Source organism: Streptomyces fagopyri (assembly GCF_009498275.1).
GTDB classification, from domain to species: Bacteria; Actinomycetota; Actinomycetes; order Streptomycetales; family Streptomycetaceae; genus Streptomyces; species Streptomyces fagopyri.
Genome location: NZ_CP045643.1, coordinates 3,388,962 through 3,444,127, shown reverse-complemented (window position 1 = coordinate 3,444,127; position 55,166 = coordinate 3,388,962). Strand labels below are relative to the sequence as shown.

General features: G+C 71.0%; 54 protein-coding genes (2 of these 54 cut by a window edge). 23 read left to right on the top strand and 31 right to left on the bottom strand.

The genetic code is table 11. The features are described 5' to 3' along the window. From mctP to GFH48_RS14650, 3 genes are all read right to left on the bottom strand, one after another. A protein-coding gene (gene mctP, locus GFH48_RS14660) for a monocarboxylate uptake permease MctP (RefSeq protein ID WP_153288699.1) crosses the window boundary here: on the bottom strand, positions 1-775 show its 5' portion. It extends 836 nt beyond the left edge of the window; only the first 775 of its 1,611 coding nucleotides appear in the window; it begins with the start codon at positions 773-775; the stop codon falls past the left edge of the window. Then, complete coding sequence (locus GFH48_RS14655) at positions 772-1,053, bottom strand: DUF3311 domain-containing protein (protein WP_194280586.1); 282 nt, start codon at positions 1,051-1,053, stop codon at positions 772-774. Before GFH48_RS14655 ends, mctP begins: the two co-directional genes overlap by 4 nt. 291 nt (positions 1,054-1,344) lie before the next feature. After that, a complete protein-coding gene (locus tag GFH48_RS14650; protein ID WP_153288697.1) occupies positions 1,345-2,109 on the bottom strand; it encodes a GntR family transcriptional regulator in 765 nt (254 codons plus the stop codon). A 403-nt stretch (positions 2,110-2,512) separates the two neighbouring features. Here GFH48_RS14650 and GFH48_RS14645 point away from each other — a divergent pair, with 403 nt between their 5' ends. From GFH48_RS14645 to GFH48_RS14630, 4 genes are all read left to right on the top strand, one after another. Then, on the top strand, positions 2,513-3,799 hold the full coding sequence (locus tag GFH48_RS14645; protein WP_153288696.1) for an extracellular solute-binding protein: 1,287 nt from the start codon (positions 2,513-2,515) through the stop codon (positions 3,797-3,799). A gap of 91 nt (positions 3,800-3,890) precedes the next feature. After that, on the top strand, positions 3,891-4,877 hold the full coding sequence (locus GFH48_RS14640; RefSeq protein ID WP_153288695.1) for a carbohydrate ABC transporter permease: 987 nt from the start codon (positions 3,891-3,893) through the stop codon (positions 4,875-4,877). Further along, positions 4,874-5,731, top strand: a complete 858-nt coding sequence (locus tag GFH48_RS14635) for a carbohydrate ABC transporter permease (RefSeq protein WP_153288694.1) — start codon at positions 4,874-4,876, stop codon at positions 5,729-5,731. The genes GFH48_RS14640 and GFH48_RS14635 overlap by 4 nt, the downstream gene beginning before the upstream one ends. 8 nt (positions 5,732-5,739) lie before the next feature. Further along, a complete protein-coding gene (locus tag GFH48_RS14630) occupies positions 5,740-7,284 on the top strand; it encodes a glycoside hydrolase family 3 protein (RefSeq protein WP_153288693.1) in 1,545 nt (514 codons plus the stop codon). 138 nt (positions 7,285-7,422) lie between these two features. On the opposite strand, the gene nagB is transcribed toward GFH48_RS14630, so the two are convergent. Continuing rightward, entirely contained in the window at positions 7,423-8,208 is a 786-nt protein-coding gene (nagB, locus tag GFH48_RS14625) for a glucosamine-6-phosphate deaminase (RefSeq protein ID WP_153288692.1), read from the bottom strand. A gap of 1,048 nt (positions 8,209-9,256) precedes the next feature. Here nagB and GFH48_RS14620 point away from each other — a divergent pair. Then, positions 9,257-10,723 carry a sensor histidine kinase gene (locus tag GFH48_RS14620; protein ID WP_153292911.1) on the top strand — a complete coding sequence of 489 codons (1,467 nt, stop codon included), beginning with the start codon at positions 9,257-9,259 and terminating at the stop codon, positions 10,721-10,723. 230 nt (positions 10,724-10,953) lie between these two features. Here GFH48_RS14620 and GFH48_RS14615 read toward each other — a convergent pair whose 3' ends face one another. From GFH48_RS14615 to GFH48_RS14590, 6 genes are all read right to left on the bottom strand, one after another. Further along, the gene (locus GFH48_RS14615; RefSeq protein ID WP_006380970.1) at positions 10,954-11,211 is read right to left on the bottom strand and encodes a WhiB family transcriptional regulator; all 258 of its coding nucleotides are present in this window, start codon (positions 11,209-11,211) and stop codon (positions 10,954-10,956) included. A 318-nt stretch (positions 11,212-11,529) separates the two neighbouring features. After that, positions 11,530-12,498: a diacylglycerol/lipid kinase family protein gene (locus GFH48_RS14610; protein ID WP_153288691.1), complete on the bottom strand. Its 969-nt coding sequence runs from the start codon at positions 12,496-12,498 to the stop codon at positions 11,530-11,532. Positions 12,499-12,710: 212 nt separating this feature from the next. Beyond that, entirely contained in the window at positions 12,711-13,166 is a 456-nt protein-coding gene (locus GFH48_RS14605; protein WP_153288690.1) for a hypothetical protein, read from the bottom strand. A gap of 246 nt (positions 13,167-13,412) precedes the next feature. Further along, complete coding sequence (locus GFH48_RS14600; protein WP_153288689.1) at positions 13,413-14,603, bottom strand: RNA polymerase sigma factor SigF; 1,191 nt, start codon at positions 14,601-14,603, stop codon at positions 13,413-13,415. Next, complete coding sequence (locus GFH48_RS14595) at positions 14,600-15,013, bottom strand: ATP-binding protein (protein ID WP_054228129.1); 414 nt, start codon at positions 15,011-15,013, stop codon at positions 14,600-14,602. Before GFH48_RS14595 ends, GFH48_RS14600 begins: the two co-directional genes overlap by 4 nt. Positions 15,014-15,272: 259 nt before the next feature. Then, entirely contained in the window at positions 15,273-15,533 is a 261-nt protein-coding gene (locus tag GFH48_RS14590; RefSeq protein WP_153288688.1) for a UBP-type zinc finger domain-containing protein, read from the bottom strand. Positions 15,534-15,594: 61 nt separating this feature from the next. Here GFH48_RS14590 and GFH48_RS14585 point away from each other — a divergent pair, with 61 nt between their 5' ends. Beyond that, positions 15,595-17,190: a Na+/H+ antiporter gene (locus GFH48_RS14585; RefSeq protein ID WP_153288687.1), complete on the top strand. Its 1,596-nt coding sequence runs from the start codon at positions 15,595-15,597 to the stop codon at positions 17,188-17,190. A 25-nt stretch (positions 17,191-17,215) separates the two neighbouring features. Here the strand turns inward: GFH48_RS14585 and GFH48_RS14580 are convergent, their stop codons facing one another. The 3 genes from GFH48_RS14580 to GFH48_RS14570 all read right to left on the bottom strand — a co-directional run bounded on the left by GFH48_RS14580 (position 17,216) and on the right by GFH48_RS14570 (position 19,207). After that, positions 17,216-18,136, bottom strand: a complete 921-nt coding sequence (locus tag GFH48_RS14580) for a 1-aminocyclopropane-1-carboxylate deaminase/D-cysteine desulfhydrase (protein ID WP_194280849.1) — start codon at positions 18,134-18,136, stop codon at positions 17,216-17,218. A 98-nt stretch (positions 18,137-18,234) separates the two neighbouring features. Then, entirely contained in the window at positions 18,235-18,825 is a 591-nt protein-coding gene (locus GFH48_RS14575) for an N-acetylmuramoyl-L-alanine amidase (RefSeq protein WP_153288686.1), read from the bottom strand. A 148-nt stretch (positions 18,826-18,973) separates the two neighbouring features. After that, positions 18,974-19,207, bottom strand: a complete 234-nt coding sequence (locus tag GFH48_RS14570; protein ID WP_153288685.1) for a hypothetical protein — start codon at positions 19,205-19,207, stop codon at positions 18,974-18,976. Positions 19,208-19,495: 288 nt separating this feature from the next. Between GFH48_RS14570 and GFH48_RS14565 the strand changes: the two genes are divergently transcribed. From GFH48_RS14565 to GFH48_RS14555, 3 genes are all read left to right on the top strand, one after another. Then, positions 19,496-20,902, top strand: a complete 1,407-nt coding sequence (locus GFH48_RS14565) for a family 2B encapsulin nanocompartment shell protein (protein WP_153288684.1) — start codon at positions 19,496-19,498, stop codon at positions 20,900-20,902. Between the two features lie 125 nt (positions 20,903-21,027). After that, complete coding sequence (locus tag GFH48_RS14560) at positions 21,028-22,089, top strand: family 2 encapsulin nanocompartment cargo protein polyprenyl transferase (protein WP_153288683.1); 1,062 nt, start codon at positions 21,028-21,030, stop codon at positions 22,087-22,089. Between the two features lie 196 nt (positions 22,090-22,285). Then, positions 22,286-22,912 carry a GNAT family N-acetyltransferase gene (locus GFH48_RS14555; protein WP_153288682.1) on the top strand — a complete coding sequence of 209 codons (627 nt, stop codon included), beginning with the start codon at positions 22,286-22,288 and terminating at the stop codon, positions 22,910-22,912. A gap of 469 nt (positions 22,913-23,381) precedes the next feature. On the opposite strand, the gene GFH48_RS14545 is transcribed toward GFH48_RS14555, so the two are convergent. Together GFH48_RS14545 and GFH48_RS14540 are read right to left on the bottom strand one after the other, a co-directional pair. After that, positions 23,382-24,143 (bottom strand): YoaK family protein, encoded by a 762-nt coding sequence (locus tag GFH48_RS14545; protein WP_153288680.1) that lies wholly within the window; start codon positions 24,141-24,143, stop codon positions 23,382-23,384. A 215-nt stretch (positions 24,144-24,358) separates the two neighbouring features. After that, complete coding sequence (locus GFH48_RS14540; protein ID WP_153288679.1) at positions 24,359-24,925, bottom strand: TetR/AcrR family transcriptional regulator; 567 nt, start codon at positions 24,923-24,925, stop codon at positions 24,359-24,361. An 86-nt stretch (positions 24,926-25,011) separates the two neighbouring features. Between GFH48_RS14540 and GFH48_RS14535 the strand changes: the two genes are divergently transcribed. Together GFH48_RS14535 and GFH48_RS14530 are read left to right on the top strand one after the other, a co-directional pair. Then, positions 25,012-25,941, top strand: a complete 930-nt coding sequence (locus tag GFH48_RS14535) for an SDR family oxidoreductase (RefSeq protein WP_153288678.1) — start codon at positions 25,012-25,014, stop codon at positions 25,939-25,941. A gap of 219 nt (positions 25,942-26,160) precedes the next feature. Continuing rightward, the gene (locus tag GFH48_RS14530) at positions 26,161-26,493 is read left to right on the top strand and encodes a DUF952 domain-containing protein (RefSeq protein WP_153288677.1); all 333 of its coding nucleotides are present in this window, start codon (positions 26,161-26,163) and stop codon (positions 26,491-26,493) included. A 64-nt stretch (positions 26,494-26,557) separates the two neighbouring features. Here GFH48_RS14530 and GFH48_RS14525 read toward each other — a convergent pair whose 3' ends face one another. The 4 genes from GFH48_RS14525 to GFH48_RS14510 all read right to left on the bottom strand — a co-directional run bounded on the left by GFH48_RS14525 (position 26,558) and on the right by GFH48_RS14510 (position 29,279). Next, a complete protein-coding gene (locus tag GFH48_RS14525) occupies positions 26,558-27,340 on the bottom strand; it encodes a VOC family protein (protein ID WP_153288676.1) in 783 nt (260 codons plus the stop codon). Positions 27,341-27,428: 88 nt separating this feature from the next. Next, positions 27,429-28,286 (bottom strand): ATP-grasp domain-containing protein, encoded by an 858-nt coding sequence (locus GFH48_RS14520; protein ID WP_153288675.1) that lies wholly within the window; start codon positions 28,284-28,286, stop codon positions 27,429-27,431. Between the two features lie 143 nt (positions 28,287-28,429). Then, positions 28,430-28,846, bottom strand: a complete 417-nt coding sequence (locus tag GFH48_RS14515; RefSeq protein WP_153288674.1) for a VOC family protein — start codon at positions 28,844-28,846, stop codon at positions 28,430-28,432. A gap of 49 nt (positions 28,847-28,895) precedes the next feature. Continuing rightward, a complete protein-coding gene (locus GFH48_RS14510) occupies positions 28,896-29,279 on the bottom strand; it encodes a helix-turn-helix transcriptional regulator (RefSeq protein ID WP_381916611.1) in 384 nt (127 codons plus the stop codon). Positions 29,280-29,454: 175 nt separating this feature from the next. Between GFH48_RS14510 and GFH48_RS14505 the strand changes: the two genes are divergently transcribed. From GFH48_RS14505 to GFH48_RS14490, 4 genes are all read left to right on the top strand, one after another. Then, entirely contained in the window at positions 29,455-30,087 is a 633-nt protein-coding gene (locus GFH48_RS14505; RefSeq protein ID WP_153288672.1) for a hypothetical protein, read from the top strand. A gap of 101 nt (positions 30,088-30,188) precedes the next feature. After that, complete coding sequence (locus GFH48_RS14500; RefSeq protein ID WP_153288671.1) at positions 30,189-30,428, top strand: ferredoxin; 240 nt, start codon at positions 30,189-30,191, stop codon at positions 30,426-30,428. Beyond that, positions 30,418-31,812: an NAD(P)/FAD-dependent oxidoreductase gene (locus GFH48_RS14495; protein ID WP_153288670.1), complete on the top strand. Its 1,395-nt coding sequence runs from the start codon at positions 30,418-30,420 to the stop codon at positions 31,810-31,812. The genes GFH48_RS14500 and GFH48_RS14495 overlap by 11 nt, the downstream gene beginning before the upstream one ends. A 23-nt stretch (positions 31,813-31,835) precedes the next feature. Then, complete coding sequence (locus GFH48_RS14490) at positions 31,836-33,068, top strand: cytochrome P450 (protein ID WP_153288669.1); 1,233 nt, start codon at positions 31,836-31,838, stop codon at positions 33,066-33,068. A 183-nt stretch (positions 33,069-33,251) separates the two neighbouring features. Here GFH48_RS14490 and sodN read toward each other — a convergent pair whose 3' ends face one another. Continuing rightward, entirely contained in the window at positions 33,252-33,647 is a 396-nt protein-coding gene (gene sodN / locus GFH48_RS14485; RefSeq protein ID WP_023546844.1) for a superoxide dismutase, Ni, read from the bottom strand. 144 nt (positions 33,648-33,791) lie between these two features. On the opposite strand from sodN, the gene sodX reads away from it, so the two are divergent. After that, positions 33,792-34,226 carry a nickel-type superoxide dismutase maturation protease gene (sodX, locus tag GFH48_RS14480; protein ID WP_153288668.1) on the top strand — a complete coding sequence of 145 codons (435 nt, stop codon included), beginning with the start codon at positions 33,792-33,794 and terminating at the stop codon, positions 34,224-34,226. Here the strand turns inward: sodX and GFH48_RS14475 are convergent. Further along, positions 34,130-34,759 carry a CGNR zinc finger domain-containing protein gene (locus GFH48_RS14475; RefSeq protein WP_153288667.1) on the bottom strand — a complete coding sequence of 210 codons (630 nt, stop codon included), beginning with the start codon at positions 34,757-34,759 and terminating at the stop codon, positions 34,130-34,132. The genes sodX and GFH48_RS14475 overlap by 97 nt on opposite strands. Positions 34,760-34,859: 100 nt before the next feature. On the opposite strand from GFH48_RS14475, the gene GFH48_RS14470 reads away from it, so the two are divergent. Next, positions 34,860-35,648, top strand: a complete 789-nt coding sequence (locus GFH48_RS14470; protein ID WP_153288666.1) for a class I SAM-dependent methyltransferase — start codon at positions 34,860-34,862, stop codon at positions 35,646-35,648. A 135-nt stretch (positions 35,649-35,783) separates the two neighbouring features. Here GFH48_RS14470 and GFH48_RS14465 read toward each other — a convergent pair whose 3' ends face one another. From GFH48_RS14465 to GFH48_RS14455, 3 genes are read right to left on the bottom strand one after another with little or no spacing between them, the layout of a single operon-like run. Then, positions 35,784-36,536: an amino acid ABC transporter ATP-binding protein gene (locus GFH48_RS14465; protein ID WP_153292909.1), complete on the bottom strand. Its 753-nt coding sequence runs from the start codon at positions 36,534-36,536 to the stop codon at positions 35,784-35,786. Between the two features lie 41 nt (positions 36,537-36,577). Further along, complete coding sequence (locus tag GFH48_RS14460) at positions 36,578-37,516, bottom strand: amino acid ABC transporter permease (RefSeq protein WP_153288665.1); 939 nt, start codon at positions 37,514-37,516, stop codon at positions 36,578-36,580. A 38-nt stretch (positions 37,517-37,554) separates the two neighbouring features. Continuing rightward, entirely contained in the window at positions 37,555-38,514 is a 960-nt protein-coding gene (locus tag GFH48_RS14455) for an ABC transporter substrate-binding protein (protein WP_153288664.1), read from the bottom strand. A gap of 541 nt (positions 38,515-39,055) precedes the next feature. Here GFH48_RS14455 and GFH48_RS14450 point away from each other — a divergent pair. The 4 genes from GFH48_RS14450 to GFH48_RS14435 all read left to right on the top strand — a co-directional run bounded on the left by GFH48_RS14450 (position 39,056) and on the right by GFH48_RS14435 (position 42,493). Beyond that, on the top strand, positions 39,056-40,303 hold the full coding sequence (locus GFH48_RS14450) for an NAD(P)-dependent malic enzyme (protein ID WP_153288663.1): 1,248 nt from the start codon (positions 39,056-39,058) through the stop codon (positions 40,301-40,303). Positions 40,304-40,584: 281 nt separating this feature from the next. Beyond that, on the top strand, positions 40,585-41,550 hold the full coding sequence (locus GFH48_RS14445; protein WP_153288662.1) for a zinc-binding dehydrogenase: 966 nt from the start codon (positions 40,585-40,587) through the stop codon (positions 41,548-41,550). A gap of 167 nt (positions 41,551-41,717) precedes the next feature. Next, the gene (locus GFH48_RS14440) at positions 41,718-41,927 is read left to right on the top strand and encodes a helix-turn-helix domain-containing protein (protein WP_153288661.1); all 210 of its coding nucleotides are present in this window, start codon (positions 41,718-41,720) and stop codon (positions 41,925-41,927) included. Continuing rightward, positions 41,927-42,493, top strand: coding sequence for a Clp protease N-terminal domain-containing protein (locus tag GFH48_RS14435; protein WP_153288660.1), 567 nt, complete (start codon positions 41,927-41,929; stop codon positions 42,491-42,493). The genes GFH48_RS14440 and GFH48_RS14435 overlap by 1 nt, the downstream gene beginning before the upstream one ends. Positions 42,494-42,575: 82 nt before the next feature. Here the strand turns inward: GFH48_RS14435 and GFH48_RS14430 are convergent, their stop codons facing one another. The 7 genes from GFH48_RS14430 to GFH48_RS14400 form a co-directional block, all read right to left on the bottom strand. Further along, positions 42,576-43,670: a helix-turn-helix transcriptional regulator gene (locus GFH48_RS14430; protein ID WP_153288659.1), complete on the bottom strand. Its 1,095-nt coding sequence runs from the start codon at positions 43,668-43,670 to the stop codon at positions 42,576-42,578. A 1-nt stretch (position 43,671) separates the two neighbouring features. Continuing rightward, positions 43,672-44,574, bottom strand: a complete 903-nt coding sequence (locus GFH48_RS14425; RefSeq protein WP_153288658.1) for a DUF4097 family beta strand repeat-containing protein — start codon at positions 44,572-44,574, stop codon at positions 43,672-43,674. A 901-nt stretch (positions 44,575-45,475) separates the two neighbouring features. Then, positions 45,476-45,658: a DUF6104 family protein gene (locus tag GFH48_RS14420; protein ID WP_053730670.1), complete on the bottom strand. Its 183-nt coding sequence runs from the start codon at positions 45,656-45,658 to the stop codon at positions 45,476-45,478. A gap of 116 nt (positions 45,659-45,774) precedes the next feature. Continuing rightward, positions 45,775-49,599, bottom strand: a complete 3,825-nt coding sequence (locus GFH48_RS14415) for a multifunctional oxoglutarate decarboxylase/oxoglutarate dehydrogenase thiamine pyrophosphate-binding subunit/dihydrolipoyllysine-residue succinyltransferase subunit (RefSeq protein WP_153288657.1) — start codon at positions 49,597-49,599, stop codon at positions 45,775-45,777. A 282-nt stretch (positions 49,600-49,881) separates the two neighbouring features. After that, positions 49,882-50,982 carry a HAMP domain-containing sensor histidine kinase gene (locus tag GFH48_RS14410; protein WP_153288656.1) on the bottom strand — a complete coding sequence of 367 codons (1,101 nt, stop codon included), beginning with the start codon at positions 50,980-50,982 and terminating at the stop codon, positions 49,882-49,884. A 40-nt stretch (positions 50,983-51,022) separates the two neighbouring features. After that, positions 51,023-51,760 carry a response regulator transcription factor gene (locus GFH48_RS14405; RefSeq protein ID WP_153288655.1) on the bottom strand — a complete coding sequence of 246 codons (738 nt, stop codon included), beginning with the start codon at positions 51,758-51,760 and terminating at the stop codon, positions 51,023-51,025. 113 nt (positions 51,761-51,873) lie between these two features. Continuing rightward, positions 51,874-52,551 (bottom strand): spermidine synthase family protein, encoded by a 678-nt coding sequence (locus tag GFH48_RS14400; RefSeq protein WP_153288654.1) that lies wholly within the window; start codon positions 52,549-52,551, stop codon positions 51,874-51,876. Positions 52,552-52,874: 323 nt separating this feature from the next. On the opposite strand from GFH48_RS14400, the gene GFH48_RS14395 reads away from it, so the two are divergent. Together GFH48_RS14395 and lon are read left to right on the top strand one after the other, a co-directional pair. Then, complete coding sequence (locus tag GFH48_RS14395) at positions 52,875-53,741, top strand: rhomboid-like protein (protein ID WP_228120576.1); 867 nt, start codon at positions 52,875-52,877, stop codon at positions 53,739-53,741. Between the two features lie 588 nt (positions 53,742-54,329). Then, positions 54,330-55,166, top strand: the 5' portion of a protein-coding gene (gene lon / locus GFH48_RS14390; RefSeq protein WP_153288653.1) for an endopeptidase La. The gene runs 1,587 nt beyond the window's last position; only the first 837 of its 2,424 coding nucleotides appear in the window; it begins with the start codon at positions 54,330-54,332; the stop codon falls past the right edge of the window.

Genomic DNA, 55,166 nt, shown 5'->3' with positions numbered 1-55,166 from the left:
AGCCGAGCGCCAGGGTGGCGTAGGTCCACTGCCCGGCCTGGGCCGGTACGATCCCGCCCGCGCCGGCCGCGGCGTACTTCTCGCTCGCCGAGTGGAAGATCTCGTCGAACCCGCCCAGCTTGATCGGGATGTAGATGATGGCCACCGCGATCACGATGTAGATCAGGGTGTCCTTCACGAACGCGATCAGTGCGGGCGCGCGCAGGCCGGAGGAGTACGTGTACGCGGCCAGCACGCCGAAGGCGATGAGGAGCGGAAGGTCCTTGACGAACCAGTTGGTGTTCTCGCCGCCGCCGACGCCCATCACGTCCAGCACGGCCTGGATGCCGACCAGTTGGAGCGCGATGTACGGCATGGTCGCGAGGATGCCGGTGACGGCCACGGCGAGGGACAGGCCCTTGGAGCCGAAGCGGCCGCGCACGAAGTCCGACGTCGTCACATAGCCGTGCTTGTGCGAGACGGACCACAGGCGCGGCAGGAACGTGAAGACCAGCGGGTAGACCAGGATCGTGTACGGCACGGCGAAGAAGCCGGCCGCTCCCGCCGCGTAGATCGCGGCCGGTACCGCGACGAAGGTGTACGCCGTGTAGAGGTCGCCGCCGAGCAGGAACCAGGTGACCCAGGTGCCGAACGACCGTCCGCCCAGGCCCCATTCGTCGAGGCTGTGCTCGTTGTCGGCCCTGCGCCAGCGCGCGGCCAGGAAGCCCAGGACCGTGACGGCCGCGAAGAAGAAGATGAAGACGGCGAGTGCCACGCCGTTCACGCCGTCGTTCATGCGTCGGCACCGCCCTTCGTGGTGGCGCGGGCGCGCTGGTCACGCTGCCACAGCTGGTACGCGGTCACGGTGAGCGCGGTCGAGACGAGCACCCACAGCATCTGGTACCAGTAGAAGAACGGGATGCCGATGAAGGCCGGGTCGGTCTTCGCGTAGGAGCCGACCCACAGCATCGCCACGAACGGGGCGATCAGGCAGAGGGCGATCACCACGCGGACCGGTGTCACCGTTCGGTCGGGTCTCACCACCGGTGGTGTCGCTTCCGGCACGTCTGACATGTGCGGCTCCGTCCCCTCGCTGGTCACCTGTGCAACGGGCAGGAAATCTAGGCGACGGTTCCGCTTTATGGAACCCCATCTCCGGTGGGGGATGTGGAGGGTTGGTGTCCGGTGGCGCGGGAGCCCCGCGCATCGCTCCCGACAGGCCTCGCCGGGACCGCTCCTCGCACGTCGGTACGAGGGGTGGCGCGCGGCCCGCGGGGCGTCGGCGGGGCGTCGGACGGCGCGATTCGGCCGGTGCCAGGACCCGGCCGGCCGGCGCCCGGTTCACGCGCCGGTGTCCGGCCGCGGTCAGTCCTGCGGGCGCTTGAGCCTGGCCACGAACTTGTAGCGGTCGCCGCGGTACACCGAGCGCACCCACTCCACCGGTTCACCCTGCCGGTCGATCGAGTGCCGGGACAGCATCAGCATGGGCAGACCGACGTCGGTACCGAGCAGTCCGGCCTCGCGCGGGGTGGCCAGTGAGGTCTCGATGGTCTCCTCGGCCTCCGCGAGGTGGACGTCGTACACCTCGGCGAGCGCGGTGTAGAGCGAGGTGTACTTGACGAGCGACCGGCGCAGGGCGGGGAAGCGTTTCGCGGACAGATGGGTCGTCTCTATGGCCATCGGCTCACCACTGGCCAGACGCAGCCGCTCGATGCGCAGCACCCGGCCGCCGGAGGAGATGTCGAGCAGTTCCGCGAGGGTCTCGTCGGCGGTGATGTAGCCGATGTCCAGGAGCTGCGAGGTGGGTTCGAGGCCCTGGGCCCGCATGTCCTCGGTGTACGAGGTGAGCTGGAGCGCCTGGGAGACCTTCGGCTTGGCGACGAAGGTGCCCTTGCCCTGGATGCGTTCGAGACGGCCCTCGACGACGAGTTCCTGGAGAGCCTGGCGCACGGTCGTACGCGAGGTGTCGAACTCGGCGGCGAGCGTGCGCTCGGGCGGCACCGGCGTGCCGGGCGGCAGGGTGTCCGTCATGTCGAGCAGGTGCTTCTTGAGGCGGTAGTACTTGGGCACGCGCGCGGTACGGATGGGGGCCCCACCCTCGTTCTCCGCACTGCTGACGTCGGTGCTCATGCTCTGCCTTCCCGGCTCCGGGTGCCGAAGCGACCGGCATCCCGCCGGTCACGGCTCACATCGTGGCACGGCTTCGTGTGTGAGTGTCTCCCGCACGCTCCGTGATCCCCTCTATATACCGTCGGGGTACCTGCTGGTCTAGTCCATCGTGCGCGCGAGGTTCCTGAACAGCCCTGCCGTTTATGCCACTTACCTACTTAAAGGTCCTTGCATATGTAGGTCCGATAACGGACGGTCGGCCGGGCTTACACACCCTTGACACCCCTCTAGGTCTAGGCCAAGCTCCCCGTACTGGTCTACACCATTGGTCCAGGTCCCAGCCCCACGGGCAGTAATCGGCAGCGATTCGGCGTGTGTCACCGCGGTGGGCAGGGGGGTTTATGGCATCCCTGAGGAGGGTGACGTGAAGCGGAAGCTGGCAGCTGCGATCGGTATCGCGGGCATGATGGTCTCCATCGCGGCGTGCGGGGACAGTGACAACAAGTCCGGGGGGTCGGACAAGGGCGCGGACGCCAAGGAACTGACCGTCTGGCTCACCGTGGACGCCCAGAACAACTGGCCCGAGCTGGTCAAGGCCGCGGACGCGGCGGTGAAGGCGAAGCACCCGGGCGTCAAGATCAACCACGAGTACTACGGCTGGCCGGACAAGAACGCCAAGCTCGACGCCGTTCTCGCCACCGACAAGGCCCCCGACGTGGTCGAGATGGGCAACACCGAGATGCTCGGCTACATGGTCAAGGGAGCCTTCGCCCCCGTCGACGCCACGAAGTTCGACAACTCGGCCGGATGGCTGGACGGCCTGAAGGCGTCGGTCACCTACCAGGACAAGACCTACGGCGTGCCGTACTACGCCGGTGGCCGCGTCGGCAACTGGCGCAAGGACGTGGCGGCTTCGGCCGGCGTCAAGGCGACCCCCAAGACGTACCAGGAGCTCACCTCCGACCTGGACAAGATCCAGAAGAAGGAGGGGAGCAAGTTCAACGCCTGGTACCAGCCCACCCGCGACTGGTACGCCGCGATGTCCTTCGTCTACGACGCCGGCGGCGCCATCGCCAAGGACGAGGGCGGCCAGTGGAAGGCCGGCCTCTCCTCGCCCGAGTCGGTCAAGGGCCTCAACGAGTTCAAGAACGTCGTCGACAAGTACATGCACGGCGACAAGACCAAGGACGAGTCCGACCGTTACATCGTCTACGGCCAGGGCAAGTCCGCCATGATCTTCGGCGCCGCCTGGGAGGGCGCGACCTCCGAGGACCCGAAGAACGACAAGACCGGCAAGCTCAAGGGCAACCTCGAGAACTTCGTGATGCCCGGCCCGTCCGGCAAGAACCTGCCCGTCTTCCTCGGCGGCTCCGACCTCGCCATCCCGGTGAAGTCCAAGGCACAGGCCCTCGCCGGCGAGTGGATCAACGCCTTCACCGGCTCCACGGGCCAGAAGGGTCTGATGGGCAAGGGCAACCTGCCCAACAACAAGACCGACCTCGCGACCCTGAAGAACGACCCGGCGACGGTCGTCCCGGCCACCGCGGCCGAGAGCAGCTGGTTCGTGCCGATGGCGCCGGGCTGGGGCCAGGTCGAGAAGGCCCAGGTCCTGCAGACCATGCTGCAGAACATCGGCACCGGCAAGAAGTCGGTCGAGGCCGCCGCGAAGGAAGCGGACGCCGCGATCGACAAGGTCATCAACACCAAGTGACCTGAGCGCAGGGCCCGTCGGACCCCGGGAACACTTCCGGGGACGGGGCCCTGCTTCTCGTACGACCTGAGGGACCGCTGAGGAGCGCGCGATGAGTGCCGCAGACACGACCACCCCGACCAAGGCGCCACCCGCGCGGCAGGCATCGCCACCGGCGGTCCCCAGGGCGCCCCGCAGAAGGCGGGCCCCCGGCGGGAGCGCCGTCCCCTGGGCCCTGCTCGCCCCCTGTCTGCTGATCCTCGCGCTGGTCATGGGCTACCCCCTGGTCCGGCTCGTCACCCTGTCCTTCCAGAAGTTCGGCCAGTCCCAGCTCTGGGGCTTCCAGCCCGCCGAGTCGGTCGGCCTCGACAACTTCACCAAGGTGCTCGGCGACAGCGAGTTCTGGTCCGTCGTCCTTCGCACGATCATCTTCGCCGGCGGATCCGTCGTCTTCACGATGGTCGCCGGCATGCTGATCGCGCTGCTCCTCCAGCGCGTCTCCGGCTGGGTCAAGACGCTCGTCAACATCGCGCTCGTGGCCGGCTGGGGCATGCCGATCATCGTGGCCACCACCGTGTTCAAGTGGCTCTTCGACTCGGACTACGGCGTCTTCAACGCGGTGCTGAGCAAGCTGCCCGGCGTCGACATGGTCGGCCACAACTGGTTCGCCAGCGGACCGCAGGGCCTGGCCGTGATCATGCTGCTGGTGGTGTGGGGCGCGGTGCCCTTCGTCGTCATCACGCTCAGCGCGGGGCTGACGCAGGTACCCCAGGAACTGGAGGAGGCGGCCCGCCTGGACGGCGCCGGCTCGTGGGGGGTCTTCCGCTACGTCACGCTCCCCATCCTCAAGCCGATCGTCGTGATGCTGACGACGCTCTCCGTCATCTGGGACATGGGAGTCTTCCCGCAGGTCTTCGTGATGCGCGGCGGCCACCCCGAGGCCGAGTTCCAGCTGCTCACCACCTACTCCTACGACCGCGCCTTCGTGGTCAACGACTATGCCCAGGGATCGGCGATCGCCCTGCTGACCGTGCTGCTCCTGCTCGGCGTGGTCGCCGTCTACATGCGTCAGATGCTCAAGATCGGAGAGGTCGAATGAGCGCCGTCGCCACACCGAGGCGTACGCCCTCCGGACCCCGCAGGTCCAAGCTCGGCTGGAACGTCCTCGGCCTGCTCGTCTTCGTCACCGCCGGCTTCCCGGTCTACTGGATGCTGAACACGGCGTTCAAGCCCGCGAAGGACGCCATCGACCCGGATCCGAGCCTGTTCCCCACCGGGGTGACGCTCGACAACTTCCGCCGCGCGCTGGACATCGCGGACTTCTGGGGCCCGGTCGGCCGCAGCCTGATCGTGTCCCTGTCCGTCGTCGTGATCGGCATCGTGGTGGGCATGCTCGCCGCGCTCGCCATCTCCCGCTTCGCCTTCCGCGGCCGCAAGATCGTGATCGTCGGCATCCTGGCGGTCCAGATGGTCCCGCTCGTCGCCATGATCATCCCGGTCTTCCTGCTCCTCAACGACCTCGATCAGTACGACCGGCTCTCCGGCCTGGTCATCACCTACCTGACCTTCGTCCTGCCCTTCACGGTGTGGACACTGCGCGGCTTCATCGTCAACATCCCGAAGGAACTGGAGGAGGCGGCCATGGTCGACGGCTGCTCACGCACCGGCGCCTTCCTGCGGGTGGTCTTCCCGCTCCTCGCCCCCGGCATGGTCGCGACCTCGGTGTACGCGTTCATCCAGGCGTGGAACGAGTACCTCTACGCCCTGATGCTGATGAGCCAGAAGAACCAGACCGCCACCGTCTGGCTCGGCAACTTCACCACCAAGCACGGCACCGAGTACGCCCCGATGATGGCCGGCGCCACCATGATGGCCGTGCCGATCGTCGTCCTCTTCCTCATCGTCCAGCGCAAGATGGCCGCGGGGCTGACCGCGGGCGCCGTGAAGGGATAACGCCCCCGATGACGACACTCGCCAGCGGAACAGCCGCGTCCAACGCGGACAAGGATGACCTGACACGCGACGCGCTGACCGTCCTGCAGCCCGGCTTCACGGGGACCACGGCCCCCGACTGGGTGCTGCGCCGGCTCGGTGAGGGCCTGGCCTCGGTCGGCCTCTTCGGCCGGAACATCGCCTCGCCCGAACAGCTCTCCGCCCTGACGGCCCAGTTGCGCGCGGAGCGCGACGACGTCCTCGTGGCCATCGACGAGGAGGGCGGCGACGTCACCCGTCTGGAGGTCCGGTCCGGCTCCTCCTATCCCGGCAACCACGCGCTGGGCGCGGTGGACGACGTGGAACTGACCAGGGAGGTGGCCTCGGCGCTCGGCCGGCGCCTGGCGGACTGCGGGGTGAACCTCAACTGGGCCCCGTCCGCGGACGTGAACTCCAACCCCGGGAACCCGGTCATCGGCGTACGCTCCTTCGGCGCCGACACCGATCTGGTGGCCCGGCACACCGCCGCCTACGTCACCGGCCTGCAGTCCGCCGGCGTCGCGGCCTGCACCAAGCACTTCCCCGGGCACGGCGACACGGCGGTCGACTCCCACCACGCCCTGCCGCGCATCGACGCCGGCCTGCCGGTCCTCCAGGCACGTGAACTCGCCCCGTTCCGGGCCGCGATCGCCGCGGGCACCCGTGCGGTGATGAGCGCGCACATCCTGGTCCCGGCCCTGGACCCGGACCGCCCGGCCACGCTCTCCCGCCGCATCCTGACCGGTCTGCTGCGCGAGGAACTCGGCTACGAGGGACTCATCGTCACCGACGGCATGGAGATGCAGGCCATCACCGCGACGTACGGCATCGAGCGGGGCAGCGTCCTCGCCATCGGAGCCGGCGCGGACGCGATCTGTGTGGGCGGCGGCCTCGCGGACGACGAGACGGTACGACGGCTGCGCGACGCCCTGGTCTCGGCGGTCCGCACCGGTGAACTGGCCGAGGAGCGGCTCGCGGACGCGGCGGCGCGGGTCCGGGCGCTGGCCCGGTGGACGACCGCCGCGGCGGCGCGGCGCGCGGAGAACACGGGTTCGGGGAGCGGCGCGGACGGCGGCGGTCCGGGGGACGGCGAAGAGATCGGGCTGATCGCCGCACGACGCGCGCTGCGGGTCACCTCCTCCGGGCCGTACACCCCGCTCACCGGTGCTCCCTACGTGGCCGCGCTCACGCCGGTCGCGAACATCGCCGTCGGTGACGAGACCCCCTGGGGTGTCGCCGCCGAGCTGGCCCGGCTCGTGCCCGGCACGGAGACCGGCGGTTTCTCGGGCGACGACGCGGCCGCCGAGGTCCTGGCCGCGGCGGGCTCCCGGCGGATCGTCGCCGTCGTCCGCGACGAACACCGGCACGCCTGGATGGCGACCACCCTCGACACCCTGCTGGCCGCCCGCCCCGACACGATCGTGGTGGAGATGGGCGTCCCGCAGGCTCCGCCCCGGGGCGCCCCGCACATCGCGACCTACGGCGCGGCCCGGGTCTGCGGCCGGGCGGCGGCGGAGGCCATCGCGGGGGAGTAGCGGACCCCCGGCCCGCGTAAATGAAGGCGCCGGACCCCCTGTTCGACAGGGGGTCCGGCGCCTTCATTCGTCGCGCGCGTACGGGGGCCGGCGGCCCGGGGCGTGCCGGGAGAGGTCCCGCCCGCCTCGCGGCGCGCCCTAGATCCCCTGCCAGTCCGGCTTGTTCACGAAGGTGTGCCGGAAGTAGTCCGCGAGCTTCAGCTCGGACGCCGCCGCCTCGTCCACGACGACCGTCGCGTGCGGGTGGAGCTGGAGCGCCGAGGCGGGGCACACCGCGGCGACCGGACCCTCCACCGTCGCGGCGACCGCGTCGGCCTTGCCCTCACCGGTGGCGAGCAGCACCAGGTGCCGGGCCTCCAGGATCGTGCCGATGCCCTGGGTGATCACGTGGTGCGGCACCTGCTCGATGTCGCCCTCGAAGAACCGCGCGTTGTCGACCCGGGTCTGCTCGGTCAGTGTCTTGATCCGGGTCCGCGAGGCGAGCGAGGAGCACGGTTCGTTGAAGCCGATGTGCCCGTCCGTCCCGATGCCGAGGATCTGCAGGTCGACCCCGCCGGCCGAGGCCAGGGCCCGGTCGTACGCCAGGCAGGCGGCCTGGACGTCCGGCGCCGCGCCGTCCGGTCCCATGAACGCGGCCATGTCCAGCCCGAGCGGTTCGAGCACCTCGCGCCGCAGCACCGACCGATAGGACTCGGGGTGGTCGGCGGGGAGCCCCACATATTCGTCGAGCTGGGCGACCCGTGCCCGCGAGGCGTCCACGGCGCCGGAGCCGACCCGCGCCGCCAGTGCCTCGTAGATGGGCAGCGGCGTCGAGCCGGTGGCCACGCCGAGCAGGGCGTCGGGCTTGCGCCGCAGCAGTTGCGCCATGGCCTCGGCGATCAGCTCGCCGCCCGCCTTGGCGTCCGGAACGATGACAACTTCCACGCTGGGCCTGCCGATCTGGGGAGGGACTCGCCGGGAACCAAAGGGAACACGTGTGGTGTAGACCAATCTAGCAAAGATGGCCCGCCCGTGGTCGTGGGTGAACTCGCGCGCCGGGAGGGATCCGGAAGGGCGAGGGGAGAGCGGGGAGAGGGTGGGGAAGGGGCGGGTTGAGCCTGGCGAAGAGACGGGGAAGGAGGCGGGAACCCAGGGTGTCCCCTGGGGAAACGACGTCGCGATCGCGTGGCCACCCTCGACGCGCACGCCCGGCGTATCGGCGTACCGGACATGCCTGGCGCACCGGCGTACCCGACTTGCCCGGCGCACCGGCGTACCCGACTTGCCCGGCGCACCGGCGTACCCGACATGCCTGGCGCGCCCGGCCGATCCGCTTCCGCCCGCGACGAGATGCTGACACCGAACCATGGTCGCGCCCCCACCCCTGGTGACATCACCGCACACACAGGCGCCGCACGGACATCAGCGCACGCCCGGTACCGCGTCGCCCGGCCCGCGCCCGGCACCAGCCCGCGTCACGCCGCGTCACCCGCCGCGTGGCGGCGACGGCGTCGAGGCCGCCCCGGACCACCCGACCCCGCCGCCCATCCCGGCGGGCGACGCGCATGCCCCCCGTCCGGCCCCCCATATGAGCGGAACAGGCCCCCGCCGGGGGCCGAGCGGGCTAGTCTGCGTGGTGGAAGCTGTGGGAAATTCGATGAAGTGACAAGAACAAACATCCGTCGGCTCATGGACGCGAGAACATGGTCTAGTCCACAATGTTCGGGTAAGGCGTCCGTGGCCCACAGTGTCACCACGTCAACTGAACAAGCCTCCGTCTTCCCCGCACAGGAAGACGGACCGAGGAACCGGCGCTCTCTGCCCTGACTGCTCCGGCTCCTCTCCATCGGCCGACCGGGACCGCACAGCCCGCGGCCGTTGCTGCTCCGGGCTGCGGTGCCGGGAGGGTTGAGGGTCCCTCCCAGGCGCCGCGGCCCGCGGGTGTTTTCGGACCGCGACCGGACCCCCGGGTAGGCTCGCACCTGTGCCCTCCATGAACGACCTCGTACGCCAGCACACCGCTCTCGGTCCCTCCGATCTCGAGTGGCTGCATCTGCTGGTCTCGGAGTGGCAGCTGCTCTCCGACCTCTCCTTCGCCGACCTCGTCCTGTGGGTCCCCACCCGGGACGGCACCCGCTATGTCTCGGTGGCGCAGATGCGTCCCAACACCGGTCCGACCTCGTACCAGGACGACATGGTGGGTCATCTGGTCCCGCGAGGCCGCCGTCCGCTGCTGGACGCGGCGCTCGACGAGGGCCGCATCGTGCGCGAGGGCGACCCCGAATGGCGGGAGGAGGTGCCGGTGCGGGTCGAGTCCATCCCGGTACGGCGGGAGGGGCGCGTCCTGGGTGTCATCGCGCGCAACACCAATCTCCTCACCGTGCGCACCCCGAGCCGGCTGGAGCTGACGTATCTCCAGAGCGCCTCCGACCTCGCCCAGATGATCGCGGCCGGCTCCTTCCCGTTCCCCGACCAGCAGGTCGACATGGACGCCTCGCCGCGCGTGGGCGACGGACTCATCCGCCTGGACGCGGAAGGCATCGTGCAGTACGCCTCACCGAACGCGCTGTCCGCGTACCACCGGCTGGGTCTCGCGTCCGACCTGGTGGGCCACAACCTGGGCGTGACCACCGCCGAACTCGCTCCGTCCCGCGGACCGGTGGACGAGGCGCTGGCCAAGGTCGCGAGCGGCTGGGCGCCCCGCGAGTTCGAGATCGAGAGCGCCGAAGGGGTGATCCAGCTGCGGGCGATCCCGCTGAAGCCCAAGGGCACCCGGGTCGGTTCCCTGGTCCTGCTCCGTGACGTCACCGAACTGCGCCGCCGCGAGCGCGAGTTGATCACCAAGGACGCGACCATCCGGGAGATCCACCACCGGGTCAAGAACAACCTCCAGACGGTGGCGGCACTGCTGCGGCTGCAAGCCCGGCGCATCGAGTCGGAGCGCGGCCGGGAGGCACTGGAGGAAGCCGTACGACGGGTCGGGTCGATCGCGATCGTGCATGAGACGCTGTCTCAGAACCTGGACGAGCGGGTGGAGTTCGACGAGATCGCCGACCGGGTGCTCGCGATGGTCGCCGAGATCTCGCCCGGCAAGGTCACCGGTCGTCGCACCGGCCGCTTCGGGGTGCTGGACGCGGAGGTCGCGACCCCGCTCTCCATGGTCCTCACCGAGATTCTGCAGAACGCGCTGGAGCACGGATTCCGCGAGGGCGACCGGGGCACGGTCGAGGTCTCGGCGGTCCGGGGCGGCACCACCAAGGAGACCCGCCTGCTGGTCACCGTGCAGGACGACGGTGTCGGTCTCCCGGAGGGCTTCGACCCGCACCGCTCGGGCAACCTCGGCCTCCAGATCGTACGGACCCTGGTGGAGGGCGAGTTGGGCGGCACGTTCGACATGGTGGCGGCACCGGAGCGCGGCACGCAGGTCATCCTGGACATTCCGGTACGGGCGGCCAAGTAGGACGCGACCGCGCCCCGATGGCGCGGGGCGGATGACGCTCGACGCAGGACAGAGGCCCCGGACCGTTCGGTCCGGGGCCTCTGCTTACGTTGCGATGGGGGTACCCCCTGCTCGAACGTGGTCGAGGGTCCGGGGGGAGCATCGGGGGTACTGCGCGCTGCGGCTCGGGGGCGGGAGATGCGTACACGCTGTACGCGCCGCCAAGCTCAGGCTCGTCGCGGGGTGGGGTGTCAGGCGGTGGCCTGACGAGCCCGGTTGCGGGCGGCGCGGCGCTTCATTGCGCGACGCTCGTCCTCGCTGAGGCCACCCCAGACGCCGGAGTCCTGGCCGGACTCGAGCGCCCACTGCAGGCACTGCTCCATGACGGGGCAGCGGCGGCAGACGGCCTTGGCTTCCTCGATCTGCAGCAGCGCAGGACCGGTGTTGCCGATGGGGAAGAAGAGCTCGGGGTCTTCCTCGCGGCAAACGGCGTTGTGACGCCAGTCCATGGCTGCTACCTCTCCTTGGTATTACATGCACGTTGCTTGTGAATGTGAACGCTTTCACGAATCCCTCAACAAGTGAAGGGCCGACTACCAGACGGACTGGTGTGGTCCTGTGATTTGAGGAGGGGTTCTGGCGCTCTGTGGGGCCGATGTTGCGGGCCGTCCCGAGCGCCACGTAGAGACTCGCAAACCTCGGCGGCGGATACAACCCCTTCTGGAAAGTTTTTTTTGATTCCTCGGTGTCGACTAGGTCACAGCCGTACTTCCATGGGGTGGACCCTGGTCTAAACGTTCGAGTGAAAGGACTTTGCGGCCTTCCACTCACACAATCACACGCAGTGCACGGCGTACGCCTGTGAACGTCACGCTTCTGCGCAGTCCCAGGTGGTCGCCGTCCATCTGGAGGGGGAGTGGCACCTTCGAATGCAAGGTGAAGTCGGTCAGGTCGTGCAGGGACAGGGCGTGCTTTCCGTGCGGACCGCGTTCGGGGGACGAAGTGAGCAACTGGGTGGCATACCGGGCGACCGCGGTCGTCGACATACGGCTGAGGCCGAGTACGTCGAGCCCGGTATCGAACGAAGCCTTAGGCGAGGCGTACACCGGACGATTGCCGAGAAACGTCCAGGGCGAGGTGTTGCAGATTATGGACAGGACGAGATCGGTGACCGGGTCCTCGCCGGGGCGGTCCAGGGTGATCGTTCCGTGCCTGCGGTGAGGTTCGTCCAGAAACTGACGTACCACTTGGCGCAAATACAGAGCGTGCGTGGAGCGCTTGCCGCGCTCCCGCTGCTGCTCGACCCGGCCGATCACCCCGGCGTCGAAGCCGAGTCCGGCACAGAACGTGAACCAGCGGGAGGGGACCGATTCGTCCTCGGTGCCGGGGGTGCCCGCGGCGAGACCGAGGCCGACCGTGCGCTCGCGGTTCTCTCTCAGCGCGTCCAGCAGGGCGCCGGTGGCCTCCACCGCGTCGTTGGGCAGGCCGAGGGCGCGGGCGAAGACATTGGTGGAGCCGCCGGGGACCACGGCGAGGCGGGGCAGGCGGTCCAGCTCGGGGCCGTTGTGCAGCAGGCCGTTCACGACCTCGTTCACGGTGCCGTCGCCGCCGAGGGCGACGACCAGTTCTATGTCCTCACCCTCCGCGGCCTGCCGGCCCAGGTCCCGGGCGTGCCCGCGGTACTCGGTGGTGACCACTTCGAGCTTCATCTCGCTCGCCAACGCGTGGATCAACACGTCGCGCGTGCGCGCACTTGTGGTGGTTGCTGCCGGATTGACCACGAGAAGTGCACGCATGCGATGCAGCGTACCTACCGTGCGGTACTCGTCCCAGACCGAGGTAGGGATCGGGTAAGAGATGAGGGCGTGAGTCTCGACACGGGGAGGGACGGCGGGAACGGGGTACGGCGCCGGGCCGTGGGCGCTGGGCGGGCCGGCGGCGCATGTCGCAGGGGGCGGCGGGACGGGTCACCGGCGCGGGCCGGACAAGGGGCGCCGGCCGTGGCGCGTCAGGGCCGCCGGGACTCCTCGGCGCCACCCGGGCCACGGATGCCCAGGGCCGCCGTCGTCGCCGGGTTCACGAGCAGGACCAGCGCGGCGACCGCGACGACGGCCAGCACGATGCCCGCGGGGATGGCCATGCTGTCGGCCCGCAGCAGGTTATAGGCGACGGGCAGGGCCAGGATCTGGGTGATGACCGCGGGGCCCCGGCTCCATCTGCGGCGGAGCACCAGCCCGCGCGCGGCCAGCAGGGGCAGCAACGCGAGAACGACCAGCGTCACGCCACCCGTGACGGCCCCCCGCCGGTCGTCCGGGGATCCGGTGAGACCTTCCACGAACAGGTAGACACCGCCCGCGGCCAGGGCGAGCCCCTCCAGCGCGGCCAGCGCCGCCGCGGCGGTCAGCCGCCCGGGGCGGGGCTCCGCGGTCGACGTGCCGGGGGCGGGGGTCTGCTCAGCGCTCACCCCTGAAGGGTAGCCCTCGGTTCCCGACGTACGACCGGCCCCTGGAGCGTGGTCCGTCCTGTCCCGCCGGTACGTCTCGTCGCCGGGAGGGTTCCGCGCCGGTGCCGCCTCTGCTGACGGGGGTGGCGGTGCTGCCGGTGGTGGCGCACCGCGGTCCCTCCGGCGACGAGTGCTGCCGATGGGTCCGGCGTCCCCGTGGAGCCGGTGCCCTCGGCGGCGGCCGCCCGCTCCGGTCCACGGAGCGGGCTACTCCTCGACCAGCAGCTTCTCGCGGAGCTGGGCGAGGGTGCGGGCGAGAAGACGGGAGACGTGCATCTGGGAGATGCCGACCTCCTGGGCGATCTGCGACTGGGTCATGTTGCCGAAGAAGCGAAGGAGAAGGATCCGCTTCTCTCGCGGCGGAAGATCCTCCAGCAGCGGCTTCAGTGACTCCCGGTACTCGACCCCTTCCAGGGCCTCGTCCTCGGCGCCGAGTGTGTCGGCGACGGCCGGGGACTCGTCGTCCGTGTCGGGAACGTCCAGGGACAGCGTGGAGTAGGCGTTGGCGGACTCCAGGCCCTCCAGGACCTCTTCCTCCGAGATGGCCAGCTTCTCGGCGAGTTCGTGGACCGTGGGGGAACGTCCGTGCTGCTGGGAGAGTTCCGCGGTCGCCGTGGTGAGCGCGAGACGCAGTTCCTGGAGGCGGCGCGGCACGCGGACCGCCCAGCCCTTGTCGCGGAAGTGGCGCTTGATCTCGCCGACGACCGTGGGGGTCGCGTACGTCGAGAACTCGACGCCGCGCTCCGGGTCGAACCGGTCGACCGACTTGATCAGGCCGATGGTGGCGACCTGGGTCAGGTCGTCCAGCGGCTCCCCGCGGTTGCGGAAGCGGCGCGCGAGGTGCTCGACGAGCGGGAGGTGCATGCGGACCAGCTGGTTGCGCAGCTCCGCGTACTCGGCGCTGCCGTCCGGCAGCTTGCGCAGCTCGATGAACATCGCCCGCGCTCCGCTGCGGTCCTGCGGGTCCTTCGGGTCGTGATGGATGTGCTGGACGCTGGGCCCGTGCTGCGTGGCCTGCACGCTCTGCACGTTCTGCGCAGCCGTCTTGTCGTGTTGTTCTTGCTCGCTCATAGTCCCGCCCGTCACCAGCCGCCGCCCTTCCGAGGACGTGCTCCGCGCGGCACCCTCCGGATCCCGTTGTCCGTCGTCACGGCCGGGGAGCTTCTCCTGTCCGTCCTCGTCGACCGGTGCGACCCCCGCGTTCTCGGCTTCGTTCGGGCTGGGGGGATCCCCGGCCCGGGAGGCTGTGCCGTCGTCCGGGTGCGGCCGGGCCTGCTCGGGGATGCCGTCGACGCCCTCCGCCACGCGCCGCGGCGCGTCGAGGCCGTCGACGGGCCCGGCGGGAAGCTCCCGTGTGCCGCGCTCTTCGTCCCGCACCGGCCCGTCCCCCTCCCTCACGCCGGCCCGGGTCCCGCGCCGCGCTGTTTGTAGAGGCTGATCGAAACGGTCTTGTCCTCGGCGACGGTGGAGTCGACCTTGCCCGCGAGCGCCGAGAGAACGGTCCACGCGAACGTGTCCCGTGACGGAGCGTGACCGTCCGTGGTCGGAGCGGACACCGTCACCTCGAGCGAGTCGTCGATGAGCCGGAAGACGCAACTGAGCACCGAGCCGGGGACGGCCTGCTGCAGCAGGATCGCGCAGGCCTCGTCCACCGCGATGCGCAGGTCCTCGATCTCGTCGAGGGTGAAGTCCAAACGGGCCGCGAGGCCGGCCGTGGCCGTGCGCAGCACCGACAGGTAGGCACCCGCGGCCGGCAGCCGGACTTCCACGAAGTCCTTAGTCGCGGGCTCGCCTGCGATCTGGGACACCCTCACCTCCAAGGTGGTACAAGCTCATTCGAGCTCTTTCGGGGCCGAGGGTCGCCCCCCGGGGTAACGCGCCAGGTGTTCAGCGGTGACGCTACCGCGCTCCCGACTTTCCTGTCCCGGGGACCCCGCTCCCCCGCTGTCACTCATAGTAAGCCTATGAGTACGGACAGTGGCTAGGGGTCTGCGGGCCCAAATAGGAAGAGCGCGCGCCGGGTTGACGTACCCAGGCGTCAGACGGTCGAACCGTCCCGACGGCGGGTCACGCCAGTACGTGGTCGACGAAGCACCAGCGCCAGCTCTCACCGGGCTCGAAGGTTCGCATCACGGGATGTCCCGTCTCCTTGAAATGCTCTGTCGCGTGCCGCAGCGGCGAGGAGTCGCAGCAGCTGAGGTGCCCGCATTCCAGGCACAGCCGCAGCTGTACCGGATGTGTGCCGGCGGCGAGACACTCCAGGCACGTCTCGCTCGTGGGCTCTGGTGCGGGGTGCGGCAGCGCGTCGGCATGCGTGCACTGTTTCATGATTGCCAGGTTACGTCGGGCGTGCGGGATGCCGCGCGAAAACGAGGGCGGGCGGACGAGGATGCACGTATTGCCACTGCTGTTGCTGGTCGCGGGAAGCGCCGCCGTCGCCGGAGCGGCCCGCCGTACTCCGGTGCCGGCGCCGCTGCTGCTCGTCGCCGCGGGCCTGGTGATCGCGTACGTCCCCGGGGTGCCCGGGTACGAACTCGACCCCGAGGTCGTCCTCCCGCTGCTGCTGCCCCCGCTGCTGTACACGGCCGCCACCGACAGCTCGTACCTCGATCTGCGGGCGCATCTGCGGCCGATCGCGCTGCTGTCGGTCGGGTACGTGCTCTTCGCGACGCTCGCCGTCGGCTGGGTCACCTATCTGATCGTGCCGGGCCTGCCGCTGCCCGCGGCGCTGGTGTTCGGGGCGGTCGTGGCGCCGCCGGACGCGGTCGCGGCCACCGCGGTGGCACGCCGGGTGGGGCTGCCGTCGAAGATCACCACGATTCTGCAGGGCGAGTCCCTGGTGAACGACGCGACCGCGATCACCGCCTACAAGGTGGCCCTCGCCGCCGCGGTCGGCGAGGGCGCGACCTGGTCGGGCGGCATCCGTGAGTTCCTGCTCGCGGCGGTCGGCGGCGTGGTCGTCGGCCTCGTCCTGATGATGCCGATCCACTGGCTGCGCACCCGCCTGAACGAGGCGCTCCTGCAGAACACCCTCTCCCTGCTGATCCCCTTCGTGGCGTACGGGATCGCCGAACAGGTGCACGCCTCCGGGGTGCTGGCGGTGGTCGTCGTCGCGCTGTACCTCGGACACCGTGCCTGGGAGGTGGACTTCGCGACGCGGCTCCAGGAGGAGGCCGTCTGGAAGATGGTCGCGTTCGTCCTGGAATCGGCCGTGTTCGCGCTGATCGGCCTGCAACTGCCCGTCGTCCTCAAGGGCCTCGGCCCGTACGAGGGTGTCAGCGCCGCCTGGTACGCGGTGGTCGTCTTCCTGGCGGTGGTCGCCGCGCGGTTCGTGTGGGTGTACCCCGCCACGTTCCTGCCGCGGATCGTGTCCCCGCGGATCAGGAAGCGGGAGGAGAACCCCACCTGGAAAGCCCCGTTCGTCATCGGCTGGGCCGGGATGCGGGGCGTGGTGTCGCTCGCCATTGCCTTCTCGATCCCGCTCACCGTGGACGGCGGCGACGCCTTCCCCGAGCGCAATCTCCTGCTCTTCCTCACCTTCACCACCGTCATCGCCACCCTGGTCGTCCAGGGACTGACCCTGCCTCCGCTGATCCGCCTCCTGAAGCTGCCCGGCCGGGACACCCAGGCCGAGACGCTCGCCGAGGCCAACGCCCAGGCCCAGGCGTCCCGGGCCGCCGAACAGCGCCTCGACGAACTGCTGGCCGACGAGCGCAATGTCCTGCCCCCGCCACTCGCCGACCGGCTGCGCTCGGTCCTGGAGCGCCGCCGCAACGCGGTCTGGGAGCGGCTCGGCGCCGTCAACCCGGTGACCGGGGAGAACGCCGACGACACCTACCGCAGGCTGTCCCGCAAGATGATCAGCGCCGAGCGTGAGGTGTTCGTGCGGCTCCGCGACCACCGCTACATCGACGACGAGATGCTGCGCACGCTGCTGAGACGGCTGGACCTGGAGGAGGCGGCGGCCTACCGGGAAGCGGCGTGAGCGTCGGGCGCCGCCGGCACCCGGTTCACCCGGGTGGCGCTCCGGTGATCACCGCCGCCACGGTCGTGCCCGGTGCGAACGCCCCTTCCTCGGCCAGGGCGACAAGTCCGTACAGCATCTTGGCGACATAGAGACGTTCGACGGGCAGGCCGTGGCGCCGCTCGAAGTCCTCGGCGAAGAGGCCGAGTTCGGGCGTGGCGCGCGCGTAGCCGCCGAAGTGGAAACGGTCGTCCAGGGACCAGGTGCCGCGGCGGCCACCGAAGGCGGTGTCCTGGAGGGCCCGGACGTCGGCCTCCAGGAAGCCGCCCTTGAGGACGGGGACGCCCAGCGCGCGCTGGGCGGGGGCGAGGCCGGCGGCCAGGCCCGCGAGGGTGCCGCCGGTCCCGCAGGCGACGGCGACGACGTCGGCGTGGCCGCGCAGCTCCGCGCCGAGTTCCCGGCAGCCGCGTACGGCGAGGGCGTTGCTGCCGCCCTCGGGGACGACGTACGCGTCCCGGGCGTCCGCCGCGCACAGGATCGCGGCCAGCGTCCGCGGATCCGTCTTGCGGCGATACGTCGACCTGTCGACGAAATGCAGCCGCATGCCGTCGGCCGCGCACCGGGTCAGGGAGGGGTTGAGGGGGCGGTGGGCCAGCTCGTCGCCCCGGACCACACCGATGGTCGGCAGTCCGAGGAGGCGGCCGGCGGCGGCGGTGGCCCGCAGATGGTTCGAGTACGCGCCGCCGAAGGTGAGGAGCGTGCGGCCGGCCGCGGCGCGCAGGTTCGGAGCCAGCTTGCGCCACTTGTTGCCGATCAGCTCCGGGTGGATGAGATCGTCCCGCTTGAGCAGCAGCCGGACGCCGTGGCGCGCGAAGCGCCCGTCCGCGACCGGGTGCAGCGGCGAGGGCAGTCGGGGCCGCAGACCGGTCGGGTCGAGCGCTTCGGGGCCGTCCGGGGCGTCGGACAGGGCGGGCGTGCCCGGGATGCCGGGGCCGTCGGGGCTGGTCACCCCACCATTGTCGGACAGGCGTCCGGGAATCCGGGCGACCGGCGAACGCCTGTGCGTCACTTGAGGCGGTCGCGGACACGCCCTCTCATCGAGGCCATCGTGAAGCCGCGCGGGTCGACCTTGCCGGGCTGCCACTCCAGGTGGCCGATGACCGAGCGCTCCGTCCAGCCGTGATGGCGGCAGATCGCGGCCGCGACCCTCTCGATCGCCTCCAGCTGGACCTCGGGCCAGGGGTCCTTGCCGTTGCCGAGGTTCTCGCACTCGAAGCCGTAGAAGTGGCGGTTGCCGTCGGTGTTCGCCTCGTTGTCCGCGGGGAGCGCCTTCTCCGCGATCACGGCGCGCAGCACGTCGTCGTCGCCCAGGCCCGCGTGGTTGACCCTGCCGTAGCCCACGAGATGCACGACGCCGTCCTTGGTGATGACGCCGTGGCACAGAGGCCCCGGCAGGTCGGCGCGCCCCGTGCGGCAGAGGCCGATGGTCCGATCGTCCCCCGAGGACGCCGTGTGGTGGATCATCACCCCGTACACCGGGCCCCACGGGCCCTTGTGGTTGCGGTTGTGATGCTCCCATTCGCCGACCTCGACGACGGTGACGCCTTCCCGCCTGAGCCGGTCGAGGAAACCGGCCGCGGACATGGGTGGAGCCATGACCGCCTCCTTCGCGCTGTACGGCGGCCACCGGGCGCGGCCGTCTCGTACCGCCGCTTCTACCCGGGACCGGATGCTCCGGGTTGGCCGTTCGTACGGCGTGCGAGCCGATCCGGTCAGGGCCGGGCGCGCGTCGGGGAGGCGCCGCTCAGGAGCGCAGGAAGCCGTCCCCGTTCGCCGCGATATGGCTTTCCAGGGCCTGGAGGGCCTGCTGGGTGGCCTCGGGGGACCCGCTGCCGCGCCGCTCCGCGTAGTACGCCGCGCCGAGTCTCTTCAGGAGGTCGGTGCCCGCGCGCTGGGCCTGCACCTCGTCCAGCTTCTGCTTGCCCTGCGTGAGCCCGCGCTGCGCCTGTTCCTTGGCGCGGTCCAGGAAGCCTGCCATCGCCGTCTCCTGTCATCGTCCGTCGAAGCGTCAAACGGTTGGCCGGATCTTGGAGTTCCCGAGCGCGACGACATGAGGCTGTTCGACGACGCGGGCCCCGCTTGTTCGATATCGCGGCGGAGCGATTCCGGACGTCGGAGTTCCGCGCGGCTCGACCGGTCGACAAAGTGCGCGTCTCTGCCCAATCCGGCGTGATCCATTCCCCCTCATTCGTGTAATAGCACCGGCACGCTCCGTGATGGAAGGCTGGGCGACGCAGATCAGTGCATGACCGGGAGGGCAATTTTCATGTCGGTAGGCGAAGAGGTCCGTTCGGGTCAGGGCAGGCCGCAGCAGAGTCTCGGCACATCGGCCGCGCGGAACCTGGCCACCACCACCAAGTCCGCACCCCAGATGCAGGAGATCAGTTCACGATGGCTGCTGCGCATGCTCCCGTGGGTGAACGTGCAGGGTGGCACGTACCGCGTGAACCGGCGGCTCAGCTACTCCGTGGGCGACGGCAGGGTGACGTTCGTCAAGACCGGTGACCGCGTCCAGGTCATCCCCGCCGAGCTCGGCGAACTGACCGTCCTGCGGTCCTACGAGGATCACGAGGTGCTCGGCGAGCTGGCCCAGCGCTGCCAGCAGCGGGAGTTCGCGCCGGGCGAGGTGCTCGCCTCGTTCGGCAGTCCGTCCGACGAGGTGTTCCTGCTCGCGCACGGCAAGGTCGAGAAGATCGGTACGGGCCCCTACGGCGACGACGCGGTCCTCGGCGTTCTCGCCGACGGCGCGTACTTCGGCGAGCAGGCGCTCATCGACCCGGACGCCATCTGGGAGTACACGGCCCGCGCCGTCACCGCGGTCACCGTGCTCACGCTGCCCCGCCAGGACCTGGAGCAGGTCGCGGAGCGCGCCGAGTCCCTGCGCACTCACCTCCAGCAGCTGCGGGCGATTCCTGAGCAGCGCACCAACAAGTACGGCGAGAAGGAGATCGACCTCGCGGCCGGCCACACCGGAGAGGAGGACATCCCCGGCACCTTCGTGGACTACGAGGGCGCGCCGCGCGAGTACGAACTGAGCATCGCCCAGACGGTGCTGCGCCTGCACACGCGCGTGGCCGATCTCTACAACCAGCCGATGAACCAGACCGAGCAGCAGCTCCGCCTCACCGTCGAGGCACTGAAGGAACGCCAGGAGCACGAGCTCATCAACAACCGGGAGTTCGGACTGCTCAACAACTGCGAGTACGACCAGCGGCTGCAACCGCACGACGGCGTTCCGAGCCCCGACGACCTCGACGAACTGCTCAGCCGCAGGCGCGGGACCAAGCTGCTGCTCGCCCACCCGCGCGCGATCTCCGCGATCGGCCGCGAGTGCAACAAGCGCGGGCTCGTCCCGGAGAGCGTCGAGATCGCGGGCAACCGCATCCCGACCTGGCGCGGTGTCCCGATCTTCCCGTGCAACAAGATCCCGGTCAGCGACGCCCGTACGACCTCGATCATCGCCCTGCGCACCGGCGAGGCGGAACAGGGCGTCATCGGGCTCCAGCAGGCGGGCATCCCGGACGAGATCGAGCCGAGCGTCTCGGTGCGCTTCATGGGCATCAACGAACAGGCGATCATCTCCTACCTGGTGACGGCGTACTACTCGGCCGCGGTCCTGGTCCCGGACGCCCTCGGCATTCTGGAGAACGTCGAGATCGGCCGCTGGCGGTGACCTCCCCGACACCGGCCACGGTGTTCCCGCCGGACCGGACGGGCAGGCCGGGTGGGCCGGGGGGACCGAAGCCCCGGCAGAGCGCGGAGGAGTCCCTGGCCGGACGGGGCTCTGCCGGGAGGCCCATGGACGGGAGGCCCATGCATCAACAGGTTCCTCCTGCCCCGCCCGACGGGCAGGAAGCGGCGGCCATCCTGGAGCGCGCGCGGGCGTCCGTCGACCCCGAGCTGCGCAGGGCCATCGACTCGCTGCCGGGCTCGATGCGCCGGGTCGCGCTCTACCACTTCGGCTGGGAGCACGCGGACGGCACCCCGGCGGCGGGCAACGCGGGCAAGGCGATCCGCCCCGCCCTCGTGCTCACCGCCGCGGGAGCGCTCGGCGGGCAGCACGCGTCGGCCGTACGGGCCGCCGCCGCGGTGGAGTTGATCCACAACTTCACGCTGCTGCACGACGACGTCATGGACCGGGACACCACCCGCAGACACCGGCCCACCGCGTGGACCGTGTTCGGCGACGCCGCCGCGATCCTCGCGGGGGACGCCCTGCAGGCGCTCGCCCAGCGGCTGCTGGCCGAGGACCCGCACCCGGCGTCCCCGGCCGCCGCCGCCCGGCTCGCGTCCTGCGTCGTCGAGCTGTGCGAGGGACAGCACGCCGACACGGCCATGGAGAAACGCGGCCCGGGCGAGGTCACCCTCGACGAGTGCCTCGCCATGGCCGAGGCGAAGACGGGCGCGTTGCTCGGCTGCGCCTGCGCGCTCGGGGGGCTCTACGCGGGAGCGGACGACGAGGACGTCGAGGCACTGGACGCGTTCGGCCGGGAGGCCGGGCTCGCCTTCCAGCTGATCGACGACGTGATCGGGATCTGGGGGGACCCGAGCCGCACCGGCAAGCCGGCCGGGGCGGACCTCGTCGCCCGCAAGAAGTCCCTGCCCGTGGTGGCCGCGCTCGGCTCCGGCACCCCGGCGGCGACGGAACTCGCCGAACTGTACGGAGTTCCCTACGAGGAAGGGGGGTTGGAGCGCACGGTGCTCGCCGTGGAGCGGGCGGGGGGCCGCGACTGGGCGCAGCTCCAGGCGGCCGACCGGATGTCCCGGGCGATGCACGAGCTGTCCCGGGCGATCCCCGACCCGGAGGCCGCGGGCGGTCTCCTGGCACTCGCGGAGTTTGTCACGCGACGCAGTAACTGAAGTCGCCGAAGGGCGGTTGAAGACCCCGGGGCCGCCGGGACCGTACGGCACCTGACCTCCGTACGGTCCCGGGCTCCGGTCGGGGCGGATCCCGCGCATCCCCACGGTGCGCGGGGCCCGCCCCTCTGTCGCGCGCGGCTCCCGCTAGGCTGCGACGGCCGTACGGCCAGGGGTGGTTGAGGCGAAGGGGCGGGACATGGGAGTGGCGATTCGGGCGGCGGGCGAGGGCGATCGTGAACGGGTCGTCCAGTTGCTGGACGAGGCGTTCCAGGACGACCCGGTGAGCGGCTGGGTCTTTCCGGACGCGGCGCACCGCCGCGGCCGGCATCCCCGGCTGATGGAGGTGTTCGCCGACATCGTGTTCGCCGAGGGCCGGATCGACATCACGCAGGACGGCGCGGCGTGCGCTCTGTGGCTGTCGGTGCCCGCCGACGACACCCACGCTGACGCCGGCCCCGCGGACGACGACGGCCCGGTCCAGCTGCGTGAGGCCGTGGACCCCGACAACGTACGGGTCGAACTGATCGGCCGGCTCACCGCCGCGATCCACCCCGCCGACCGCGCCCACGAGTACCTGTGGATGATCGCCGTGGCACCGGAACGCCAGGGCGAGGGCCTCGGCGGCGCGCTCGTCCGCTCGGTCCTCGACCGCTGTGACCAGGAGGGCGTTCCCGCGTATCTGGAGGCGAGCAACGAGCGCAGCCGCGCGCTCTACGAACGGCTCGGGTTCGCCGACACCGGCCACCCCCTCGATCTGCCGGACGGCCCGCGGATGTGGCCGATGTGGCGCGAGCCGCGGGCGGGATCGGCGACGGGGGTGTAGCGGGTGCGGGGCCCGCCCGCTCTCACCCCGGTCGCACGGAGGGGCGCCGGTCCGGGGCCGGGCCTACCCTGAGGGCATGGGCACCGATGAGTTTGTCTGCCCCGCCTGTGAGCAGCCGGTCGCCACGGTCGTGCGGCGCCGCAAGACACTGGGCGCGTTCGTTCCCGTCTGGGGTCCTGGCCCCTGCCACAACCCACGGTGCGAGGCATGTGCGGAGTCCGGGGCCTTCCCGGCGTCGCGTGATCTCGGGGAGGCCGGCTCCTCCCGGTGGCCCCGTGATCCCCGTGATCCCGGCGATCCGGGGAGGACCGCCGGAGGCCGGTGGACGGCGGACAAGCGGGCCACGGAGAGATCCTGATCCGTGCGGACACGCGCGGCTTCGGCGAGGGGCTGGTTCCGCGAGGCGTCCGGAGTCTGCGGGGTCTCCGGGTTCCGTAGGGTGCCCGGCCCGCCGGGGTGCGGGGGTCCGTCAGGAGGTCCGGGGTGCGGGAGGCCCGTGGCGGGGCAGGTCGGGATGGACTCCCGACAGCGCCAGCACGACGACGATCGTCGCGACGACGAGGAGCGCGCGGCCCGTGCCCCACGGCGCCATGAGCGTGCCCAGGGTCCCGCCCACGAACATGCCGCAGATGGTCGCGGTGAGACGGGTGCGCGCGAGCCGTCGCAGCGCCCCCTGCTCGCCGTCCGGCACCCGTGGCGCGGTGGCCACGTCCGCCACCAACTGCACCAGGGACATCTGGAGGAGGAGCGTCGGCATGCCCGGCACCGCCACGCGCAGTACGACGGCGGACCTCACCCCCATGGCGAGGGCGACGACCGCGAGGACGACCAGGTCGGGGCCGTGAGCGAGGGAACCCGTGCCGCGCAGTGCCAGGGCCAGTGACCCCGCGACCGCGAGAAGGGCGCCTTCGGCGGCCAGCGCCGTCCGGAACCAGCGGCGTCGCCGCGCGCCGAGCGCGCGGATGACGAAGGAGGCCGTGGCCACTCCGGCGGCGAAGGTCACGAGCGCGACGGTCGGCCGGACCGCGGAGACGTGGCCGGATCCGGCCACCGCGAAGGTCAGGAACAGCACGTTGCCCGTCTCGAGCGCGGCGAACACCCGGCCCATGGTCAGGAAGGTGATCGCGTCGATCGCCCCCGCGACCACGGTGAGCACCGTCATGATCACGGTCGTGCGGAGCTGGGTGCGGTCGACGGGGGCGGGTGCGGAGGCGGTGGAACTTTCGGACATGGGCCAGTGTCAGCAGATTGCGGGCCCGAGCGGCCGGCCCCGAGGCGACACGCAGGGGGAGTACCGCCGTCTGCCGCAGCCGCAGCCGCAGCCGCAGCCGTGGGCCGATGCCGGGCCGACGAGGGGCGCGCGCGTCTCCGCGATCCGCTCTCCGGCGCCCGGCCGGCGTTCACCTGATCCGGTGGCCGGGGTTCACCTGATCCGGACGGGAAGGCCTACCGGCCCGCGGTCACGGCCTTGAGCTCGGCCAGCGATTCCCGCATCAGCCGCTCCATCCCACGTTCCTCGGCCGCCATGATCCAGCGCTCGAAACCGACCTTGAAGACGGCGACCCCGGCCTCGGCGGTCAGGCTCGCCGCGGGCTCCGTGACACCGCGCCCACGCAGGGCGTCGGCGAGCGCGGCCGCCATCGAGGCGAGCTTGATCAGCTCGCGTTCCTGGAGCTCCGCGTTCGCCATGATCACGGCGTGCCGTGCGCGCGCGAAGTCGCGGCGGTCGGCGAACAGCTGGGAGACGGCGTCGAGCCCCACCGCCATCGCGTCGATCGGCGCGGCGGCCTTCGGGGCGTCGGCGACCGCCCGCACGAAGAGCTCCTGCAACTCGCCGGAACCGGCGAACAGTACCTCGCGCTTGTCGGCGTAGTGCCGGAAGAAGGTGCGCTCCGTGAGCCCGGCCCGTCGGGCGATCTCCGCCACGGTGGTCTGTTCGAAGCCACGCTCGCTGTAGAGCTCCAGCGCGGCCTTCGCCAGGCGCCCGCGCGCGTTCGGCTCCCATCTACCCATGGGCAGATCCTACGTGATGACAGTTACTGACATCGGGTGTTAGCGTTGATGACAGTAACTGACATCAATGGGTTTGGGGTTTCTCCATGCGCATCTTCGTGACCGGCGCCTCCGGCTGGATCGGTTCCGCCGTCGTTCCCGAACTGACCGGTGCGGGGCACCAGGTCGTCGGACTCGCCCGCTCCGAGGCCTCCGCCGACGCGCTCACCGCGGCCGGAGCGGAGGTGGTACGCGGCACGGTCGACGATCTCGACGTGCTCCGGGACGCGGCCGCCGCGTCGGACGGGGTGATCCACCTGGCCTTCAAGCACGACATCGCCTTCGCCGGCGGTTTCAAGGACGCCGCGGAGGCCGACCGCCGCGCCGTCGATGTCCTCGGTGACGCGCTCGCGGGCACCGACCGCCCCTTCGTCCTCGCGTCCGGCGTGGTCGGCCTCGCCCCCGGCCGGCAGGCCACCGAGCGGGACATGCCAGCCGTCGACGGCTCGCCGATCTCGATCCGGATGGCCACCGCCCGGGCGGTGCTCGCACTGGCCTCGCGCGGGGTGCGCTCGTCCGTGGTCCGGGTCTCTCCGACCTGCCACGGCGACGGGGACAACGGTTTCATGGCGGCCCTGGTCGACATCGCCCGTGCCAAGGGCGTCTCCGGCTACCTCGGCGACGGAGCCAACCGCTGGCCGGCCGTCCACCGCCTGGACGCGGCACGCCTGTTCCGCCTGGCGGTCGAGAAGGCCCCCGCCGGATCGGTGCTGCACGGTGTCGCGGAGCAGGGCGTCGAGATCCGTGCCGTCGCGGAGGTGATCGGCCGTCACCTCGATGTGCCGGTGACCGCCGTGGCGCCCGAGGACGCGGCCGGGCACTTCGCCTGGCTGGGTCCCTTCCTCGGCCTCGACTCCCCGGCGTCGAACACCCTCACGCGCGAACTGGTGGGCTGGGAGCCGACCGGTCCCGGGCTCCTCGAGGACCTCGACAAGGGCCACTACTTCGCCACCCCCGCCGGCGAGATCCCCGCCTGACCCGACCGGTCGTGACGGTGCTCCCGCGCGGTACGCGAGCAGTGCCGCGCGGGGAGCGCGCCCCGCGCCCGGTGCGCAGGCCGGGGAACGGAAGGGAACGGCAGGCAGGAGAAAGGAGCGGAAGCGGGAGGACGGCCGGGAGGGGAAGCGGGTGGACGGCCGGGAGGGGAAGTGGGAGGGGAAACCGTGACCGTGCGCCCAGCGCCGTAGCGTGGGGGCATGTCCGAACCCCTGTTGCACATCACCGAGCGCTCGCTGTGGGACGCGGCCCGCGCGTCCGGCGCGTACGAGATGTCCACGCGTGGCCGCACCCTCGGGGAGGAGGGCTTCATCCACTGCTCGACGCGGGCCCAACTCCCGCGGATCGCCGCCTTCCTGTACGGGACCTACGAGGGGCCCGACGACCTGGTGGTCCTGGTCGTCGACGCCGGACGGCTGGAGGTGCCGGTGCGGTACGAGGCCGTGAAACCCGGCGGTGAGGAGTTCCCGCACGTCTACGGGCCGATCCCGGTCTCGGCGGTGGTGGACGTGGAGGTGTGGGACCCGGCGTAGGCCCTCGCTCTCGTGGGCGGGGCGCCCGCCTGTGCCGACGGGCCCCGGGTGCCCGGCCGCCCGTCTACACCGGGAGGCCGGTGCCCGGGTCGCGGCCCGTCAGGCAGTACGTGCCGCCGGCCGGGTCGCGCATCACGGCCCAGTGCGTGCCGCGGCCGGCGAGGGTGGCACCGAGGTCTTCGTGGTGGGCACGGACGGCCTCGATGTCCGAGCAGGCGAGGTCGAGGTGGGCCGAGGTGGGGCGATCGGCGCCGAGGCGCTGCACGAGGACGCGGACGGGCAGGGCGGCGGGCGGCCTGATCACATGGAACTCCGGCAGTGAGCCGGGGTGGGACTCCCATCCGGTGAGCCCGCTCCAGAACGCGACCTCCGCCTCGTAGCGGACGGGTGCCACGTCGACGCACACCTGGTCGAGGCGGCTGGTGACGCCGGGGGGTCCCTCGACCACCGGCGGCCGTACCGATTCCCCCTGCCACGGGACCGCGCAGAACAGCAGGCCGCCGGGGGAGCGCAGTACGGCCCAGCCCCCGTCGTCGTCGATCCCGTTGTCGGCCACGGTCCGGGCTCCGAGCCGCAGCGCCGACTCCACCAGCGCCGCCACGTCCTCGACGGCCAGATCGAGGTGCGCGCCGCCCTCGCCCTCCTCGACGCCCTGCGCCTTCAGACAGGCGTCGGATCCGTCCGGCAGCAGCGTCACGAACTCGCCCTGTTCGCCGCGCGGCGAGGACGGCTCGGTCCCCGTGACGGAGGTCCAGAAGGCGAGGGCCGGCCCGAAGTCCTTCCTGGCGCGGTCGACGAAGGCGTGGGTCCACCGGATCGGTTCGGTGCCGCGGATCGGTTCGGGCATCGTGCGGTTCCCCTGTTCGGACTGCGCGGGCTTTTCGGACTGCGCGGGCTGCGCGGGCTGCGCGGGCTGTTCGGAAGGTGCGGACCGTTCAGACGGTTCCCGCGGCACCTCGTACCGTCTCCTGTCCCAGCAGACCGCGCAACGACTCCTTCATCCGCGCGACGAAGGAGTCCCGCGCGGCGGGGGAGAGCACGTCCAGCGACAGATACGGGTTGAGGTCCTCCAGCTCCACCAGGAGCAGCTCGCCGTCCGGTGCCCGGCAGGCGTCGACGCGCTGGACGCCGTACGCGATGTCGTTCCAGTCGACGAACCGCTGCGCGAACTCCCGGTCCCGCTCGGTCGCTTCGTACGGTTCCAGATCCCATCGCCGGTCCGGGCGGGGTGCGTACAGGGCGTACTGGAAGGCCCGGTCGACGAAGTAGAAGGACACCTCGTAGCGGAAGTCGACACGCGGCTGGACGAGACGGTCGTCGTACGACAGCCCGGCGAGCCGGTCGCGCGGCACGAACTCCAGGCCTATCGAGTCCGCTCCCAGCTTCGGCTTGACCACGTACGTGTCGACGTCCGGCAGCCGGTGCAGGTCCCGGGCGCGGTCGACGGTGGGGATGACCGGGAACCCGGCCGCGGTGAGGTCGAGCAGGTACTGCTTGCCGGCCATGTCCCCCTTGCCGGAGAGCTGGTTGTACACGCGGACGCGGTCCGCGAGCGCCCGCTGCCGGAAGGCGTCGTACTCCGCCCGGTAGCCCAGCACCGGCCCGCTGTTGCGGACGACCACGGCGTCGAAGCCGGCCATCAGCGCGACCGCGTCCAGCGGATGGCACACGGCGACGTCGAAGTCCTCGCGCAGCCGGGAGGTGAGGAACACGTCCTCGTCGCCGTACCGCCGGCCCTTGGCCGGATAGGCCAGGTCACTGACGTAGAGGAGGCTGGAGCGCGCGGACGGCATGGGTGTCTCCGGTGGTGAGCGGTGCGGCGGGGCCGACGCAACGGTAACCGGGGACGGGCAGCCGGGGGCGGGACTCGGGACCCGCCCCGGGACCCCGAGACCCCGGGACCCCGGGACCCGCCCCCGGAGGGAGGCGGCCGTGGTCAGACCGCGGGGCGCTCCTTGAAGCGGAGGAGGTTGCCGGCCGGGTCGCGGAACGCGCAGTCGCGGGCGCCCCACGGCTGGTCCGTCGGCTCCTGGAGGACCTCGGCGCCGGACGTGCGGACCCGTTCGTAGAGGGCGTCGCAGTCGGTCGTCGTGAAGATGACCCCGCGCAGGATGCCCTTGGCGAGCAGCTCGACCATGGCCCGCTTGTCGGCGGGGGAGGCGTCCGGGCTCGCGTCCGGGGGCTCCAGGACGATCTCCACGTCCGGCTGGAGCGGCGAGCCGAGGGTCACCCAGCGCATCCCCTCGAACCCGACGTCGTTGCGTACCTCCAGGCCCAGGACGTCCCGGTAGAAGGCGAGTGCCTTGTCGTGGTCGTCCACGGCGACGAAGCACTGGGAAAGTTTCAGGTCCATGACCCCCAGGCTAGGCCGTGCCGGGGCCTTCGCGCGGGGTGGACGGGAGCTACAGGCGCGTCCCCGGTTCCCCCTCGTCCGGCCTCCGGTGGCGGGAGGGGCGGGTCAGACGGCGCGTCACGCAGGGCGGGATGGGGGCGCCGTGGTCGTGCGGGCGCGCCCGGTACGCGCTCGGGGTCTCGCCGACCAGCTCCGTGAAGCGGGAGCTGAAGGAGCCGAGCGAGGTGCAGCCCACCGCGAGGCAGACCTCCGTCACCGTCAGGTCGCCGCGCCGCAGCAGGGCCTTGGCCCGCTCGATCCGGCGGGTCATCAGATAGCCGTACGGCGTCTCCCCGTACGCGGCGCGGAAGCTGCGCTGGAAGTGGCCGGGCGACATCAGCGCCGTGCGGGCGAGCGCGGCGATGTCCAGCGGCTCCGCGTACTCACGGTCCATCCGGTCGCGCGTCCGGCGCAGCCGGACCAGGTCCTCCACAGTCACCTCTCCAGGATGGCACGGGCCACCGACAGCGGGGAGAGGCCGTCACCCCCGCGGGTGCCCCCGGTGGCGTGCGGGCACGTGGGCCTGCTTGCTGGACCGAGAGGCGATCCGGGAAGGAGGGCGGGCGACGATGGAGGCGAACGACGAGCGGCTGCGGACACCGCGGGCCGCCGGCATGGCCGGGGCGGTCTTCGCGGTGCTGCTGGCGGTGGCGATCGTCCTGGTGCGGATCTCCGTCCCCGCCGGGAACCCGCCCGGTGCGAGGATCGATCCCGGCAAACGGTGGGCGGTGCAGACGGCGCTGGAGATCCTTCCTTTCGCGGGGATCTTCTTCCTGTGGTTCATGGGCGCCGTGCGCGCGCGGGTCGGTGACGCCGAGGACAGGTTCGTCGCCACGGTGTTCCTGGGCAGCGGGCTGATCTTCGTCGCCACGATGTTCGCGGCCGGCGCCGCCGCGGGCACGGTCCTGGACGAGACGCGGTCCTCCGACTTCGGGCGCTACTTCGCCTACACGATGATGACGACGTACGCGCTCCGGGTGGCGGCCGTGTTCGTCTTCACGACCTCGACCATCGGACACCGCCTCGGGGTCCTGCCACGGTCCCTCGCCTTCCTCGGATACCTCGTGGGCGTGGTCCTGCTCGCCGCGGGGTCCACCCTGCCCTGGTCCGAACTGGTCTTCCCGGCCTGGGCGCTGATCGTCAGCCTCCACATCCTCCGCGTCGGCCTGCGCGAACCGCGCCGGTCCGGGAGCCCGCGGTGACCCCGTCGCCCCATCGGACGCTCCGGCGAGCGGGTCCGCGCCCCCTCCCGCATGCTGGACGGCGAGGGGGCGGGACGGGGCCACGGAAAGGCTGTTCCTCGGTGAGACTTGTCGTCGATCTCAACCGCTGCCAGGGGTACGCGCAGTGCGCGTTCCTCGCTCCCGACGTGTTCGCCATGCACGGCGACGAAGCCCTGCTCTACAACCCGGAGGCCGAGGAGGAACGGCGCGACGACGTGGCGCGTGCCGTCGCGGCCTGTCCCGTCCAGGCCATCACCGTGGACGCGGGCGACCGGGGCGAGAACGCGGGAACGGACCGGGAGGTCACCGGTGAGCGGTGACGGATCCCTCGACCGGCTCAAGCGCGACGGACGTGTCGTCGTCGTGGGCGCCTCGCTCGCCGGGCTGCGGGCCGCGGAGACCCTGCGCGAGAAGGGGTTCACCGGTTCCCTGACGATGGTCGGGGACGAGCCCTACGAGCCCTACGACCGGCCCCCGCTGTCCAAGCAGGTCCTGCTGGGCCGGGCGGCGCCGGACCGTACCTCCCTGCCCCGGCGCCGCGCGATCGACGCGCGGTGGCGTCTGGGGGTCCCCGCCACCGGCCTCGACATGGCGGCCCGGCGGGTACGACTGGCCGACGGCGACGAGGTGGAGTACGACCGGCTGCTGATCGCCACCGGCGTCCGGGCCAGGCCCTGGCCGAGGGAGAGCGAGGCGGAGCTCGACGGCGTCTTCGTCCTGCGCACCCGCGACGACGCGACCGGCCTGGCACGCGCGCTCGGGCAGAACCCGCGCCGTGTGCTCGTCATCGGTGCCGGGTTCACCGGCTCGGAGATCGCCTCCGCCTGCCGGGAACGCGGGATCGCCGTCACGGTCGCCGAACGGGCCGCCGCGCCCCTGGTCGGCGCGCTCGGCGGGGTCGTCGGCCAGGTCGCGGCCGAACTGCAGCGTGAGCACGGCGTCGACCTGCGCTGCGGGATCATGGTGACCAGCCTGGAGGGCGACTCCGCGAACCGGGTCCGCGCCGCCCATCTCTCCGACGGGAACACCGTCGAGGCCGATGTGGTGGTCGTGTGCCTCGGCGCCATGCGCAACACCGAGTGGCTCGCGGGATCCGGACTGGGCGCGGGCCCCCGCGGCATCGCCTGCGACGCCGGCTGCCGGGCCTTCGACATCCGCGGCATCGTCACCGACGACGTCTACGTGGCCGGCGACGTGGCGCGTTCCCCCCATCCGCTGTTCGGCTACCAGTTCCTGTCCCTGGAGCACTGGGGCAACGCCGTCGCGCAGGCCGAGACCGCGGCGCACAACATGATGAGCGACAGCGTGGACCGCCGTCCCCACATCTGGGTGCCCGCCTTCTGGTCCTCGCAGTTCGGCGTGAACATCAAGTCCGTGGGGGTGCCGTCGATGGGGACGGAGATCCTCATCGCGCAGGGCGCCCTGGGCGAGCGCAGATTCACCGGCGTGTACGGGTACCAGGGGCGCGTCATCGGCGCCGTCACCTTCGACCAGACGAAGTGGCTGCAGTTCTACCAGCAGCTGATCGAGACCACAGCGCCCTTCCCGCCGTCCTTCCCGACCGTGGACCGCCGCCCCGAGGGCCAGCGCCCGGTGGACGCGGACTTCCCCGACCCGTCAGTGCCCACGAGCGGCCCGACCGTCACCCTCACCGGATATTCGCCGGCCGACCGGCGGATGACGTTCACCCCCGCCGGGCACTGATCCGACGCTCCCGAGGACGCACCATGACGCAAGCCATCCTGCGGCAGATCATCGACTACTCCCACCGCGCGAACCCCTACCCGCTGTACGAGGAACTCCGCGAGACCCCCGTGTACCACGACGCGGACGGGCCCTACGTCGTCAGTAAGTACTACGACATCCAGAGCCTGCTGCACGATCCGCGGGTCAGCTCCGACGCGCGCAACCTGAAGGCGACGGCGGGCGATCCGCTGGGCGACACGGAGGAGGAGTCGGCGCTGCCGCCGGCCTTCCTGCGGCTCGACCCCCCGGAGCACGACCGGCTGCGGCGCATGACGAACCGTCCCTTCGGACCCCCGCACTCCCCGCGGCGCGTCCACGAGATGCACGGCGAGCTGGAGGACATCGTCTCCGGGCTCATCGACGGCATCGGCGACCCGGAGCGGATCGACCTGGTCGACCAGTTCTCGTACCCCTTCCCGGTGACCGTGATCTGCCGGCTCCTCGGGGTGCCGCGCGAGGACGAGCCCCGCTTCCACACCTGGGCGGACATCCTTGCCGCGAGCCTGGACCCCGTCCCGGGCGCCGACGCGGGCGAGCGCGCCAAGGTCTCGAACAACGCCCGTACGGAGCTGGGCATGTACCTGGCCGGGCTGATCGAGGAGCGGCGCAAGAAGCCGGGCGAGGACATGCTGTCGCAACTGGCCACCGCGCAGGGGCCGGACGGCGCCATGACGACCATGGAGGTCATGAGCACCGCGGCGCTGCTGCTGATCGCCGGTCACGAGACGACGGTCAACCTCATCACCAACGGGATGCTGACCCTGCTGCGCAACCCCGGCATCCTGCAACGGCTGCGCGAGGACCCGAAAATGGCCGTCCCCGTCGTCGAGGAACTGCTCCGGTTCGAGCCGCCGGTGCAGCTGCTGCCGCAGCGCAGCACCCTCGCCGACATCGAGGTGCGCGGCGTGACCATCCCCAAGGGCTCGTCGCTGTGGCTGGTGCTGGCGGCCGGCAACCGGGACCCCGACCGCTTCGAGGACCCGGACCGGTTCGACCCGGACCGCGGGGACATCCAGCACCTGGGCTTCGGCAGCGGCATCCACAGCTGCTTCGGCGCTCCGCTGGCCCGGCTGGAGGCACAGCTCGCGCTCGCCGAACTGGCCCGCAGGCTGGAGAACCCCCGGCTGGTGGAGGACCCGCCCCCCTACCGGCAGAACGCGGTCCTGCGTGGCCCCCGGCACCTGCCGATCGCCTGCGACGGCATCCGCCCGTAGCGCGACGTCACCGGATCTCCGGGTCCGTTCCCGGCGATTCCCGTCGGGCGTGACCCGGCGTTTGGGCACGACGTGACCCGCACACCCGAAGGGGCCCGGCCGGAATTCCGGCCGGGCCCCTTCGGGACGCCCGTCGACCTGCGAGGGTGCACCGCCCGCCGGTCATGGCGAACGCGGCCCGGATCAGGCCTTCTTGGTCTCCCAGAAGATCTTGTCGATCTGGGCGATGTAGTCCAGCGCCTTCTGGCCCGTCGCCGGGTCGGTGGACGCCTTGGCGGCCGAGAGGGCCTTCAGGGCGTCGTTCACCAGCTGGTGCAGCTCGGGGTACTTCTCGAAGTGCGGGGGCTTGAAGTAGTCGCTCCAGAGCACCGAGACGTGGTGCTTGGCGAGTTCGGCGCGCTGCTCCTTGATGACGGTGGCGCGGGCCTGGAAGTGCGGGTCGTCGTTACCGGCCATCTTTTCCTGGACGGCCTTCACCGACTCCGCCTCGATGCGGGCCTGGGCAGGGTCGTACACGCCGCAGGGCAGGTCACAGTGCGCGCTGACCTTCACCTTGGGGGCAAACAGGCGGGAGAGCATGGAGCTGTCCTTCCTCGTGATCGTCTTCTCAGGTGGGACATTACTCCGTGGGGGACGTCTTTTCGCGAGTGCCCCCATGGGCTTAGGACAAAAGTCCGGGGCGACACTGGGACTGGTGGAGGATGGAGCGGGGAGGTGCCGGTGATGCCGGAGCTGTCGCAGGAGAGCGAACGTGGAAGGGCCGTACTGCCGTTCGGGGCGGCCGAGGTGCGGGGACCCTCGATGGTGCCCACGCTCCAGCACGGGGATCGGCTCGTCGTGCAGTACGGGGCCCGGGTCGGGCCCGGTGACGTGGTCGTTCTGCGTCATCCGTTCCAGCAGGACCTGCTCGTGGTGAAGCGGGTGGCCCAGCGGCGGGAGGCCGGCTGGTGGGTGCTGGGTGACAACGCCTTCGCCGGCGGGGACAGCACCGACTACGGCACGGTGCCCGAGGAACTCGTCCTCGGGAAGGTGCGGTTCCGGTACCGGCCCCTCAAGGACGGTCAGCGTTCGCCGTTCACGCTGGTCCGCTGGGCGCTGTCGGCCGTCAGGCCCGTACTCTCCGACCGGTCCGCCTCCAGGCGCTTGCGGGCCCGGTAGGCGGCCACGTTGGCCCGGGTCGCGCAGCGGTCCGAGCAGTAGCGCCGGGAGCGGTTCGTCGACGTGTCCAGATAGGCGTTGCGGCACGGCGCGGCCTCGCACAGGCCCAGCCGGTCCACACCGTACGAGGTGAGGTGGAAGGCGAGCCCCATGGCGGCGATCGCCGCGTAACCCGCCGTCACGTTCGACGGGTGGTCCGCGAGGTGCATGTGCCACAGCGGGCGTCCGTCGTCGTCCCGGAAGTCGTGCCCGGAGATCTGCGGGCTGACGGGGAACTCCAGGAGCAGCGAGTTCAGCAGGTCGACCGCGAGGGTCTCGTCTCCGCCGTCCGCCGCCTCGAACACGGCGCGCAGCCTCGCGCGGACCGAACGGAAGCGCGTCACGTCGGCGTCCGTGGCACGGCGCGCCGCCGAGGCGTTGCCCGCGAAGAGGTCGCGGACGGCCTCCACCGAGGTGAGCGCGTCCTTGCCCCGGGCCGGCTCCTCGCTGTTGACGAGACGAACCGCGTAGTCCGAGTAATAGGCCAGTTCCACTTGTAGTCCTTACGGAGGCGCTCTATCGTCATGCGTGCGGTCAGGTAACGGCTGATTGCGCTTCCAGGGTATTACGCGGGTGAGTGAAGAGGGGGCTTCCATGACCGTCGGCACCGGAATCGGCCACACCGGGACGCAGGGCACCGGGACCGACTGGCAGGCCTGGCAGGACAGCTGGGACCGGCAGCAGGAGTGGTACATGCCGGACCGCGAGGAGCGCTTCCGGGTGATGCTCGACATGGTCGAGGCCCTGGTCGGCCCCGCGCCGCGCGTCCTCGACCTGGCCTGCGGCACCGGCACGATCACCGCCCGGCTGCTCACCCGGCTCCCGCACGCCACCAGCACCGGCGTCGACCTCGACCCCGCGCTGCTCACCATCGCCGAGGGCACCTTCGCGGGCGACGACCGGGTCTCCTTCGTCACGGCCGACCTCAAGGACCCGCACTGGACGGCCCGGCTGCCGTACGAGTCCTACGACGCCGTACTGACGGCCACGGCCCTGCACTGGCTGCACAGCGACCCCCTCGCGGCCCTCTACGGCCGGATCGCGGGGATCGTCCGGGCCGGCGGTGTCTTCATGAACGCCGACCACATGATCGACGAGTCCACCCCCCTGATCAACGCGGCCGACCGCGCCCAGCGGCACGCCCGGATGGACCGGGCCAAGGAGGGCGGCGTCCTCGACTGGGCCGCGTGGTGGGAACTGGCCGCGCAGGACCCGGTCCTCGCCGCCCCGACCGCCCGCCGCTTCGAGATCTACGGCGAGCACGCCGACGGCGACACCCCGTCCGCCGACTGGCACGCGCGCGTGCTGCGCGAGAAGGGCTTCGCGGAGGCGCGAGCGGTGTGGCGCTCGCCGTCCGACGCGCTGGTGCTGGGGATCAGGTAGTCCGGAGGACCGCCGCCGTCGCCCAGCACCGAGGGTGGCCTCGCGCCGCGCGGCCCCTGGCGGAACCTGTAGCGGTCCGGAACGGCGGATGCCGCCCACCCCTCGCGGGCGGGCGGCATCAGGCCGTGGGAATCCTCAGAGCACCTTGGACAGGAACGACTGCGTCCGCTCGTGCTGCGGATTCGTCAGCACCTCGCGCGGGTGGCCGGACTCGACCACCACACCGCCGTCCATGAAGACCAGCGAGTCGCCCACCTCGCGGGCGAAGCCCATCTCGTGCGTGACGACGATCATCGTCATACCGGACTCGGCGAGGTCGCGCATGACGTCGAGGACGTCACCGACCAGCTCCGGGTCGAGCGCCGACGTCGGCTCGTCGAAGAGCATCAGCTTCGGGTCCATCGCCAGCGCGCGGGCGATGGCCACGCGCTGCTGCTGGCCGCCGGAGAGCTGCGAGGGGTAGTTGCCCGCCTTGTCGGCCAGGCCGACGCGTTCGAGCAGCTGGCCCGCGCGCTCCCGGGCCTGGGCCCTGCTGACCCCCTTGACCTGGACCGGGGCCTCCATGACGTTCTCGATCGACGTCATGTGCGGGAACAGGTTGAAGCGCTGGAAGACCATGCCGATGTCCCGGCGCTTCAGCGCGACCTCGCTGTCCTTGAGCTCGTACAGCTTGTCGCCCTTCTGGCGGTAGCCGACCAGCTCCCCGTCGACGTACAGACGGCCGGCGTTGATCTTCTCCAGGTGGTTGATGCACCTCAGGAAGGTCGACTTGCCGGAGCCGGAGGGGCCGATGAGGCAGAAGACCTCGCCGGACCTGACCTCCAGGTCGATGCCCTTGAGGACCTCGACCGCGCCGAAGGACTTGTGGACGCCTTCGGACTTCACCATCGGCGTGCCGGAGGAGATGTCCTCGGTGGTTTCGTTCTCGGTCATGCCGTCGCCCCCTTCCGGCTCGACAGGGACGTCAGATTGGCCTTGATCTTCTGCAGCGGGGTCGGCGGCAGCTGACGGCTGGAACCGCGGGCGTAGTACCGCTCGACGTAGTACTGGCCCACGCTCAGGACCGAGGTCATGATCAGGTACCAGGCGGCGGCCAGGAACAGCATCTCCACCGGGGCGCCGGAGGTCTGTCCGATGTCCTGGGCGTAGCGCAGGAGCTCGTAGTACTGCACCGCCGACACGAGGGAGGTCGTCTTGAGCATGTTGATGACCTCGTTGCCCGTGGGCGGCACGATCACGCGCATCGCCTGCGGGATGATGATCCGCCGCAGCGTCTTGCCGTGGCTCATGCCCAGCGCGTGCGAGGCCTCGGTCTGTCCCTCGTCGACCGAGAGCAGACCGGCACGGCAGATCTCGGCCATGTACGCGGCCTCGTTCAGGCCCAGGCCCAGCAGCGCCGTCAGGAACGGCGTCATGAAGCTCGACCAGTAGTCCTTGTAGATCGGCCCGAGGTTGATGTACTCGAAGACCAGACCCAGGTTGAACCAGACGAACAGCTGGACGAGGACCGGGGTGCCGCGGAAGAACCAGATGTAGAACCACGCGATGGACGAGGTCACGGGGTTCTTCGACAGGCGCATCACCGCGAGCAGGACGCCGCCGAGGATGCCGATCGCCATCGAGAGCACCGTCAGCAGCAGCGTCTGGCCGACGCCCTTGATGATGCGGTGGTCGAAGAAGTAGTCGGGTACGGCGTTCCAGTTGATCTTGCCCTGGCCGAACGCGTAGATGATCGCGACGAGGATCGCGATCGCGACGACGGCGGAGAGATAGCGTCCGTAGTGCCGGACGGGAACGGCCTTGATGGCCTCCGGCCCGGCCGGAGGAGTGTCCTCCGGCCCTGCCGTCTTGTCGATGTCAACAGTCACGGGTGTTCTTGCCTTTCAGTGCCCGCTCGCGCCCGCGGTCACTTTCCTCCGTTGACCGTGGCCGTCTTGACGGCGCCGGCCTCGACGCCCCACTTCGCTATGACCTTGTCGTACTCGCCGTTCTTGATGACGGCGTCGAGCGCGGCCTTGATGGCGTCGCGCAGCTGGGTGTTGGACTTGGCGACCGCGATGCCGTACGGCGCCGCCTCGACCTGCTCGCCGACGATCTCGAAGTCCTTGCCGCCGCCCGAGGTCTTCGTCGCGTACGCGGCGACCGGGAAGTCCGAGGAACCGGCGTCGGCGCCACCGGCGCGCAGCCGGGTCTGGGCCTGCTGGTCGTTGTCGTAGGCCTCGATGGCGATCTTCTTGCCGCCCGTGCACTTCTTGCTCTCGGACTTGGCGAGGTCCTCGGAGACCGTGGCGCGCTGCACCGCGATCTTCTTGCCGCAGAGGTCGGCCCAGGTCTTGATGTTCTGGGTCTTGCCCTTGGGCGTGTAGATCGAGACACCGGCGGTGAAGTAGTCGACGAAGTCGACGCCCTCGCCGACCTTCTTGCCCGTGTCGGAGTCGATACCGTTCTGGCGGTCCTTGGTGTCCGTCATGGCGGACATCGCGAGGTCGTACCGCTTCGAGCGCAGACCGGTGATCAGAGTGTCGAAGGTCCCGTTCTGGAACTCGAACTTCACTCCGAGCTGCTTGCCCAGGGCGTCGGCCAGGTCGGGGTCGATACCGACGGTCTTGCCGGAGCTGTCGTTGAACTCGACCGGCGCGTACGCGATGTCCGAGCCGACCTTGATGACTCCCGCGTCCCTGATGGCCTTGGGGAGCTTGTCGGCCAGCGGCGCCGAGCTGGTGCTGGCGCTGTCCGAGCCGCTGCCCTTGTCCTTGGTCTGGTCACCGCAGCCGGTGAGTACCAGGGCCCCGGCGACCGCGATCGCGCCGACCGCAGCTATCCGGGAGCGCGTGACGGTCGTACGACGGGTGGAGCGTGCGGTCATGGTGGGTTCCTCCGGCGGATGAGGGAGTTGCCGATGGGTCGACGAGAACACACACCATCGGGTGTCGCGACCTCGTGTGATGACGGCATCTTGCCATTCGGATTGCGCCCTTCAGGGGACCCGCTATGTCAAAATCGGATAACGGGTGACCCCCGGACCAACACTGGGTGCCCCGGTCGTGCCGGATCCTGTGCGGGAATCCCCCCTTCCGACCGGAAGATCTTCGGCGCAGGTCAGGATGCGGGCCGCCGCTCCGGCGCGCTTGCGACGACTTTGCGTCAAATCCTGGACTTGTCCACATATTCGGGTATGAGTCATGTCACCGGCGTGTGAGCTTCGCCTGATGGGCTCGTCCTCGGCGCAGTCCGTCCGGTAAGAAGGTTCTTTACACCCCTCATCCGGGGCTCAGGGCGCGTGTGCGGCGCGCCCGTCGCGTATCCGCCCGTACGCAACCACGGCGGCAGGGCATACGCGGTGCCCGCCCACCCCTCAACCAGGAGTGGTCACCCTCAATCAATGAAGACTTAAGGGGTAAAACAAAGTGGCAGCGGAGATCGTCAATCCTCGCAGCGACAGCAGTACGGGTTCCGAAGGCGACGTGGAGCCGGTGAATTCCGACGGCTCCGTGGACTCGCGGGCCTTCGACCCGGCGTTCGCCCTGCACCGTGGCGGGAAGATGGCCGTGCAGGCCACCGTGCCCGTGCGTGACAAGGACGACCTGTCCCTGGCGTACACACCCGGCGTCGCGAAGGTGTGCAGCGCCATCGCCGAACAGCCCGACCTCGTCAACGACTACACGTGGAAGTCGAACGTGGTCGCCGTGGTGACCGACGGCACGGCCGTGCTCGGCCTCGGCGACATCGGTCCGGAGGCCTCGCTCCCCGTGATGGAGGGCAAGGCGATCCTGTTCAAGCAGTTCGGCGGCGTGGACGCCGTGCCGATCGCGCTGGACTGCACGGGCGTCGACGAGATCGTCGAGACCGTGGCCCGTCTCGCGCCGTCCTTCGGCGGCGTCAACCTGGAGGACATCTCGGCGCCCCGGTGCTTCGAGATCGAGCGGAAGCTCCAGGAACGGCTGGACATCCCCGTCTTCCACGACGACCAGCACGGCACGGCCGTGGTGACGCTGGCGGCCCTGCGGAACGCCGCGAAGCTGACCGGACGCTCGCTGGGCGAACTGCGCGCGGTGATCTCCGGCGCGGGTGCGGCCGGGATCGCCATCGCCAAGTTCCTGCTGGAGGCGGGCATCGGCGACGTGGCCGTCGCGGACCGCAAGGGCGTCGTGTCGTCCGACCGGGACGACCTCACGGACGTCAAGCGGGAGCTCGCCGGGATCAGCAACAAGGCGGGACTCTCCGGCTCGCTGGACGCGGCGCTCGCGGGCGCGGACGTCTTCATCGGCGTCTCCGGCGGCACGGTTCCGGAGCCGGCGGTGGCTTCCATGGCCGAGGGCGCGTTCGTGTTCGCCATGGCCAACCCGAACCCGGAGGTGCATCCGGAGATCGCCCACAAGTACGCGGCGGTGGTCGCCACCGGGCGGTCCGACTTCCCGAACCAGATCAACAACGTGCTGGCGTTCCCCGGGATCTTCGCCGGGGCGCTGCAGGTGCGGGCGTCCCGGATCACGGAGGGGATGAAGATCGCGGCGGCCGACGCGCTGGCCGCGGTCGTCGGGGACGATCTCGCCGCCGACTATGTGATCCCCTCGCCGTTCGACGAGCGGGTGGCACCGGCGGTGACCGCGGCGGTGGCCGCGGCGGCCCGGGCCGAAGGGGTCGCGCGCCGGTGAGGTGAGCGGTTGGGCACCGACTCGCTGGAGAACGGTTCGCGGGCCGCGTGAGCGTGGTTCGAGGGCGGCTTCAGACGTTCCAGGGTCGTTCGAGAGCGGATTGTGCGGCCTCGCCGGGGTTGTCCCCCCGGCGGGGCCGCTTCCTTTGCCCGGGTGTTGGGCCGTACGGCTGGTTCGCGGGCGAGCCCGTACGGGTGTGAGGTGGGCCGCGAGACGGGCGGGACGCGTGTCACAGCGGGACGTGGTTCCGCGGCGCGGGGGCGGAGCCTATCGTCGAGGCCATGTTCGCTGCCTACGCCGCTCGTATCGACCGTGACCAGCCGCTGAACGGCCTGGAGTTGGGGGAGCGTCCGGCCCCCGAGCAGAGGCCCGGCTGGACGACCGTGAACGTCAGGGCCGCGTCCCTGAACCACCACGACCTCTGGTCCCTCAGGGGCGTGGGCCTGGCCGAGGACAAACTGCCGATGATCCTCGGATGCGACGCGGCCGGCGTCGACGAGGAGGGCAACGAGGTCGTCCTGCACTCCGTCGTCGGGCAGACGGGGCACGGGGTCGGCCCCCGGGAGCCCCGGTCGATCCTCACCGAGCGCTACCAGGGAACCTTCGCCGAGCAGGTCACGGTCCCGGCGTGGAACGTCCTCCCCAAGCCCAGGGAGCTCTCGTTCGAGGAGGCCGCCTGCCTGCCGACCGCGTGGCTGACGGCGTACCGCATGCTCTTCACCAACGCCGGGGTACGGCCGGGCGACTCGGTCCTCGTGCAGGGGGCCGGCGGTGGTGTCGCGACCGCCGCGATCGTGCTCGGCAGGGCCGCCGGACTGCGGGTCTTCGCGACGAGCCGTGACGAGGCCAAGCGCAAGCGGGCCGTCGAACTCGGGGCCGTGGAGGCGCTGGAGTCCGGCGCGCGGCTGCCGCAGCGTGTGGACGCGGTCATCGAGACGGTGGGCGCGGCCACTTGGTCGCACAGCATCAAGTCGTTGCGGCCCGGCGGCACGCTGGTGATCTCGGGTGCGACGAGCGGGGACCGTCCCGCGCACGCCGAGCTGACCCGGATCTTCTTCCTGGAGCTCAAGGTCGTCGGCTCCACCATGGGCACCAAGGACGAGCTGGAGGATCTGCTGTCCTTCTGCGCCGCCACCGGGGTGCGGCCCGTCATCGACGAGGTGCTGCCGCTCGACCGTGCCCGGGAGGGGTTCGAGCGGATCGAGGCGGGCGATCAGTTCGGGAAGATCGTTCTCACGGTCGGCTGAGGTCCGGCCGGCGGTGCGGCGGTGCGGCGGTGTGGCCGTGTGGCCGTGTGGCCGGTGTGCGGGGGGAGTGATGGCCGCGGCGGGTCCGGGAGTTGCCCGGCCCGCCGTTCCGCATCCGCGTGTCAACTTTGATTGACGACCGAGGTTCGTCAATGTAGGTTGACGGCATGACGGAAGCAACGGATCTCGCCGAGCGTGCGGGTGACCGCGATCCGCGGATCGGGCTGCGGGCTGTCTCCGCGCTGCGGAGGCTGCTGGATCAGCTGGAGGCGGTGCAGGTGCGCAGTGCGCGCCATCAGGGCTGGTCGTGGCAGGAGATCGCCGCGGAACTCGGAGTGAGCAGGCAGGCCGTGCACAAGAAGTACGGGAGGCAGTGATGTTCGAGCGCTTCACGAAGGATGCCCGGGCCGTGGTCGAGGGCGCGGTCGGGTACTCCGAGCGGGCGGGGGCCGAGGCGGTGGACGAGGAGCACATGCTCCTGGCCCTGCTGGACCGGGAGGGCAGCCGCGGTTCGTTCGCGCTCGCTTCGCTCGGCGCGACAGGACAGCGTGGCTCGGTGGAAGAGGCGCTCGCCGAGACGCGCCGACGGGGCGGGCTCTCCCGCGCTGAGACGGAGGCGCTGTCCGGACTCGGTATCGACGTCTCGGAGATCGTCTCCCGGGTGGAGGAGGCCCATGGAGTCGGGGCGCTGGAGGCGGGCAAGCGGGGCGGGGCCGGCCGGCGGTCCGGGCGCCGGCCGTTCACCCAGGGGGCCAAGGAGACGCTGACGCAGTCCCTTCGCCTGGCGCTCGCCCGTCAGGAGCGGCACATCGGCGACGAGCATCTGCTGATGGCGCTGACCGTGCGGCCCGGTGTGCTCGCGGAGGTACTCGCCGATCACGGGGTCACGTACGAGACGGTGACGCGCGTGCTCTACGGCGACGGGGAGGCCAAGGCGGGGTGAGCCCGCCGCGCGGCCCGCGGGGTCTCTCGGCCGGAACCCGGGGACCCCGTCCCGCCCGGGCGATCCCCGGGCGTCACCGCGGTCAGCTCTTCGGTGTGCGCAACGCGGCCCCGATGTGCGCGGCCGCCGCCGACAGGTGACGGCGTGTCGCGTGGAGCTGGTCCTCCGTCACCCCGTGGTCCCGGGCCGCGTCACGGATGTCGTCCCGGAACCGGTCGAGGAGGCGGTCGAGATCGCGGGCGGGGTCGCCGGTGGAGCTCTCGTGGGCCCAGGAGGGTTCGTAGCCGGCCGGGAAGTCGTCGGGAGTGTGCGAGTAGTCGGGTTCCGGGGTGTGCGCCGAGCCGGATTCCGCCGTGCCCGGGCGGCCGGGACCGGTGTCCTTTCCGAAGGTCTTGCCGAAGTCGCCCCCGAAGGTCTTGCCGAAGTCACCGAATTCCTTGGCGAGTTCGGTGAGGCCCTCGCGGACGCCCGTCGGCCAGTCCCCGCGCGCGAAGTGGTCCTGGACCTGCTCCTGGACCCGCTTGGCCATGCGCTGCATCTCCTCCTGGGCCTGGGCGCGGACCCTCTCCTGCGCTTCCTTGGCCTGGCGGCGCGCCCGCTGGGCCTCGTCGCGTGCCCGCCGGCTCTCGTCCTTGGCGCGCCGGGCCTGCTCCTTCCACTCCTGCTTGACGCGCCGCATCTCCTCCTTCGCGACCCGCCACGACTCCTTGTCGCGGTGGTCCCCGAAGTCCCCGAAGCCGCCCGCGGGACCCTCGTGGTCCGTGGCGTCACCGGCACGCCCGTGGCCGCGCCGGGCCTCCGTGGCCGCCGCCCGCATCTCGCGGCGCAGATCACCCGCGGCGCCCCGCACATCGGCGCGGATCTCCGCGGCCAGCTCCGCGACCGACTCGCGGATCTCCAGCTCCAGATCGGCCAGTTCACCGCTGCGGTCGGCCAGCTCGGCGCGGCCCGCGTCGGTGATCGCGTACACCTTGCGACCGCCCTCGGTGGTGTGGGTGACCAGTCCCTCGGCCTCCAGCTTGGAAAGCCGCGGATAGACGGTGCCCGCCGAGGGCGCGTACAGCCCCTGGAAGCGCTCCTCCAGGAGGCGGATCACCTCGTATCCGTGCCGAGGGGCCTCGTCCAGCAGCTTCAGCAGGTAGAGGCGCAGGCGGCCGTGGGCGAAGACGGGAGGCATCTCAGAGCACCTTCTTGTCGGTCGGGCCGTCCGTGGAGTCGTCGGGCGTGCTGTCCTGGGCGGACGGTGACGGGGCCGGCTCGCGCGGCTCGTCCTCCACCGGTGGCCTGCGGAGCAGGGCGATGGAGCCGGAGGCGGTCACCGCCTTCAGCTTGCCGTTGCCCGCCCCCAGCCGGCCGGTGATCTTCTTGGCGCCCCATTGGCCGGTGACCCGGAGGTCCTCGAAGGCGCTGGAGACGGTGCCGCTCGCGGTGTTGGCCTCCACCTCGGCGTCCGCGGGGTGCGGGAGACGGATGGCGATCTCGCCGGAGACGTTCGTCAGGCGTACGTCGGTGGGGGTGCCCGTGGGGTCGAGGTCCACGATCATCGAACCGCTCACCGAGTCGGCGCGCACGGAGGACCCTGAGGCCTCGACCACGGTCAGATCGCCGGAGACGGAGTGGAACCGCAGATCGCCGGTGACCGCCTGGGCCTCCAGGCTGCCGGAGACGGTGTCCACCCGGACGGGACCGGAGAGCCGTACGAGCGTCGTGTCGCCCGTGACGCCCTTGACCTCCACCGGGCCCTCCACGCCGGAGACCACGGCGGTCGCGCCGACCACGCCGACCTCGACACGCGTGCCGGCCGGGACGGCGAGCGAGACCACCGCGCTGCGGCGCCAGCCCTTGCTGTCGAGCCACTTGAGGAAGCCCTTCCAGGGCAGGTCCTCGTACGCCACGGTGAGCGTGCCGTCCCGCTGGGTCACCTGGAGAGGGGGTCCCTCCACCTGGGAGACCTGGAGCCTCGCGGAACCCTCGTCGGTGCCCACGACGTTCACTGTTCCGTTGACGACGCGCACGTGCAGCGCCGTCACGGGGTCGTCGAAGGTGAGCTTCCTCGGCTCTGCGACGGACCACTCGGACATGGTGCAGACCTCCAGACGACCGGTCCCGGACGGGCTCGGACAGGGAATCGACGCGCCATATCGCGTCTTCCGTCATTCACGATATATCGCGGATACGGAAAGTCAAGACACCCGTTTCGGTGAGATGCGGTGGGAGGCGGCCCGGGGGGAGGGGCGAGGGGCAGCGGGGGAGCGGGACGTGACCTTGCGGGGTGAACCGGGCGATCCGGGCCTCACCCGCGCGGACCAGGAGCGGAGTGGGCCGGTCCCGGGGGCCGGGCACCGGCCGTGCGGGGCCGAGCGCCGGGCAGCCGGGTGTCCGCCGGACGGGTCGGGGCCCTCGCGGGATTCTCGTGCCGAGGGCGAGGGCGAGGGCGTTCTCGTGCGGGGGGCTCGGGCTCGGCTCGGGGCGCACGGCACCACGGCGGCCGGGCTCTCGCGGGCCGGCGGGCGGCCTGGCCACGGCCCACGGCCTCTCGGGTTGCCGGCCCCTCGGCCCACGGTCTCTCCGGCCCACGGCCCGCAGCCGACGACGGCGCGCTCGGGCTCACGTACCACCGGCGGCGCGCCCTCGGCTGAGCTGAAGGGAAGCCGGGACGCGCACGGACCAGGGTCCGCGCGGCCCGCGCCGCCCGGCAGCGCAGGCGCGCGCTCCTGGGGGGACGCACGCCCCCGCGGTGGAGGTACGCCCCCGGTACAGGCACCCGCAAGTACAGGTACGCCCTCGCGGCGCGCACACGCTCGGCCCCGCAACGCGTGGACGCCCGCCCCCGCAACGCGCGGACGCCTGCCCCGCAACGGTGCGTACGCCCGCCCCGCGACGCGCGTACGCAACCCGGCAGCGGACGCGTGACCGGCGGTCGAGGCGTGACATGTCACGCCTCACGCTCACGGGACCCGCACGGTCGGGACGGGACGGGGACTACTCCTCTTCGTCCTCGTCGTCCAGCCGTGCCAGCCACGTCGCCAGCCGCTCCACCGGTACCTCGAAGTCCGGGTTGAGGTCGACGAACGTGCGCAGCTGCTCGGCGAGCCACTCGAAGGTGACCTCCTCCTCGCCGCGCCGCTTCTCCAGCTCCTCGATGCCACGGTCGGTGAAGTACATGGGCGGTGCTCCGGTCGGTGAAAGGGAACGGGACTGACGGGGGAAGATGCCGCGGGCCCGGCCCCCCCGAGAGGGAACCGGGCCCGCGACGACGTACGGAACGCCGTGTCCGAGACCTAGGCCTCGAACACCTCGCGCACGAGCTGCTCCTGCTCGGCCTGGTGACGCTTGGCCGAACCCACGGCCGGCGACGACGACGCCGGGCGCGAGATACGGCGCAGGCGCTCACCGTGCGGGACGTCGGCGCCGACGGCGAGGTCCAGGTGGTCGATCAGGTTGAGGGCGATGAAGGGCCACGCGCCCTGGTTCGCCGCCTCCTCCTGGGCCCACAGGTACTTCTCGGCGTTCGGGTACTTGGCGATCTCCGCCTGGAGCTCGGCACCCGCGAGGGGGTACAGGCGCTCGATGCGGATGATGGCCGTGTCCGTGGTGCCGCGCTTCTGCCGCTCGGCCTCGAGGTCGTAGTACAGCTTGCCGGCGCAGAAGACGACCTTGCGGACCGCCGCGGCGTCGACCGAGTCGTCGCCGATGACGGGGCGGAAGGCGCCCGTGGTGAACTCCTCCGCCTTCGACGCGGCGGCCTTGAGACGCAGCATCGACTTCGGGGTGAAGACCACCAGCGGCTTGTGGTGCGGGTTGTGCACCTGCCACCGCAGGAGGTGGAAGTAGTTCGACGGGAGCGTCGGCTGGGCGACCGTCATGTTGTTCTGGGCGCACAGCTGGAGGAAGCGCTCGATGCGGGCCGACGAGTGGTCCGGGCCCTGGCCCTCCATGCCGTGCGGAAGCAGGAGCGTGACGCCGGACGTCTGGCCCCACTTCTGCTCCGCCGAGGAGATCAGCTCGTCCACGACCGTCTGCGCGCCGTTGACGAAGTCGCCGAACTGCGCCTCCCACATCACGAGGGCGTCCGGGCGGGCCAGCGAGTAGCCGTACTCGAAGCCCATGACCGCGTACTCGGACAGCAGCGAGTCGTAGACGTTGTAGCGGGCCTGGTCGTCGGAGAGGTACTGGAGCGGGGTGAAGTCCTCGCCCGTGACCCGGTCGATCAGGACGGCGTGGCGCTGGCCGAAGGTGCCGCGACGGGAGTCCTGACCCGACAGCCGGACCGGGGTGCCCTCCAGGAGGAGGGACCCGATGGCGAGGGTCTCGCCCATGCCCCAGTCGATCGTGCCGTCCTCGATCATCGCCGCGCGGCGCTGCAGCTGCGGCAGCAGACGCGGGTGCACGGTGACGTTGTCGGGGATGTTGACCTGGGACTCGGCGATCCGCTTGACGACCTCCTGGGAGACCGCGGTCTGCACGGCGACGGGGAACTGCGCCTGCGGGTCCGAGATCTGCACCTCCGCCCCCTGCGAGACGGCTTCGCGGACCTCGGTGAAGACCTTCTCCAGCTGGCCCTGGAAGTCCTGCAGCGCCTGCTCGGCCTCTTCGAGGGTGATGTCGCCGCGGCCGATCAGGGACTCGGTGTAGAGCTTGCGCACCGAGCGCTTCTTGTCGATCAGGTCGTACATCAGCGGCTGCGTGAACGCCGGGTTGTCGGACTCGTTGTGCCCGCGGCGGCGGTAGCAGATGAGGTCGATGACGACGTCCTTGTTGAACGCCTGGCGGAACTCGAAAGCCAGACGGGCGACGCGGACGACGGCCTCGGGGTCGTCACCGTTCACGTGGAAGATCGGCGCCTCGATCATGCGGGCCACGTCGGTGGCGTACATGGAGGAGCGCGACGACTCCGGGGCGGCGGTGAAGCCGACCTGGTTGTTGATGACGATGTGCACCGTGCCGCCGGTGCGGTAGCCGCGCAGCTGCGACATGTTGAGCGTCTCGGCGACGACACCCTGGCCCGCGAAGGCCGCGTCACCGTGCAGGGCGACCGGCAGGACGGTGAAGTCCGTGCCGCCCTTGTTGATGATGTCCTGCTTGGCGCGGGCGATGCCCTCGATGACCGGGTCGACCGTCTCCAGGTGGGAGGGGTTCGCGGCCAGCGAGACCTTGATCTGCTCGCCGTCCAGGCCGGTGAAGGTGCCCTGGGCGCCCAGGTGGTACTTCACGTCGCCGGAGCCGTGCATCGACTTCGGGTCGAGGTTGCCCTCGAACTCGCGGAAGATCTGCGCGTACGACTTGCCGACGATGTTGGCGAGGACGTTCAGACGGCCGCGGTGGGCCATGCCGATGACGACCTCGTCCAGGCGGGACTCCGCGGCGCTGTCGATGACGGCGTCCAGGAGCGGGATGACGGACTCGCCGCCCTCCAGGGAGAAGCGCTTCTGGCCGACGTACTTCGTCTGCAGGAAGGTCTCGAAGGCCTCCGCCGCGTTCAGCCGGCGCAGGATGCGCAGCTGCTCCTCGCGCTCCGGCTTGGAGTGCGGACGCTCGACGCGGTCCTGGATCCACTTGCGCTGCTTCGGGTCCTGGATGTGCATGAACTCGATGCCGGTGGTGCGGCAGTACGAGTCGCGCAGCACGCCGAGGATGTCGCGCAGCTTCATCATCGACTTGCCGGAGAAGCCGCCGACCGCGAACTCGCGCTCCAGGTCCCACAGGGTGAGGCCGTGCTCGGTGATGTCGAGGTCGGGGTGCTTGCGCTGGCGGTACTCCAGCGGGTCGGTGTCGGCCATGACGTGGCCGCGGACCCGGTAGGAGTGGATCAGCTCGAAGACGCGGGCGGCCTTGGTGACGTCGTCGTCGTGGCTGGCGTCGATGTCCTTGAGCCAGCGGACCGGCTCGTAGGGGATGCGCAGCGCCTCGAAGATCTCGTCGAAGAAGCCGTTCTCGCCGAGGAGGAGGTTGGCGACGATCCGGAGGAACTCGCCGGAGGCGGCGCCCTGGATCACCCGGTGGTCGTAGGTCGACGTGAGCGTCATGACCTTCGAGATGCCGAGCTTGTTCAGGGTGTCCTGGGAGGTGCCCTGGAACTCCGCCGGGTAGTCCATGGAGCCGACGCCCATGATGACCGACTGGCCGGGCATCAGGCGGGGGACCGAGTGGACGGTGCCGAGGCCGCCGGGGTTGGTCAGCGAGACCGTGACGCCGGTGAAGTCGTCCATCGTCAGCTTGCCGTCGCGGGCGCGGCGGACGATGTCCTCGTAGGCCTGCCAGAACTCGAAGAAGTTCAGCGTCTCGGCCTTCTTGATGCCGGCGACGACGAGCTGGCGGTCACCGTTCGGCTTCACCAGGTCGATGGCGAGACCGAAGTTGACGTGCTCGGGCTTGACCAGGGTCGGCTTGCCGTCCTTCTCCGCGAAGGAGTGGTTCATGGTCGGCATGGCCTTGATGGCCTGCACCATCGCGTAGCCGATGAGGTGGGTGAAGGAGATCTTCCCGCCCCGGGCGCGCTTCAGGTGGTTGTTGATGACGATGCGGTTGTCGAAGAGCAGCTTCACCGGAACCGCGCGCACGGACGTGGCCGTGGGCACCTCGATCGAGGCGTTCATGTTCTTCGCGACCGCGGCGGCGGGGCCGCGCAGCGTCACGAACTCGGGACCGCCGGGGGTCTCGGTCGCGGGCGCGGCCTTCGGCTTCGCGGCGGCCGGCGCGGCCTTCACGGGGGCCGGGGCAGCGACGGCGGGCTTCGGCGCCACGGGCGCGGCGGCCGGGGCGGGCACCGGGGCCGCAGGAGCCGCCGGAGCGGCCTGGGCCGGGGCCTGGGTCGCCGCGGGCACGGCAGGGGCTGCCGGAGCGGCAGGCGCGGACGCAGCCGCCGTGGTGGTGGTCCCTGCGGCCCCCGCGGCCGCAGTACCCGCCGGAGCCGAGGAGGCCGGGGCCCCTGGCTTGTAGTCGGCGAAGAAGTCCCACCAGGCTCGGTCTACCGAATTCGGGTCCTGGAGGTACTGCTGATAGATCTCGTCGACGAGCCACTCATTGGGACCGAACGCAGCGGCGGGGTTCTTCCCGGCTTGGTCTTCGGTCGAAGTGCTCGAGTTACTGGGGGACTGTGGCGACACGGCGGCAACCGCCCTCTTCCGCTTCACAAGGTGATGGACAGCGGGAATAAAGGCTACGCCTCCCTGGCCGGGAAGGTCAGGCCGGGCCCGTCCAACGTCGCGCAAGTCACATCGGAAAGCGTGTTTCAGTGCGGGAAATGGCGGGAAACAAGCGGGGTTCCGAACCGGAATGGGTACGTCGATCCGGGGTCGCGGCACGACTCACGCGGCCCTCTGCCTGATCACACGTGTCCACGAGCGACGGACGCGGATGGATCTTGTGGCTCCGGTTCGAACTTTACGTCAACTTGGCAGAGATGGAAGGCCCGGAAGGGTGACCTGGATCCGGCAGCCCCGCTGGGATTCGGCCACGCCGATCCGCCCGCCGTGCAGATCGACCGCCCAGCGGGCGATGGCGAGCCCCAGCCCGGTACCGCCGTCGCTGCCGGGTCCGTGCGGCGCCGGCACCCCGCCGCGGTTGAACCGCTCGAAGACGCGGTGCCACTCCGACTGCGGAATGCCGGGGCCCTCGTCCAGGACCTCCAGGGCCAGCGACTCGGGGAGGTCGCCCCGGCGGGCCTTCACGGTGACCCGGCCGTGCGGCGGGCTGTGCTTGACCGCGTTGTCGATGAGATTGGCGACGACCTGGTGGATCCGCTCCGGGTCGGCGTGCGCGGTCAGCTCCGGAGGGGAGACGTCGAGGTGCAGGTGGACGTCGGTGCGGGTGTGGCCGCCGGAGCCCGAGGCGAGGCCGCCGCGCGCGGAGGCGACCATGTTGGCCTCCTTCAGGACGCCCGACAGATAGGGCCACACCTCGAAACGGCGCCGGCGCAGCGGTACGACGCCGTTGTCGAGCCGGGAGAGGTCCAGCAGCGTCTCGACCAGCCGCCCCAGCCGCTCGGTCTGCTTCAGGGCCGTACGCATCGTCTCGGGATCGGCGGCGGAGACGCCGTCCACGACGTTCTCCAGGACCGCGCGCAGCGCCGCGATGGGGGTGCGCAGCTCGTGCGAGACATTCGCCACGAGTTCCTTGCGCTGGCGGTCCTGGGCCTCCAGCTCGTCGGCCATGAGGTTGATCGTCTGGGCCAGGTCGCCCAGCTCGTCCCGGCGGCTGTCGCTGACCCGGCGTGTGTAGTCGCCGTGCGAGATGGACCGGGCGACCGTGTTCATCTCGTCCAGCGGCGAGGTGAGCGAATGCGCCACGAACTGGGTGATCAGGAGGGTGGCGATCATCGAGAAGACGGTGATGAAGCGCAGCTCCGTCTCGGTGCGCACCGCGATCATCAGCAGACCGGTGGTGATGAAGACCGAGACCACGACGAGCGTGCCCAGCTTCGTCTTGATCGAGAAGGGGCGCACGGAGCCCCAGGGCCCGGCGTTCCCGCGCTCTCCCGATCCGCTCATGAGATCAGCCCCCTCAGGCAGGTCCTCGCGCGGGCCCCGTTCAGGGAGTCGGGGTCTCCAGCGCATAGCCCACACCGTGCACGGTGCGGATGCGCTCGGCGCCGATCTTCCGGCGCAGCGCCTTGATGTGGCTGTCCACGGTCCGGGTTCCCGAAGCGTCCGCCCAGTCCCAGACCTCGGCCAGCAACTGCTCGCGGGAGAGTACCGCGCGCGGCGTGTTGGCGAGGCAGACCAGCAGGTCGAACTCGGTGGGGGTGAGGTGCACGTCGTCCGCGCGCACCCGCACACGGCGCTGCGCGTGGTCGATCTCCAGCTCGCCGAGGCGCAGGATGCCGCTGCGCGGCGTCGAGGCCGCGACCACGGCCCGCTCGACCCGGCGCAGCAGGACGTGCACGCGCGCGGCCAGCTCGCGCATCGAGAACGGCTTCGTCATGTAGTCGTCGGCGCCCACGCCGAGCCCGACCAGCATGTCGGTCTCGTCGTCGCGGGCGGTGAGCATCATCACCGGTACCGGGCGCTGGGCCTGGACCCGCCGGCACACTTCCAGGCCGTCGAAGCCGGGCAGCATGATGTCGAGGATCAGCAGGTCCGGCTGCCAGGCCTCCGCCGTGTCGACGGCGGCCGGTCCGTCGCCCGCGGTTTGCACGAGGAACCCCTCGGCTCGCAGCCGGGCCGCGATGGCGTCGACGATCGTCGGGTCGTCCTCGACCACCAGCACCCGGCGCTGAGCGCCCGGCGTCGCCGCCGTGCCGTTGTGGGATGTGTGGGTCTGCTCCATCGCCCGCCCCTGAGGTGTGCGTTCCGGAATCCGTGGGGTGATCCCATGACTGCGCTTGACGCTTGAATGATCCGCGCCAGGGGAGCAGCGTAAGGGCAGTCGCCCGCGCTCGGCTATCCAGGCCCTGTCGCGAGGTGGACGACGTCCGGAACGCCCCGGGCAACCGGGATCTCTTCGGTACGCACCCGGCGGAATCCGGCATTCCGCAAGCTTCCTTCAAATTCCGGAGAGGGCTGGGCCGACCATACGGCGAGCACTCCGCCGGGTCTCAACACCCTTGCGCAGTCCGCGAGTCCGGCCGGTCCGTACAGGCTGTCGTTGTCCTCGGTGACGGTCCAGCCGGGGCCGTTGTCGATGTCCAGGCAGAGCGCGTCGTACGTGGCGGATGTCTCACGGAGGTGCGCGGACAGGTCGGCCTCGACGATCTCGGTGCGCGGATCGGCGAACGCCCGTGCGCAGAGCCCGGTCAGCGGACCGTCATGGTGCCAGTCGACGACGGCCCGCTCGCGTTCGACGACGGTGATGCGTCCCCAGCGCCGGTCCGCCGCCGCGTGGGCGAGGGAGAACCCGACGCCGAGCCCGCCGATCAGTACGTCCGGCTCCGGGCGCCCGTCGAGGGCGTCGTACGCGGCGTCGACGAGCAGCCGCTCCGAGCGGCCGTCCGAGGTGTCCATCAGGAAGCACCCGTTGGCGATGATCTGCAGCAGCGCGCCGTGGCGTCGTAACACGACCTCGCCGTACGGGCCTTCCCTGCGGTCGATGATGTAGGGGATCTCGTACGGAGTCGTCATGGCTCTCATCCTGGCAGTTCCACCCGGATGCGCGGCGGGACCGGTCACCGGGTGCGTGGTCCGCGCGTACGCCTCGGGTGTCCGGCGTCCGGGACGCGCCTCGCGGGGCGCGCACGGCGAGGCGAGGCTGTCCTTAATACATACGGAGATACGGCGTCGTCGGCGTCCTGTCGCCGCCTCGGCCGCTCGTGCCCGCCGCGTGACGGCGCGGACGCCGTTCCCGGCTGTCGGGTCGCTGTGAATACCTCCGTGGGTGGCGTCGGTCATAGACAGTGACGCACGGGACACCCAAGGGTGGGCGGGGACGGAAGGAGCCCTCCACCTTGGACCGGAGCACGACCGCGGCGGCCACGGCCTCCCCGTCCGACACCACGCCCGGAAGCCCGGAAGCGGGCACGTCCGTGCTGGACGGTATGCCGCGACAGCGCCGCGACGCGGTCGCGGCGCCCCCCGCGTCCCGCCCTCCCGCCTCTCGCTCCCGGGCTCTCGCCCGGACGCGCGCGCTGCGGCCCTGGCGACTGCTCCCCACTCCGGCCGGCACACCCTTCACCTTCGGGTACGCGGCCGTTCTCGCCGTCGTCTCGCTGACCTCCGGCCACGCGGCCCCCTCCCTCGTCCACGCCCTGCAGCAGAGCTCCAGCACGGACGTCGCGCACCTCGTCCGCCATCCGGTCCTGGTGCTGCTGGCCAGCGCGCTGTGGATCGCGGGCGGCATCACGTCGATGTACGCGGCCGGGTTCGTGCTCGTACTGACCGCGCTGGAACGCCGTACGGGCGGACTGCGGGCGGCCGGCGTCTTCCTGCTCGGGCACGTCGTGGCCACGCTGGCCACCGAGGTGCCCGTGGGTCTGTCGGTGGTGGCGGGACACCTTCCCGGCAGTTCCCTGCACCGTCTCGACTTCGGCATCAGCTTCGGTGTCGCCGCGAGCGTCGGCGCCCTCGCCGGGCTGCTGACGCCATGGCTGCGCTGGCCGGTGCTGATCGGCTTCGCGGCGGTGCTGGTCGGCGACCTGATCGCGTTCAGGGACCCGATGACCGACTGGGGGCACCTGCTGTCCCTGGCGGTCGGGGTCTCGGCCTGGCCGCTGGTACGGCGCCGTCACCGGGCCGGCGCGGGCGGGGGCGGGGCCGGCCGATCGGGCGACCCCGCCGTCCGGGCCGCCCAGGCCCCGGACACCGTCGCCGCCTGAGGGCTGTCCCGTGATCCCCGGTGGATCAGCGCGCGGCGTCGGATGCGGTGCATCGCAAGGCGGAGGGTCGTCCTCACAGGGGGCGTATTCGGGCGATCCGACAACGCGGCGAGGTGCCGTAGCTGTCGTCGTGCGCCCGCCGGGGATTGCGGGACAGCCCTGAGGACCTTCCGCCCTGGGTGCTGGGCCCGGGTCCCCTGTGCCGAGCCCCACGGCCGGGGCGTCACGGCGTGGGCCCCGGCGAAGGACTCCACCGGAGTGACTCCCGCGTCGGAACCACGAGGTGGACTCACCGCGGGAACACGGCGCGTCGTGGGCGGGTTCTTGCGGTAGAGCTTGGCCGGGTGCGCGTCCTCGTGGACGTCCGCGGACGCCACCGCACCACCACGCCACCGGACCACCAGGCCTCTGCGTCGCCGCGCCGCTGCGTCTCCGCGCCTCGAAGAGTGTGCTGACCTGCGTAGACGCTCGTCTTCCCGGCGGGTGGCCGGGTGATCGCCCAGAGCGAACAGCCCCGGGGGAACATTCCGGGACTCACGTGCATTGAGTCGGTGTAGCTCAACTTGATTGACTGCCGGAGGGAAGATCATGGCTTCGACGTCCACCACGCTCACTCTGCCCGTGCTGCCGCTAGACGACGAGGTCGTGCTGCCCGGGATGGTGGTTCCCCTGGACCTGAACGACGCCGATGTGCGTGCCGCGGTGGAGGCGGCCCAGGCCGCCGCGCGGTCGGAGCCCGGCAAGCCCCGGGTCCTGCTGGTGCCGCGCATCGACGGGGCGTACCCGGGCACCGGTGTGCTCGGCACCGTCGAGCAGGTCGGCCGGCTGGCCGACGGCGACCCGGGCGCGCTGATCCGCGGACGCGGGCGCGTGAAGATCGGCGCCGGCACGACCGGTCCCGGCGCGGCACTGTGGGTCGAGGGCACCCAGGTCGACGAGACCGTGCCCGACCCGTTGCCCGGCCACGTCACCGAACTGGTCAAGGAGTACAAGGCCCTCGCCACCAGCTGGCTGCGCAAGCGCGCCGCCTGGCAGGTCGTGGACCGCGTACAGGCCATCGACGACGTGTCCGCGCTGGCCGACAACTCCGGTTACTCCCCGTTCCTGAGCACCGAGCAGAAGGTCACGCTGCTGGAGACCGCCGACCCGGTCGCCCGGCTGAAGCTCGCCACCGAGCAGCTGCGTGAGCACCTCGCCGAGCAGGACGTCGCCGAGTCCATCGCCAAGGACGTCCAGGAGGGCGTCGACAAGCAGCAGCGCGAGTTCCTGCTGCGGCGCCAGCTGGAGGCCGTCCGCAAGGAGCTGCGCGAGCTGAACGGCGACGCCAAGGAGGGCGAGGAGTCCGACGACTACCGCGCCCGCGTCGAGGCCGCCGACCTTCCCGAGAACGTCCGCGAGGCCGCGCTCAAGGAGGTCGACAAGCTG

Excerpts from the sequence above, each read along its gene's own strand:
- GFH48_RS14655 (WP_194280586.1), bottom strand. The coding sequence starts at position 1,053 with ATGTCAGACGTGCCGGAAGCGACACCACCGGTGGTGAGACCCGACCGA.
- GFH48_RS14650 (WP_153288697.1), bottom strand. The coding sequence starts at position 2,109 with ATGAGCACCGACGTCAGCAGTGCGGAGAACGAGGGTGGGGCCCCCATC.
- GFH48_RS14640 (WP_153288695.1), top strand. The coding sequence starts at position 3,891 with ATGAGTGCCGCAGACACGACCACCCCGACCAAGGCGCCACCCGCGCGG.
- GFH48_RS14635 (WP_153288694.1), top strand. The coding sequence starts at position 4,874 with ATGAGCGCCGTCGCCACACCGAGGCGTACGCCCTCCGGACCCCGCAGG.
- GFH48_RS14630 (WP_153288693.1), top strand. The coding sequence starts at position 5,740 with ATGACGACACTCGCCAGCGGAACAGCCGCGTCCAACGCGGACAAGGAT.
- GFH48_RS14620 (WP_153292911.1), top strand. The coding sequence starts at position 9,257 with ATGAACGACCTCGTACGCCAGCACACCGCTCTCGGTCCCTCCGATCTC.
- GFH48_RS14615 (WP_006380970.1), bottom strand. The coding sequence starts at position 11,211 with ATGGACTGGCGTCACAACGCCGTTTGCCGCGAGGAAGACCCCGAGCTC.
- GFH48_RS14610 (WP_153288691.1), bottom strand. The coding sequence starts at position 12,498 with ATGCGTGCACTTCTCGTGGTCAATCCGGCAGCAACCACCACAAGTGCG.
- GFH48_RS14590 (WP_153288688.1), bottom strand. The coding sequence starts at position 15,533 with ATGAAACAGTGCACGCATGCCGACGCGCTGCCGCACCCCGCACCAGAG.
- GFH48_RS14585 (WP_153288687.1), top strand. The coding sequence starts at position 15,595 with ATGCACGTATTGCCACTGCTGTTGCTGGTCGCGGGAAGCGCCGCCGTC.
- GFH48_RS14575 (WP_153288686.1), bottom strand. The coding sequence starts at position 18,825 with ATGGCTCCACCCATGTCCGCGGCCGGTTTCCTCGACCGGCTCAGGCGG.
- GFH48_RS14570 (WP_153288685.1), bottom strand. The coding sequence starts at position 19,207 with ATGGCAGGCTTCCTGGACCGCGCCAAGGAACAGGCGCAGCGCGGGCTC.
- GFH48_RS14565 (WP_153288684.1), top strand. The coding sequence starts at position 19,496 with ATGTCGGTAGGCGAAGAGGTCCGTTCGGGTCAGGGCAGGCCGCAGCAG.
- GFH48_RS14560 (WP_153288683.1), top strand. The coding sequence starts at position 21,028 with ATGGACGGGAGGCCCATGCATCAACAGGTTCCTCCTGCCCCGCCCGAC.
- GFH48_RS14555 (WP_153288682.1), top strand. The coding sequence starts at position 22,286 with ATGGGAGTGGCGATTCGGGCGGCGGGCGAGGGCGATCGTGAACGGGTC.
- GFH48_RS14545 (WP_153288680.1), bottom strand. The coding sequence starts at position 24,143 with ATGTCCGAAAGTTCCACCGCCTCCGCACCCGCCCCCGTCGACCGCACC.
- GFH48_RS14540 (WP_153288679.1), bottom strand. The coding sequence starts at position 24,925 with ATGGGTAGATGGGAGCCGAACGCGCGCGGGCGCCTGGCGAAGGCCGCG.
- GFH48_RS14535 (WP_153288678.1), top strand. The coding sequence starts at position 25,012 with ATGCGCATCTTCGTGACCGGCGCCTCCGGCTGGATCGGTTCCGCCGTC.
- GFH48_RS14530 (WP_153288677.1), top strand. The coding sequence starts at position 26,161 with ATGTCCGAACCCCTGTTGCACATCACCGAGCGCTCGCTGTGGGACGCG.
- GFH48_RS14525 (WP_153288676.1), bottom strand. The coding sequence starts at position 27,340 with ATGCCCGAACCGATCCGCGGCACCGAACCGATCCGGTGGACCCACGCC.
- GFH48_RS14520 (WP_153288675.1), bottom strand. The coding sequence starts at position 28,286 with ATGCCGTCCGCGCGCTCCAGCCTCCTCTACGTCAGTGACCTGGCCTAT.
- GFH48_RS14515 (WP_153288674.1), bottom strand. The coding sequence starts at position 28,846 with ATGGACCTGAAACTTTCCCAGTGCTTCGTCGCCGTGGACGACCACGAC.
- GFH48_RS14510 (WP_381916611.1), bottom strand. The coding sequence starts at position 29,279 with ATGGACCGTGAGTACGCGGAGCCGCTGGACATCGCCGCGCTCGCCCGC.
- GFH48_RS14505 (WP_153288672.1), top strand. The coding sequence starts at position 29,455 with ATGGAGGCGAACGACGAGCGGCTGCGGACACCGCGGGCCGCCGGCATG.
- GFH48_RS14490 (WP_153288669.1), top strand. The coding sequence starts at position 31,836 with ATGACGCAAGCCATCCTGCGGCAGATCATCGACTACTCCCACCGCGCG.
- sodN (WP_023546844.1), bottom strand. The coding sequence starts at position 33,647 with ATGCTCTCCCGCCTGTTTGCCCCCAAGGTGAAGGTCAGCGCGCACTGT.
- sodX (WP_153288668.1), top strand. The coding sequence starts at position 33,792 with ATGCCGGAGCTGTCGCAGGAGAGCGAACGTGGAAGGGCCGTACTGCCG.
- GFH48_RS14470 (WP_153288666.1), top strand. The coding sequence starts at position 34,860 with ATGACCGTCGGCACCGGAATCGGCCACACCGGGACGCAGGGCACCGGG.
- GFH48_RS14465 (WP_153292909.1), bottom strand. The coding sequence starts at position 36,536 with ATGGTGAAGTCCGAAGGCGTCCACAAGTCCTTCGGCGCGGTCGAGGTC.
- GFH48_RS14455 (WP_153288664.1), bottom strand. The coding sequence starts at position 38,514 with ATGACCGCACGCTCCACCCGTCGTACGACCGTCACGCGCTCCCGGATA.
- GFH48_RS14445 (WP_153288662.1), top strand. The coding sequence starts at position 40,585 with ATGTTCGCTGCCTACGCCGCTCGTATCGACCGTGACCAGCCGCTGAAC.
- GFH48_RS14440 (WP_153288661.1), top strand. The coding sequence starts at position 41,718 with ATGACGGAAGCAACGGATCTCGCCGAGCGTGCGGGTGACCGCGATCCG.
- GFH48_RS14435 (WP_153288660.1), top strand. The coding sequence starts at position 41,927 with ATGTTCGAGCGCTTCACGAAGGATGCCCGGGCCGTGGTCGAGGGCGCG.
- GFH48_RS14430 (WP_153288659.1), bottom strand. The coding sequence starts at position 43,670 with ATGCCTCCCGTCTTCGCCCACGGCCGCCTGCGCCTCTACCTGCTGAAG.
- GFH48_RS14425 (WP_153288658.1), bottom strand. The coding sequence starts at position 44,574 with ATGTCCGAGTGGTCCGTCGCAGAGCCGAGGAAGCTCACCTTCGACGAC.
- GFH48_RS14420 (WP_053730670.1), bottom strand. The coding sequence starts at position 45,658 with ATGTACTTCACCGACCGTGGCATCGAGGAGCTGGAGAAGCGGCGCGGC.
- GFH48_RS14410 (WP_153288656.1), bottom strand. The coding sequence starts at position 50,982 with ATGAGCGGATCGGGAGAGCGCGGGAACGCCGGGCCCTGGGGCTCCGTG.
- GFH48_RS14405 (WP_153288655.1), bottom strand. The coding sequence starts at position 51,760 with ATGGAGCAGACCCACACATCCCACAACGGCACGGCGGCGACGCCGGGC.
- GFH48_RS14400 (WP_153288654.1), bottom strand. The coding sequence starts at position 52,551 with ATGACGACTCCGTACGAGATCCCCTACATCATCGACCGCAGGGAAGGC.